Raw genomic sequence first — 49357 nt, 5'->3', positions numbered from 1 at the left:
AACAGATCGAATCAAATTAGCAATGGAACAACAATCGTTAAATGTAGCTTAATTAAATCGGTTTTCTATTTTTAAAAAGCTTATAAACCATCAAGGAGCTACTTTACGCATTTTTAAAAACGTTAATTATGAAATTGATTCAATTAAGTAAACGTAACTTCTAATTTTTAACGCATTAAACTATTTCTAACTAGAAACTTACCGTTAAATCGAATAGGTATACCCACTCCATCTTTTTCCGCATGAATATGTAAATGAGGTTCGCTTGTATTCCCCGAATTCCCTACTTTACCAAGCCTTTCCCCTTCTTGCACAACATCATTTGGATTTACTGTTACGCTGCCTTTTTGCATATGAGCTAAATAGAGAATCGCATCGGTATTTTCACAAGATAGTGCCACATAGTTTCCTGTAGCATTTTCCGAGTCCGCTTCTGGTGGTGCAAAATCAGGCAACTCATTTTCTGATTCCAGCACTTTTGCATTGCATGGACTAAATAGATCGTCTTCATAGATTTGGTATTTTTCGAGCTCCTTAGGATACAGCCCATTTGCCCGAATTCCTAAGTCATTTAGTTTCAAAATGTCCAATGCATACTTTTGAGGTGCATATTCCTGATGATAGTTCATGAGAAAGCTATTGCCCCCTTGTCCTACGTAGTATGTACCATCCTTCAAAGGGAAAGTTAATTCGATTGCTGGATCATCAGTAGTATAACTTGTAAAGATAAGGTAGTTATAAGAGCCAAATACCACTATGAGTACTATCGAGATTCCCACCGAAAACTTTTGATGGCGATTAAACTTCTCTCTAAAAGGCAACCCCCTTACCTTTTTCCACGAAACAAACAATACGGCAATAAGTAAAGCCGCTAATAGAAAACGCCAATAGTAACCAATCCAACTCCAATTGCCAGACTGAAATAACCAAGCGATAACGAACGTGGTCGAAGTTGCGTCCAAAATCCATTCTAACTTACTTTTAAAAGCGGCTTTCCAAGTTGTGAATAACAAGACAACTGGTAAACCAATTAGTATACCTAGTGCCATAACGATTGGTAGTACCACAAATATTCTCCCCCTATTCGATCATTTTTTCTTCTTTATAAATTCATTACTAATCCTGTACATGATTCATTAGTTTTCTATCCATCTATTACTGTTACGTTCAAGGGGTTGAATAGTTCCAGCTTTCTTACCAATCGGTTTTCCATTTTAATAATTCACGCTTAAAGTAAATCAAACTACTTCAATACATAATGGTAAAATCATATAAAAAGGGACACGAAAGCTAGCGCCAAGAAATGGTTTTGGCACCTGCTTTTTTGGTATCAGGAAACCGTTTAGCTTGTATACACGACCTTTACCGTGTGGCTAACCGACATAATACTAGTAGAACCTTTAAGGAATTCAAGCACTTTGAAGGTTTTGTCCGACTTAATCGGTATAATATGGAGAGATAAATGAAGTTTCATATTCAACAAACGGGTAGAAAAACGACTATAGAAAACTGTCGCTTTGCGTTCCAAGCAATGGAGTGTATTAACTATAACTTGTCCATTCAACAATCGACGGGCATTTAGTTGAACATGCTAAACAACTACATAGGAGTGAAAATATGATTATTTTTGCAATAATAGGATTTTATTTAATGCCTGTCTTGTGCATTATATTTTGCTTGAATTTGGTTTCTATATTGAAAAAGATCAAACACCAAGAAAAAACTACGGTTAATACTTTTTGGCTAACGATATCCTTTACTCTTATTATGTGGAGCATCTCAATGCTACCAGCAGCTTTCACAAATTAGGTTATCAGGTGCGTTAAATGAATAAGGATCGTATTACAATCGGGCAATTTTGCTGAAGAGAAAGAGGGGCTTTTATGTTGATAACAAAAGTAATTACATCAGAAGAAGACTTGGAAATGGCATTTGCGATTCGAAAAGAAGTATTTGTCGAGGAACAGAAAGTCCCTTTGGAGGATGAGTTTGACAAATTTGACACACTAGATGGGCTTAGCCAGCACATTTTAGTTTATTACAAGAATCAACCAGTTGGAACTGGTCGAGTACGTTGGGTTGATAATTTTGGAAAGTTAGAGCGAATTTGTGTTTTAGAGCCTTTCCGTTCATTCGGTCTTGGAAAAGTAATTATAAAAAAACTTGAAGAAATTTCAATAGAAAAAGAATTCCCCAATGTCAAACTACATGGTCAAACACACGCTGAAGGCTTCTATACAAAGCTGGGCTACACGACTTCATCACCTGTTTTTATGGAAGATGGTATCCCACATGTATTAATGACAAAAAAGTTGTCTGTATAAATTCAATGTTATAATTCAGTTATTATTGTTCTGTATTAAACAGTATAGAGAGGGCATGGATGAATTTCCCTCATAAGCCAAAGTGATTTTTATAATCCAAAAAAAGTATACATAATGCTTTGCTAATCGACGGCGAAGTGACATACTGGCAAATAGGTATTTTACATACACCCGAATAAAAAGATAGAAAGGTGATAAACGGAATGAAATACGCATTAGAAATAAAAGACTTGAAAAAAGTATATTCTGGGGGTGTCGAGGCTTTGCGTGGCATCGATTTGAAAGTGGAAGAAGGGGACTTCTACGCTCTCTTAGGTCCTAACGGCGCAGGCAAATCTACGACTATCGGGATTGTGACATCGCTCGTCAATAAGACATCGGGAAAAGTCAACGTCTTCGGCTATGATATGGACAAACAGTTAATGCAGGCCAAGATGCAGATCGGTCTCGTCCCTCAAGAATTCAACTTTAATCCTTTTGAAACGGTCCAGCAGATTGTGGTAAACCAAGCGGGTTATTACGGCGTGCCAAGAAAAGAGGCTTTGAAACGTAGTGAAAAGTACTTGAAGCAATCTGATTTATGGGAGAAAAGAAATGATCGCGCACGGATGCTCTCTGGAGGCATGAAACGTCGACTGATGATCTCACGCGCCTTAATGCATGAACCGCGTCTATTAATTCTTGATGAACCGACGGCCGGTGTGGACATCGAGTTGAGACGCGAGATGTGGGCGTTTCTGAAAGAGTTGAACGAAAACGGCACGACGATTATATTGACAACACATTATTTGGAAGAAGCGGAGATGTTATGCCGCAACATTGGTATCATTCAAAATGGAGAACTGATTGAAGATACGAGTATGAAATCATTGCTGGCCAAGATCCAGTATGAAACATTTATTTTAGATATCGAATCTTCAGGTAGTACGCCGGTGATCAAAGGCTATACCACCGAGCTACTGGACGAAACGACCCTTTCAGTAGAAGTCGCGCGTGATCAAGGAATCAACGAAGTGTTCCATCAACTGTCAGAACAAGGGGTTAAAGTGTTGTCCATGCGCAACAAGTCCAACCGATTAGAAGAGTTATTTTTAAAACTTACAGAAGAAACAGCGTAGTGGAGGGTGCTCATGTTTAAACTTTATTTAACTGCATTAAAAGGTCTAGCATATAAAGAAACGAACCGTTACCTTAGAATTTGGATTCAAACACTGGTCCCGCCAGTTATCACAACTTCCTTGTACTTTATCATCTTCGGGAATTTGATTGGAAAACGGATTGGTGAGATGGGCGGCTTCTCCTACATGGAGTTTATCGTCCCTGGACTGATTATGATGTCGGTCATCACGAGTTCCTACTCAAATGTCTCGTCATCCTTTTTCTCACAAAAGTTTCAAAAGAACATTGAAGAACTGTTGATTGCACCTGTACCGACGCATATCATTATTTGGGGCTTTGTGATCGGAGGACTAGGAAGAAGTATTCTTGTCGGGACACTCGTCACAATTATTTCCCTATTTTTTGTTCCGTTGCACGTCTATTCTTGGAGCATTGTCATCTTGACGCTTTTGTTGACGTCCATCTTGTTCTCTTTGGCAGGCCTGTTGAACGGCATTTTTGCGCAATCATTTGACGATGTGTCTATTGTTCCTACGTTCGTTCTTCAGCCATTGACTTACTTAGGCGGTGTGTTTTTCGCTATCTCGATGCTGCCCCCGTTTTGGCAGGTCGTATCGAAACTCAACCCGATTGTTTATATGGTATCTGGATTCCGATTCGGGTTCCTAGGTGTAATTGATGTTCCAGTTTTATTCTCTATTCTTATTTCGGCCTTCTTTGTCATTGCACTTTATGCAATCAATTGGAATTTGATTGAAAAAGGCCGTGGACTAAGAAGTTGATATCTATTGTGCTTTATCAATAAATCCTTATAAGCCGTGACAAATTCAAACCACCTTCCACATGGAAAGGTGGTTTTTTTACGGCGATTGCTAATTCGCTGAAGAATTGAGGTAGTCGACGGATGCTGATGTTATGGTATAGGTATCACTATGCGAAGTGAGGGAAGAGAATCGGATGAATTCAATTCGTTAGTAATTTGTTGATACATGAATGCTTGCATAGCCTTTGATTAAAAGTGAGTCTGATCACTCGACATTCTTAAATAGACAGATATTTCTCATAGGTAAAAGTACTAATTTCAACAGACTTTTCATCGCTTATACTTAAACTCTTCATATGCCTTTGGAAACTCCACATTACGAAAGCATGCATATTGGCTTGGGTCACATAGTAAATGAACCAGGGTAAGGATGGTAAATAATCATGTATCGCAATAATCACTTCGTTTGTCCCTGGAATTTTCCGAAATTCCATTCTACCTCGTTCATTGACAGATGGATTCATTAATACTCCACCAGAAATATAGTATAATGCCCTATCCTTTGAACTTCGCTCTTCTGAATACCGTAACTCCAATAAGGTGCGATCCCCTAGAAACCCAATTTTACAATTTAAATCTTCATCTACAGTCGTATGGATCCAAGGGTTTAAAAAGGTGGCTAACCATTTAACATAATAACGCGCTGTTTCATCAGCGCTCCACCGGGTTGGCAATTGAATGCGTTGTATTGAACGAACATCTTGTTTTAAGGGTCCTAGCCTTTTTTTAATAGAAAGTTTTTTTGCATCCTTCACTTCTGCACTCAATGCCTCTTTAGCTGCCACCAAAAAGGGTGTTTTTCCGTCACTAATTCCACTTACTCTATTTTCCGGGCGAACGACCATAGGATGCTTTAAACTTTCGATTAAAGGATAAACAATTTCTTTAGGTGTTTGCGTCACAAGTCGTAACCACAACCGAGAAAGTGTTAATGAAAAATAAGGAGCATCTATAAACTTTCGCTCTTTTCCAAGTGCTTCAGCGGTTTTTTGCATCATCGATTTATAAGTCATAATTTCTGGACCACCGATATCTATTGTGCGATTTTCAGTCTCTAAGTCCATAATAAGTGATGTTAATGATTTCAACACATCGGCTAATGCAACCGGTTGCGTGTGTGAGCGAGTCCATTTTGGTAAAACCATAACAGGTAAGCGATTGACCAGTTTTGTCAGTATTGGAAATGAGGATCCTTTGGGGCCGATAATTAGACCGGCACGTAGCGCGGTTACCGAGACATTGCGAGAGCGCAATACTCTCTCTACTTCAAGCCTGCTTTTCAAATGTCTAGATAAGTCCTTTTCATCCTCGTCCAGTATAATTCCGCCTAAGTAAACGATTTGTTTTATTCCTTGCCGACTTGCTGCTTGAGCAAAGTTATCGGCCAATATTACATCCATATCTTCAAAGCTACCTTGTGAAAGTCTAGCGGACTTCATCATCGAGTGAACGAGATAGACAGCTATATCAGCTCCTGCTAGCCCTTTTTCTGCATCTTTCATAGAAAACAAATCACACGACCGCCACTCGACATGCTCTGTATCTTGACGGCTATCTCCATTTCGTGACAAACCGATTACCTTAACTCGTCCCTTTAACTTTTTCAATAAATTTTGGCCAATATATCCGCTGGCTCCTGCGACAGCTACGACCATTTTCCTCTCACCCATTCTTAATCACTCCCTTTTTCTTCTAGTTATTTATTAAATACCCTTTAGAAAAATTAATAACCCTGTTAATAGATTATTGAACAACTTATCTACTTAAGTGCTGGTTGGAGTGTAAACAGGCGGTTCAAGGAGAATTATTGAAACATCAACCAATTCGTAAACCGTACGTAGTATTTGATGTTGAAAGCAATGGTTTGATATACATACTTAGATACGATATTCAATTCTATAATCTAACTAATACTGTCCTTTTATAAGCAATTCTTTCCCCAATAAAACAGATTTTTTTTCAACTTCAGGTTTTTCATCCTCACTCAAGCTTTCAAATTCGGCTGTTTTTGCTGAACCAATTGCCCTTCGAATGATTTCTAAACCTGCGTATTTATAAGAATCACTTATAATCCCTTTGAAGTAACTTTCAAGATAGCTTTTTGTTACCAGTTTACCTTTTCCATTTTCTCTACAAGAGGCAATTCCTTTATCGTTAAATAAGTTCAACAAGTTCTCTATATGTCGATCTATAGAGTTTGAATAGGCACTCGTTTTCCCTACTTTACTAATGAGTAAATGAGCTAACACATTTCCAATATCGTAGGCAATCGGTCCAAACACTGCAAACTCAGAATCCAGGATTTTAATCTGATCATCTTTTATAAAGATTGAGCCGGAATGTAAATCACCATGAATGAGAGCTTCTTTATGGTTGATAAATTGATGTTTAAGTCTAAGTACTTCATCAATCACTTTTCTATCCGTGCGAAGTTCAGCTAGAATTGATTCCATTCCGACAGTATATTTATTGCCTGAGTGATTTGCATACGGATTGGTAAACACGAGTCTTTCGCTAATATCACACATTTCCGGATTGCTAAATTCACATTCGAGCTTTCTTTTTTCTTGGTAATCCATAAGTAAGGATGTCGAACGAAGAAGTGAATCTACAAAGAAATCATTGATTTGTTCAATATGATTTTCCTGAAGCACATTTGTATCATTTTCTGCCAATGCTTTTCTTAAGGGCAAGTAGTCTTTTAAGTCTTCCATCACCATAATAGAGTTTTCAGCATCATACTCAAACAGTTCAGGTATCAAATGTGGCGTCGATTGTCCGAAAAACTTCAAAGAATTGTATTCTATTTTCAAACGATTTACATCTAATGGATCATTTGAGGACCGATCAAACTTTCTTGCTTCTTTTATGATAATCGAAGTGTCTTGTGCTTGAACTCGGTACACATAGTTAATATTCCCATCACCAATTTCCTCGATTGCACTGCTTCCTGCCCCGATGCCTTTGTACTTTTCTAATAGTCGATTGAAGTGGCTATTATCTATCAATGATTGGCCTCCTAATAGAATTCATCGAACCCTTGCTTGTAGTAATCCTCTAAATTATACGGTGAATAAATCCCATTATCCGTTACGACTGCACTTACTAAATGAGCTGGCGTCGTATCAAATGACGGATAAATTCCTTTAACATCAGGCTTGGTGTTTTTCACACCATTAACAATTAACAGCTCGTTAACATCTCGGTACTCAATTTCAATATCTTTTGAAGTACGAACGTTTTTATCGGGTATTCCCGTCACAAAATAAGGGATTCCATAATGCTTTGCGATGATTGCAACTTGCGATGTCCCAATTTTATTAATAACAGATCCATCCATACAAATTGTATCTGCTGCAGTAATAAATGCCTCAATCTCTTGGTTTTCAATCATTGAAGCAACCATATTGTCAGAGAATACATACGCATTGTGGCCTTGGTCGACAGCCACACTAGAAGTTAGTCTTGCGCCTTGGAAAAAAGGTCTCGTTTCAGAACAATATAAGTTAATCACCTGATTGTCTTTACTTGCATGTCTTAGAAGCATCGCAATATTGGTTTCTCCAAAACAATGGGTCAATATTTTCGTTTTTCCATTTAGCAATTCGTATAAGTTTTTGCCTACAGCGTCCATTTTTTTATATCTAGCGTTCAAAGTCCCAATTACATACCTAAAGATTTCATCAACAGGAGACGCATTTCTTTCGATAGCTCGTTGACCAACTTCAAAACACTTGCTCGTTACTTTTAGCATACGATTGCTTGTTGTCGGCCTTGCGTTACCAATTTCAGTAGCTGCTTTTCGTAAGAAGCTAACTTTGTCTTCCTCATCTTTTGCCTGGTAGGCGGCTAATGCCATCCCCATGCCAGCAGCAGTATACGGTCCTGCACTTTGAGTTACCATATCTCGGATTGCCTTTACGACCTCTTGATACGTTTTACAAATGACAAACTCCTTTTTAGATGGATAGACTCTTCGGTCCATAATCTTTACTTGTCCATCTTCATACCATGCAACATTTTCGTATTGGAGCAATTCTCCTAAACCTATATCTTGACGATTATCCATTCGGTATCACGTTCCCTTCAAGCTAAATAAAGAACTACTTACAAATCATAGCCATATTTTTCGCCCATCTTTTGAATCCCATCTCTAGGAACTAAGTTGGCTTTTCCAATGCTTCTTGCTTTGTGATAAATTTCAGCTGCGTCTTCAACATAAATTGCACGCGTTAAAACTTGCTCTAAGTCCTTGCCAGCTACTACTACGCCGTGATTTTCCAATAAGCACGCATTTCTATTTTCCAATGGTTGAAGCACACTATTCGGCAAATCATCCGTTCCAGGTAAACCAAATGGGGCTAGTGGTACATCTCCGCCTAAGTATGGAATCATTTCTACTAAAATGATTGGAATCCCTTCTCCAATGACCGAGAAACTTGTCGCATACGGTGAATGTGTGTGGTAAACCGCATTAAATCGGGGGTGATTTTTGTAAATACCCGCATGCAATCTCCATTCTGATGATGGAATTTTATCGCCATTCCTCACGTTGCCATCCAAATCCATTTCTACGATATCTTCCGCTGTCATAGCGTCGTATTCCAAATTACTCGGTGTAATATACAAAAGCTCTTTTTCTCTGTCATAGTAACTAACGTTCCCACTTGTTCCCGCCACTAGCTTTAACGCTGCACCCTTTTTAGCAATTCTACAAATCTCTTTTTTGCTATTCATTTTAAATCTCCTCGATTCGCTTTTCATTTCAAACCTGTACTACGATCATAACCTAATCCTTTGTGAATGATAAAGAAGATTTGTTTATTTATTCAGATAATCCGCTGTTCTGTTCGACCATTTGTTGAACGACTGATAACAATCATCTATAGTAAACATAGGAAGTGAAAATCGAGCTGGGAGGAATTTAAATGAAAAGAGCATTACTGAACATTGACTATACGTATGATTTTGTGGCGGAAGATGGAAAATTGACGTGCGGTGCACCGGGTCAAGAGTTATCGGGATATATCGCAAAATTAACTGAAGATTTTATCAATAATGACGAGTTCGTTGTATTTTCAATAGATATGCATACAGAAAATGATCCATATCACCCTGAAACGAAGAATTTTCCTCCTCATAATATCGTGAACACTTCAGGAAGAAATTTATTCGGAAAAACGAAAGACGTTTATGAAGCAAACAAACATAAAGCTAATGTCATTTGGCAAGATAAAACACGTTTCTCTGCGTTCACAGGAACCGATTTAGAAATCAAATTGCGTGAACGGGGGATTCAAGAAATTCACCTTGTTGGGGTTTGTACAGATATTTGTATTCTTCACACAGCTGTAGACGCCTATAATAATGGATTTAAAATCGTTGTTCACGAACAAGGCGTTGCCAGTTTCAACCAAGCTGGTCATGACTGGGCGTTAGGTCATTTCAAAAATACGCTTGGAGCAGAAGTTGTATAAGTAAGGCAAAATTCACGAATGAGGGAGACTAACGGGATGGCTAAAATTGGAATTTACGGATCTTCGTTCGATCCAATTACAAACGTACACCTATGGACTGCGAGTACGATAGCAAGCCGTTGCAAATTAGACAAAGTCATTTTCCTGCCCTGTTCAAATAAAAGAAGAGATAAAACGATGAACACAAAAGATGAACATCGTTGGAATATGGTTGAACTTGCCATTCAAAATAACGATAAATTCATTGCAGATCAATTCGAGATGCACCAAAATGCTTGGGACATCTCTACGTATGAAACGTTGAAACATTTTAAAAAGAAGTATAAAGATGACGAGATTTTCTTCATAATGGGCGCTGATCTATTAGTAGACATCGGCGCTGGAACTTGGGGATATACTGAGGAATTACTAAGGGAAAATAAGTTCATCGTAATGGCTCGCGAAGGTGTTAATATGCTTCAAGCGATTAGCAAATCCCCAGTTCTAAGAAACAATGATAACGGCGACACTTTTCAACTTCTCGATAAGGGATTATCTATGGAGATTAGTTCAACGTACATTCGAGAGGAGTTTTCGATGAACGGAGAACCAAGATATCTTTTACCCGACTCTTGCTATTCGTACATTAAGGAGAATAACTTGTATGCGGAGGAAAACTAGGTAGTTTGGTACGTAACTATCAATAATTACTAGCTGAGCTTCATTAACAAATTCAAAAGGGACTGAGTAAATGATGTCAGGAGATAACAAAATAACAAGAAAGAAAATATACTTGATCATTAGTTTGTTTCTCCTTATACTAACTGTTTTCCGAGTCAGTTGGATCTTCATTCATCAGATACCTGAACACCCACACCCTGAAAAAGGAGTCGTAGATCTTCGTGAATGGTCATTTACGGATGACCAAACGATTACTTTAGATGGGCAGTGGGAGTTTTACCCTTTCAAATTTGTGCAACCTTTACAAACCCGCTCCTCAAAAAGTGAATTCATCTCTATTCCGAGTGATTGGAAAAACAAGTTGCAAAGCGCTGATCCGATTGCGTCCTATGGGTATGGTACATATCGTTTAAAAGTTTTACTTCCGCCTGGGAATAAACAAATATACGGTCTTCGCATGAAGACTGTGACAACTGCATCTGCACTTTTTATCAACGGAACAGAAATTGCTAGACATAACGATCCTGTGAAATCTGCTACGAAAAAGGTTACTGAAGAAGGACCCTATTCGGCACTATTCAGTTCCGAAAGCAATGAAGTAGAAGTACTTTTGCATGTGTCCAACTATGAAATCCCCTTTTTTGGTGGGGTAACCGATAGCATAATGATTGGAACTGCAGCAGCCATCAACAAGGAGGATTCGTTTTCTAGTACCTTACAACTTATCGTAGCTATCCTTTCAATTGTGTATGCTCTGCATGCCTTCTTCATTTATTTCTTTAGTATAGATAAATATAGAAAAGAAGTCTTTTCACTTGGCCTTTTGCTTATTTTAAGTGCTTTTGCAAACTTAATTGATGATGACGTTGTTTTACAATTACCACTCTCTATGGAGTGGTCCAATAAATTATTATTGTTCATCTTTCTTAGTACGTTGTTAGCCCTGTTACAATTCATTAAAAACCTCTTTCACTTAAAATCTCGTACATATAAGTATTTGGTCGGTTTATATGGAACTTTGCTTTTAGGAATGATCCTTACACCCTTTGAAAAATATGAGTTTTTAGTGCTATTTCTGTTTGTATTTTATGCGTTTTCCATCGTTTTTTTGTTTTATCAAACAATAAAAGTGGTTCGAAACAACTCACTTGACGCAATTCTTATTTTATTGTTCATTTCTGCGTATACTTCCAATGTTTTTTGGGGAGCCGGAATAAAATTTGGTTTCTCTAACATTCCCTATTATCCGTTTGACTTTTTAATTGCAATTTTCGTAATTACAATACTTCTAATTAAAAGACATATTCGCATTGTAGATGAAAACAAAGTTCAAAAAAGAGAATTACAAAAAGCGGATAAATTGAAAGATGACTTTTTAGCGAATACATCTCATGAACTTAGAAATCCACTCCACGGTATACTAAATATTGCACAGGTGATCTTAGCAGATGACAACGACACTCTTTCCACAAACAATAAAAAGAGTCTAGAACTTCTTTCACAAGTCGCTCGACAAATGTCTTTCACTTTAAATGATTTGTTGGATAGTACTCGATTAGAAGGAAACCACATTCGCCTTCGTAAAGAAAATATAAGTATTCAAACTACGGCTTCTGGTGTTATCGATATGCTTCAATTTATGCTTGAAAGCAAACCAATCAATTTACGAATGGATATATCACCCGAATTTCCTGCAGTAGAAGCTGATGAAAATAGACTTACTCAGATTCTATTTAACTTATTGCACAATGCTGTTAAATTCACGCAAAAAGGCACAATATCCATTTATGCATCACACGATGATAAGGAAGCTACTATTTACGTGAAAGATTCAGGTATTGGAATCGACGACGCTATGCAACAACTGATTTTCAATCGCTATATTCAAAAGAGTTCAAGTTTGAACTCCACCGGTGGAGTTGGTATTGGTTTAGTAGTCACTAAGCAATTAGTAGAATTACATGAGGGTACAATTTCAGTAGAATCACAACCTGGAGAAGGTGCACTATTTTCCTTTACTCTGAGGTTAGCTTCTCAAGAACCTTCCTCTATACCAATGACTAAGTCATCTGAGAGCTCTCGAAGAATTGACAACGAACTCCTTTCTTCAAATGACAGTGTCTCTATCGAGGGTAAACCGCGTATTCTTATAATAGACGATGATTTTGTCAACTTACGTATTTTACGTCATTTGTTGCAGCGAACATATAACGTTACAGAAGCATCGAATGGAAAAGATGCACTGGTTATGATGGATAAGACGGTATATGATTTAGTAGTTTGTGACGTAATGATGCCAAATATGTCCGGTTATGAGTTCACACAACTTGTCCGAAAGAGATTTAGTATATCCGAATTACCTATTCTTTTATTAACTGCCCGTAGCCAACCCGAAGATATTGTTGCAGGATTTCTATCCGGTGCTAATGATTACGTATCTAAACCAATCGATGCACTGTCTCTACAATCGCGCGTTCAAGCACTGACTGATTTGAGACGATCTATTAAGGAACAAAACCGCATGGAAGCGGCATGGTTACAAGCTCAAATTCAGCCGCACTTTCTATTCAATACATTGAACTCCATTGCTTCTTTAGCTGAATTTGATACAACAAGAATGACTATGTTACTTCAAGAATTCGGGAATTATCTACGTCATAGTTTCGCAACACAAAATACACAGGATCTTATCCCTCTTTCCGATGAATTAATGCTGATTCGATCCTACTTATATATCGAACAAGAACGTTTTGGTGAACGAATTCTTGTTGAATGGGATACAGATTCTCTAGAAGGCAGATTAATTCCTCCTTTAGCAATCCAGACTGTTGTTGAAAATGCTGTCCGACACGGGTTGCTACAACAGTGTGAAGGCGGAACTGTTATCATTCAAACAAGAAACTATGCGACATATTATGAAATAATAATTCAAGATAACGGAGTAGGAATGGATGCTAGTAAAGTACAGATAGTCTTGCAAGATTCACCTCAAAATGGAATCGGTTTAGCAAACACCAATCGTCGACTAACTAAACTATTCAACAAAGGATTGCAAATTACTAGCCATCCAGGTAAAGGCACGACCGTTAAATTTGTAATTCCTTATCAATAAGTAACGCTCTAACTTTGTTGAAACAACTACCAAACTGTAAAAACAATTAAAAACAGCGAAGTATCCGATTAGACCGGTACTTCGCTGTTTTTATAAAGCTTTTAATCCTTAAATGGGTCAAACTCATTTGCACCGGCCATTGCGACGCCTACTGGTTTTAATACGTGAAGAACGTCAATCGTTTCTTCATGGGCATCTAACACGTCTTGTAACTTTCGGTAAACGAATGGACTTTCATCTGTTCCACCGCCGCGTAATTCCACTCCATACTTTTGAACGGCTTGGTCCATTTGCTCTTGAGTAATCTCTCCACCGCGTCTTTTTCGTGTTTTCCAGTTCATTTTCCCCGCTGCTTGAGTCCTACTCATAATCCGCCCCGCACCGTGTACGGTGCTATAAAATGCATCTGCATTCGCTTGATTGTCTTTCCCTTCTACAATAACGGAAATATCACCCATACTTCCTCCAATGAACCCCATTTGTCCTGGAGCTGAAGGCGTAGCACCTTTTCTAACGACGACGTACTCTTTGCCAAAATGACTCTCTTTCCATGCATAGTTATGGTGATTATGCACTTCAAACTCAGAGGTAGCACCCATTATCGAAAGGACTCGGTCTATTACATAATTTCTTCCTGCGTAGGCAAACTTCCCACTCATCTCCATTGCACGAAAATAGAGATCGCCAAGCTCGCTATCTAAATCGATAAGCGTAGGCGCTTGCTCCATACTTTCTCCTGGTGCACGATCCGAAAACTTTCGCCCATTGGCTAAGTTTAAAAATCCACTAGCTGTTTTATGACCCAAACCTCTGCTACCAAAGTGATTCGCAACCCAAACAGCATCTGTATCTTGCTCAACTAACAAATCGACATAATGATTCCCCGCTCCAACGGTCCCCAACTGATCTTTCGCTAATTTTTTTAGTTGGTCGTGTTCCTGCTTGCCAATTTCTTGATAAACAAGCCAGTCAGGATCGTCAAACAATTCATGATCCACTTTTTCTTTGTTTTTACGTCCTATTCCAAATGAAATAGTTGTAGAGATTTCATCCATTAAAAGCGGAAGATCTCTTTTAATGTCCTTCCACTTCAAATTCGTACGTACCGCCTTATTTCCACAAGCGATATCATAACCAACGCCTGACGGTGAAATTTGCCCATCGTATACAATAACGCCCCCGACAGGTTGACTGTATCCAAAATGACCATCCGCACAGAGTACTCCTCCGGCTACACGCCCTGATTTCAAACAATTCTCAAACTGACGCAGCGTATTCTCGTCATGAACGCCAAATACTTTCTTTTTCATGTTGGAATCACCCTTTCTAAATCCTTCAACGTTTTTACTCCTATTTCTATTATAGGCACAATCAATGTATGGTTGCTTTAAATTGAAATCAAAAACCTTCTTCTTTGTGCTGAGTTTTCACATTGTACATGGTTCGAATGAACTCGATGCACTTATTTTAATAAGTTTTGAAATATATACATATTTATCTATAGAATCGCATTAAAGCCTGTAACCGTTTACTTCCTTTTAGATTATGTATTTAAGTTGTGAATATGTAGTCAAATGCAAGTTTCCGACAAGTCTTTGTCCTCATCTAGGAAAAGAAGGGACTGCCAACTTCAATAATTAGTGTTAAAATATATATGCATGTACTTATAAAAAACAAACAATACTTAGCGTATTTGCTATGTCATTGATAACTATATAATTTTACATAATAAAGGAGGAAGATTTATGTTTAAGATATTGGTTTCAGATCCTATTAGCGATTTTGGATTACAACAATTGACAAATGCAAGTGATGTAGAAGTTATTAAGCAAACGGGACTTAGTGAAGATGAACTCATCTCGATAATTGGTGATTACGATGCACTCCTAGTACGCTCACAAACGAAAGTTACGGCAAACATTATGAAAGCCGGCGTAAAATTAAAAGTGATTGGCCGCGCAGGTGTTGGCGTTGATAACATCGATTTGGATGCAGCTACGAACCACGGAATCATCGTTATTAATGCACCTGATGGAAACACGATTACCACATGTGAGCATACATTTGCGATGATGATGGCTCTCGCTCGTCATATTCCGCAAGCTTATGTGAAAACCATTGATGGACAATGGGACCGTAAATCTTTTCTCGGTGTAGAATTGCGAAACAAAACACTTGGTGTATTTGGACTTGGTCGTATTGGAATCGAAGTTGCTAAGCGAGCAGCTGCATTTGGTATGAGTATTATAGGTTATGATCCATTCATGACAGAGGAACGCGCAAAAAAGTTGGGCATTAAACTTGCGAGTGTAGATGAAATCATCCGAGAAGCTGATTTTATGACCGTTCATACTCCACTCACATCTGAAACACGTCATATGATTAGTAAACCACAATTCGAAGTTATGAAAAAAGGGATGCGAATCATTAACTGTGCACGGGGTGGAATCATCGATGAACTTGCCCTAGTTGAAGCAATTGACGAAGGCATTGTTGCAGGAGCTGCTTTCGATGTATTTGAAAGTGAGCCACCAGCACCAGATCATCCATTTTTAAAACACCCGAAAGTTATTGTTACACCTCACTTAGGTGCTTCAACTTTAGAAGCCCAAGAAAATGTAGCGATTGACGTTTCAGAACAAGTTGTCCATATTTTACGTGACGAACCATTTAAGAACGCGGTGAATATGCCTTCGATTTCACCTGAATTGTTACATAAACTTCAACCTTACTTTAAGTTGTGTGAGCACCTCGGGAACTCCCTAGCTCAGATGACAGACGGTGCTGTACGCGAAGTAACCGTGGAGTGCGGAGGCGAATTAGCTGATTTAGATACGTCTCCATTAAGTGCATATGTACTTAAGGGAATCCTTTCTCACCACCTCGGTGCGGATGTGAATACGATCAATGCACTTCACATGGCAAAACAACGTGATATACAAATTATCTTTAAGAAATCTCTATTCTCTCAAAGTTCTTCCGATGAGATTACAATTCGTCTCAAGACAACAGAAGAAGAACGCTGGGTAACTGGATCTGCAGCTTACGGAGTCGGAGAACGTCTCATTCGAGTTGGCCCGTATCCAGTTGACATTTCACCACAAGGGAATTTGTTATTGATTTCTCATATGGATAAACCAGGATTAATCGGAAAAGTTGGTACTGCCCTTGGTGCGAACGGCGTGAACATTGCAAGCATGCAAGTAGGACGCCAAGAAATAGGCGGATCCGCAGTAATGATTTTAGTCGTAGACCGAAAAACACCTATAGACGTAATGAAGCAACTTCAAGAAATAGAGGATATTAAACGAATTCGTGAAATTAGCTTTAACTAAAACGTAGTCAAAAGTCTTTTCCGGTGTCGCCCAACTACAGGGCGGCCTCTTTTTCTTAACCTACCAATTGAGGAGTGAACATTTTGCAAAGAAACCGTCAATCTGTCTACAACTTTAACGCTGGACCCTCAGCACTTCCACTACCCGTTCTAGAAAAAGCACAACAAGAACTTGTCAATTTCCGTGGGACTGGAATGTCGATTATGGAGCTTAGCCACCGAAGTAAAGAATATGAAGAAGTGCATAATGAAGCGATTTCTCGTTTAAAAAGACTATTTTCTATTCCAGAAAACTATGAAGTTCTTTTCTTACAAGGTGGAGCCAGTCTCCAATTTTCTATGATCCCTATGAACTTTTTAACTCCTGAGCAAAAAGCGGGTTACATCATGACAGGTTCATGGTCTGAAAAAGCGTTTGATGAAGCGAAATTATTTGGTTCACCATATTCTGTTGCTAGTTCGAAAGAGAGTAAACACAACAAAGTACCTAAATTAGATGAGCTTACGTACAACGAAGACGACGCTTATGTACATCTGACTTCGAACAATACGATTTACGGTACTCAGTGGAAAGAGTTCCCGAACACTGGCGACGTTCCACTAATTGCAGACATGTCCAGCGACATCATGTCTAAGCCGGTCGATATAAGTAAATTTGCTCTTATTTATGCAGGCGCACAAAAAAATCTCGGACCGTCTGGAGTAACAGTTGTAATTATTCGTAAGGATCTTCTTGAAAAAGCGAATCAGGACATTCCAACGATGTTAAAATACACGACACATTCAAAAACCAACTCACTTTACCATACGCCACCAACGTTCGGCATCTACATGCTCGGTGAAGTACTTGGGTGGATTGAAGAGTTGGGTGGATTACCAGCGGTCGAGAAACAAAACGAAGAAAAAGCAAAGCTTATCTACGATGCGATTGATGAAAGCAAAGGCTTCTATTCAGGACATGCAGAACATGAAAGCCGCTCACTAATGAACATTACATTCAACCTCGCGAATGAAACGTTAGAAAAGAAATTTTTAGATGAAGCGAAAGAACAAGGATTTGTTGGTTTAAACGGCCATCGTTCAGTTGGTGGATGCCGTGCCTCTGCTTACAACTCGGTTCCTTTAGAAGCATGCCGTGCACTCAGCGAATTCATGGTTCAATTTCAAATAGACAACGAATAAATACAAACGGATTAGATTGTAGGAAGTAATTTCCTCGTCTAATCCATTTTTTATACCTATATTATTTCTTCTTTCCGCTAATCGTCCCATCGGTCGACATCTGCGCATTCAAATCGACAAAAAACAAGACAATTGTTGTATCTTCATTCGCGACTAGAGGCGGAAGTGGCTTATCTAAATCTGTTATCGCTTCTTGTTTACCTACCGTTAGATTTTGAATTGTTAGTTCTCCGTTCAGTACATAAAGAAACGGTGTGTAACCATCATACGTTGGGATTTCGAGCTCTTCTCCTTCTTCGGGATGTGCATCCAGTATATAAACGTTTTGCCTTACATAAAGCGGTGCACCACTTCCTTCTGGTCCCGCCATGACATGCCACTCTCGGTTATCTGTCGGCTTATCGTAAAATTGAATTGCTGGAGGAAGGTCTGTTTCGGCTGGTCGAACGAATATTTGAAGCATTTCAACTTCGTCTTCTTTCACTTTTTCTTCATGCCAGAAACCTTTCCCCGCATTCATCATCATTAGTTTTCCGCGGGCAATTGGTGCTTCAAACCCCGCAGAATCCTTATGGTGTGTAACGCCTGAGTAAATATAGCTTAAGATTTCATCGTTTATATGTTCGTGCATTTTAACCGTTAAGCCTTTTTTCATCACTGCATGATCGATGATAGCGAGCGGTCCAAATGCCGTATCTTTGGTTTTATCCCCTAATATGTCACCAGGTTGGACACGTGTAATGCTGAATGGCCCTCGAAATGGCTGTGCATGACTTCCTGCATTTAGCTTTTGCAACATCACAAACCCCTCCTTTTCATTAGCTAGAACAAAATCGACTTCCTTTCGGAGAGTCGACTTTGTTTGTTTCTTATTATTTTACTTGGATGTACTGTTCACCAAGAATGCTTTTCATTTCATACGTATCTTCTTGCAATTCTTTTTGTACGAATGCGTCTAACTCTGATTGTTCAATTGAAAAATACTCTTCAATTTCACGCGAGAATAACGTTTTTTCCTGTTGAAGCAATTGGCTTAGGTCCATAAGCTGTTTCGGCTTTAATGTTTCTGCTGGCAACAATTGTTGGAGTGCATTTGTATAGTCCTCTAGCGTTCTTGCACCAACAATTCGAGCACCTTTCTGCTCTTCGTTTACCATGACAATTGTTGGGAATCCACGAGCACCTAATTCACGAACGAGTTTAAAGTCTTCTTGTAAGGAAGCGTTGGCTTCAGGAAGCTTTGATAAACGAACAACTTCCTCTCCGTCCAGGCCAACCTGATTCACAAGATCAATTAATAGGTCGTCTTTTGCAATGTTTTTATTGAATGCAAAAAGTTCTTCTCTTGCACGACGTAAAAATACGTTGGCAAGTTCTGGACTCTTCTCCGAGATGACTTTATACACACGGGAAGGTATAAATGAAGACTCGATTGGGTCGTCATGCCACACTGTTCCATCGATTGGCATCCGTGAATGTTCACCCACTTCTCTCCAGTGACTCGCAACATCTGAAGGACTAGAAATGCCATTGCCCGCGTCTGCAAAGCCATCCCACTTTTCAAGTAAACCGCCCATAAGTGTATGCATTTTAAAATAATTTCCATACTGGTCGACAAACTTGCGAAGGACTGGTTCTAATGCCCAACAATGCGAACAAATTGGGTCGGTTATATAGTAAAGATCTACTTTCTTATTTGGGACTGAGAAATCAACGAATTCCATTGCATTCGCTTCTTCTTCACCTGCAGGTCCACAGACACCCGTTTCTAAATCACAAATCATGCTATTCTTCGTTTCCATTTACATTCCTCTTTTCATTAGTTTGTTATTTATTTGATGAAACTAGTTCAATATTATTTTGTGCCCATTCATGAACTGGTTGCAAAGCGATTGCGAGTTGTTGTCCTTTTTCAGTTAGATGATACGTAATTGAAATAGGCGTTCCTTCCGTTACTTTTTTTACAATCAAACCATAATCCGCTAGTTCAGTTAGTTTTAATGAAAGCGCACGAGGTGTAATATCAGTTAAATCACGTTTCATATGGGAAAAATGTGCCGTATACTCCGGACAATTCGATAAGTAATGAATAATCAATCCGTTCCAACGTCTCCCTAATATCTCGAAACACGATTCCAAATATGGACATATATTAATGGGTCTCACCTCCAACGATTAACTTAAGTGTAACTCGGTATACTTTATATATCAAGTATAAAGATTATACCAATAAAAAAAGTATTCAACATGGATCGGATACATCCACATTGAATACGTAACTGAGTGAACCGCTATTTAAAGTTGTACGATTATTTCGGTCTCATTTCCTTTAACCCGTATCTCATCGCGACGACAGCCGTCGTCAAGTTCAATAGGATTGCAAGCGCTAAAAATACCCACTTCAGTTTATCAGAAACATCAAGGACATTCGCTAACACTAAAAACGTACATCCGATTCCTAACATGATTATGTAGACATACAATTTCTTGAACAACACATGTCACCCCACTTAGATTCTACTCTCATTCTAGCATGAACAACCCATTAGGTTCAGACATTGCGCTCCTGTAATTCAAATTATTTGTGTCGTTGAGCAGTTAACACATTATGTTTCATTTCGATCACTTCTATTAATTTCTCATCAAGTACCTATTATTTAAATCTATGTCGAGTAAAAGGACCATACACTAAATAAAATACGGTATGGTCCTTTTATTGTAGATTAATGCATGAGAGGAGAATTGGTTTACTACAGTTATAAAACAGGTGAAAGAAGACGCGAAATTCCTTCTTTAAATCTAATTACCAACGACCTTTCAGCATAACGTTCCGGTGTAAGTTCTGAACTCAGCTCACTGTCATGCAAGAACAACGAGTGAAGCTGATTGGCTACTTTTTCATCATAGATAATTGCATTCACTTCGAAATTCAAATGGAAACTTCGCGAATCGATATTCATCGTCCCTACAGAGGCAACTTCTTCGTCAACTACGATTGTTTTTGCATGCAAGAACCCATTTTCATAGAGCAATATTTTGGCTCCATAGTTCAGTAAATCTCCTGCATGTGCCCATGTTGCCCAGTAGACAAAAGGATGATCAGGCATATTTGGTATCATAATGCGAACATCTACCCCGGATAATAATGCAATTTTGCAGGCATCCATAAAGCTTGTATCGGGAATAAAATAGGGCGTTTGGATAAAAACACTTTTTTTCGCTGACAAAATAAGTTTAATATACATATTCTTTAAATGTTCCGTCTGGGAATGGGGACCACTTGATACAATTTGGACAGGACTCGTTCCAAGTTGCTTTTTAGTTTGAAATGCATATTCTCCCCATTCACCAGGTTCGTTGTTCGCCGCCTGATGCCAATCGAGAATAAACTTTACTTGAATATGATTGACGGCCCCTCCAGTTATTCTAAGATGAGTGTCTCTCCAATAGCCAAACTTCTTATTCAAGCCCAGGTATTCATCTCCTACATTAAAGCCACCAATATATCCTATGTGACCGTCAATAATAACTAACTTTCGATGATTTCTATTGTTCACCCTAAAATTTATTAGTCGGAAAAGCGAGGGGAAGAATACTTCTACTTCACCGCCTGCTGCACGCAATTCATCATAAAACTTTGGAGATGTTTTCTTTGAACCAACTTCATCATACAAAAGGCGAACTTTCACCCCGGCTTTTGCTCTTTCAGTGAGTGCGTCTCGAATTCTTCTTCCCAAAGCATCTGGTTGGATAATGTAATATTGAATATTGATTTCCTTTTGTGCGGATTGGATATCCTCTACTAACGCATCAAATTTCTCATACCCATCATTAAAGATGGCGATGTCATTGTCATAGGATAATAAAGAATCTGCAGATCTAAGGTTCATCCGAATTAACTCCGTATTTTTCTTTAACAATGGTTCATTTTGAAAATTCTCCTCTGTTATGGACAAAAGTTGTTTATCCACCTCAGTATCAATCGTTTCTTTTTCTTCTGTTGTAAGCTTATAGAAGTTTTTCTGCTTTAAACTGCGGCCGAGAAATAGATAGATAAAAAAACCTAAAATAGGAATAAAAACTAATAACATTACCCAAGCCCACGTGTTTCCGACTTCCCGTCGTTCATAAAACAAGACACTTGCCAAAAAAAGAACGTTTAAAATAGTTATGATCGATACACTAATGGCCAATACATTCGTAATCTCCACTTCTCTCACCTTCCTTCGCGTTAATAAGCTATACCCTTTAATATAACATGCACTCCAAAAATAATGATAAGATTCTTATACGCCCATTTAAAACCGTTAAATTCATGAATCGTGTGAATGCATGGAACTATCTGTATTATAGTAATAACAAGCTTTTCTTAACACCAATATAAATGAATAGTAAAAGGAGAACCAACATTATGAGCAAAGTTGTTTTACAAGTTCTTGGTACCGCACAAGATGCTGGATTACCTCAGCCGAATTGTTATTGTGAAAATTGTAAAAGAGCAATTGAAAATCCGAATTTCAAGCGACTTGCGGCTTCTCTTGCTATTGTAATACCCACAAAAAAGCAATGGTATTTAATCGATGCTTCCCCTGATTTCAAAGAGCAGTTTCTTAATTTGCAGCTTGCACAGGGGTTGGAAGGTTGCGTTATGCAGGGTATTTTCCTTACACATGCACATATCGGTCATTATCCCGGACTCATATATTTAGGGAAAGAAGCCATGAATACAAATAAAGTACCTGTATTTACAGGTCCACTAATGAAGCACCTTCTAGAAACACATGCACCTTGGAAACAACTGACGACACTTGAAAATATTCAAATACATACACTGAAAAACGAGACACCTGTTGTTTTAGAAAATAATGTAGAGGTTACTCCAATAGAAGTACCTCATCGAAATGAATTTTCAGAAACATTCGGATTCTGGATTACTGGTCCATCGAAAAAAGTACTCTATATTCCTGATATTGATAGTTGGGATGAGTGGGATTTAGATGTATTAGAGGCGTGTAAGCAAGCTGATATTTGTTTGTTGGATGCTACATTTTATTCAGAAGATGACCTGGCTGACAGCGGGCGCAGTAAACGAGACTTAAGTGAAATCCCACATCCGTTTATTACCGATACAATTGAAAGACTTAAAAGCATTTCGGATACATGCTCAATTTATTTCACTCATTTTAATCATAGCAATCCCGCACTTAAACCAGATAGTGCTGAACGCAAATTCATAGAAAGTAATGGATTCCATATAGCTGAGGATGGGATGACATTTGTTCTGTGATATTCATCGTTGGACATACGTATTCCTTTAGAAGGGTGTTTACACTAATTTCTCAATGAATATCATCTCTAATTCAGATTACTTAGACTTTCAGGTAGCCGGCATGCTATATTTAATCAAACAGAATGGAGTGATTATTTGGTTAACTACGAAGTTTTCAGATCGCCTCAAGCGACTATATATGGACAAGATGCGTTTAATCGCGTGGGGACAGAAACGGCCCTTAGAGGAAAAAAAGCTCTACTAATTAGTGATAAAATAATTGAAAGTCTAGGCTACATAGATACGTGCGTTGAGCAGCTTAAAGAAGTGAATGTTCAATATGAAATCTACACAGGAGTGAATTTAGAACCAACCGATCAATATGTAGCAGAAGCGCTAGCCTTATTTATAGACACGAAGTGTGACGTCATCATTTCGCTTGGAGGTGGTAGCTGCATAGATACAGCGAAAGCGATTGCTGTCCTAGCTACAAATGGCGGCTATATAGGAGACTATATGGGTGGAGCGAAAAGCATCTTAAATTCTCCGGTACCCCATATCGCCATACCTACAACTGCAGGAACAGGCTCCGAAGTTACAGATGCAACCGTCATTACAAATACTAGTAACGATGAAAAAATGATGATTAAACAGCCGGAATTCATGCCCGCAGTTGCAATTGTTGACCCTATGCTTTCATTATCTTCTCCCCAATCGGTAACCGCCGCAACAGGTATCGATGCATTGAGTCATGCTGTCGAAGCCTATTTGTCTAAAAAGGCGCACCCGATGACCGATATCTTTGCACTGTCGGCAATTCGGTTAATTGCTGCAAACATCAGGATAGCTTATGAAAATCCAAATAATATCGCAGCAAGAGAAGCCATGTCTACAGGATCCATGTACGGCGGGATGGCATTTTCCAACGCTTCCGTCTGTCTAGTTCACGGAATGTCGCGCCCAATCGGAGCTCTTTTTCACGTACCCCACGGAGTCTCTAATGCAATGCTTTTACCGGCTGTACTTGAGTTCAGTAAAGGTCATTGCCAAGAAAGACTCGCCATGATTGGGCGAATATTTGCAGGTGAAAATACGGAAATGACCTTGGACGCGGCAGCAGACTTTGCCGTTGAGGAAATTAAAAGCCTCTGTCTAGACTTAAAGATTCCAAACTTAAAAAATTGGGGCATTGATCCGGAGAAGTTTGATAATGCAATTACTAAAATGGCTTCCGACGCTTTAAGAAGCGGTAGTCCCGACAATAACCCACGTGTCCCGAGTGCTGAAGAAATTAAAGAATTATACCGTATTTGCTATGACTATGATTTTTCTACTGTTAAAGCTTCTTCACAATATTGAAAACGAATTCGTTCACTGCATTTTCTATGTGAGCAGGTTAGTATGTTAAAAGATTATCGTGAACGTGTTATTACCACAGCCCAATCCTACTTAAAGGTGGAATGGCTGTGGTTTTTTTCAACTTCACTAACCTATTGATAATTAATCAAAACTTTTTAAGTACCTGGCCCGTCAAATAATTATAACGTGTTCGCGACATGTTGAAAATTAGAAAAGGTGAATTGTTTGTCATGACAAAAACGGATAAATTTAAGCTCTTAGAAGACTTTATTATAGAACATCGTGAGGCTCATTATCGCCTAGCATATAGTTATGTTAGAAATAAGGAAAATGCACTCGATATTGTACAAGATTCCATTTTAAAAGCGCTTAAATCAATTGATCGTCTTGAAGAAATCACCTATTTGAAAACGTGGTTTTATCGAATCATCGTCAATACATCCATTGACTTTATCAGAAAACATCAACGAGTTACGGTAATGAATGATGATGTCCTTAGTGCGCATTTTCCACAGTTAGCAGATGAAATGACCGATATGGATTTGCAAGAAGCTATTGATAAGCTCCCTTCGAAATATAAGACGCTTATCATTCTCCGATTTTTTGAGGATTTAAAAATTGACGAGATTGCAGCGATAACAAACCAAAATATCAATACGGTTAAAACTAGGCTATATAGCGCATTAAAAAAACTACGCATTGAAGTTGGAGAGGATTTTAGATTATGAAACGATTGAATAAGTTGAAAAAGGAATATGACAAGATAGACATACCTCCTGAGTTGGAAGATGTCGTAAGGAATTCAATTCGGCAGGCAAATGCGGAACAAAAGAAACGACCCGTTTTAAAACAATGGTCGATTGGGATTGCTGCTGCCACAGCTTTGTTTATTGGCAGTATCAACGTGAGCCCTGCAATGGCACAATCAATGGTGAATGTCCCATTATTGGGAACTATTGTCGAGGTTTTCACTGTGCAAAAATTAACTTTAGATCAAGAAACCTATCAAGCTGATATTGATACTCCTGCAATTAGTGGTTTAGAAAGTGATGAACTACAAGCTTCTTTGAATGAAAAATATATCGATGAAGATAAAACAGACTTCTCGCACTTCGAAGAAGAAATTGAGGAGATGAAAAAAGCAGGAGAGGGTCATCTCGGAGTTGACACCGGCTATGAAGTAATGACAGATACCGACCGTATTTTAGCGATTGCTCGCTATAAGGTAAATACCATCGGCTCCGCTTCAACAACTATGAAGTACGACACAATTGATAAACAGGAAAGTATATTAATTACACTGCCAAGTCTTTTTAAAGATGATCAATATATCGATGTAATTAGTTCCTATATAAGAGGTGAAATGAAGCGACGCATGGCGACAGATAAAGATGCTTCTTATTTCTTAGAAGATCAATTCACAGTAAACTTCGAAAAGATTAAGCCTTATCAAAACTTCTATATTACCTCGGATCATAAGCTTGTCATTTCATTCGACAAATATGAAGTAGCCCCAGGATACATGGGGGTTATTACATTCGAAATCCCGTCGGATATCCTAAGTGATTCATTGGTAAGTGACACCTATATTAAATGATCTCATCGTATTCCAAGTAGCAAACGCATTCACATGTTTGCTACTTTACATATTTCACGGAATTTAAATGTACCTAATACTTTAATTAACAACAGGAGGATTTACTACTCATGAGAGCGCCACTGAATGTATATAGCAAAAAAAGAAAGAAAATAAGAGTACGAGTTGCAATGATTGTCCTAATAACGTTAATCCCTACATTTCTTACTGGTTTTATTGTAGGAAAGTCGTATGCTGCCAATGAAAAGAGCTTACAACAAAAAGCACCTGAAATCGTAGAACCTTCAATCAGTCCAAGCAAAGAACAAAAAAAATTAGAGGAAGAGTCTTTAGGGCATTCAGGTTCTGAAGCTAACAAAAATACAAAAACAGATTCGACAGATGAAGTAGAGATCCCACTCAACCAAGAGAAGGAAAAAAACGAAGAACTAGCTAAAACAGAAGAAGAACCTGTAGGCAAAGTTGTCTATTTAACATTTGACGATGGGCCTAGTAATCTAACAGACCAATTTCTAGATATCTTACACGAGCAAGGTGTCAAAGCGACCTTTTTCATGCAGGGAAGTAACTTGAAAAAAGAGCATCTTCAAGAAAGTGTCAAGCGTGCAACACAAGATGGGCATTACATCGGTGGCCATAGCATGACACATGAATTCAACAGATTATATAAAGACAATCAGTTTGTACCCGAGATGAATGAAACCTTAGCATTAATTCATGAGATTACAGGTATGAACCCAACTTTAGTTCGTCCTCCTTATGGTTCCGCACCAGGTTTAAAGAGCGAACAGATTCGAAACCAAATTGTAGATGCAGGCCTGAAAGTTTGGGATTGGACAATTGACTCCAATGACTGGAAGTTAAAAGATAATCCTAATGTAATTATAGAAAATATTAAAAACGCTACAAACTCTGACAGAGAAGTTGTGCTGATGCACGAAAAACCACAAACGTTGGCGGCACTCCCCGCGATCATTGAATTTTACAAAAACCTAGGATATAAGTTTGTCGTATATGATGAAGCGAATCATTTCTACCTAAATTTTCAAAATGATGTTCGTCTGTAATCTTATCTAAGGGTGTTAGAGAGTTGATTTAATCGAGTAGGAGGGAGTGATTAACTCCCGACCTCTCACACCACCGTACGTACCGTTCGGTATACGGCGGTTCAATTAAGATTGATGACGCAAAACTTCATAACGTGATGATAAACTTTTGAGCCCTTGATTATTCCAGTAGGAATTATCAAGAGCTCTATGTAATATCGGACTGCTAGAGACCCTCCAGTAACTTTTCCGTGTGTTCCCCCACTCATAAGCCTTTCCTTTCGGAATGCCTAATCCAGTAAGTTTTCTCACTTTGGTTTTAGGTAATTTCCAAGCTTTCCACATGCACATTCGGAGTCTTCTTCGAATCCATGAATCAAAGTTCCTGAAGACGCTTGGCGTATCTGCCAATGCGAAGTAACCGCACCAACCCATTAGGTATTGATTTAGTTTCTGAATTCGATACGCCAATGGGTAAGGTTTCTTCCTTGATGTAATTTCACGGATTTTATTCTTCATTCGCTGCATACTTTCTTTAGCGATTCGAACCTTTGGTTCTTTGTTAGAAGTGAAACTAAATCCGAGGAATTTCCTCTTCCAAGGTCGGTCAACGGCCGACTTATCTAGATTAACTTTCAACTTAAGCTTCTTCTCTATAAATGAAGTTACTGAATTCATGACACGGTTTCCTGCCTTCTTTGTTTTCACATAGATATTACAGTCATCAGCGTAACGAACAAACTTGTGGCCTCTTTTCTCCAATTCAGTATCCAGTTCATCAAGGACAATATTAGATAAGAGAGGACTAAGCGGACCACCTTGCGGTGTTCCTTCTTCGCTAGCTGATACAATACCGTTAATCATAATCCCAGACTTTAAATATTTACGGATTAACTTAAGTAGATGTTTGTCTTGAATTCGTTTCGCAAGCGCCCCCATAAGCCTGTCATGGTTCACTTTATCGAAGAATTTCTCCAAGTCTATATCAACTACCCATCGATTGCCTTCCGTTAGATAACCTTTTGCTTTTCTAACCGCATCATGGGCACTCCGTTTCGGACGGAAGCCATAACTATGGTCTGAGAACGTCGGATCATAGACAGAAGTTAATATTTGGGCAATCGCTTGTTGAATGAAACGATCCATCACAGTCGGGATTCCTAATAAACGCACACCGCCGTCAGGTTTCGGGATTTCGACTCTGCGGACAGGTTGTGGTTCATAGTCACCCTTAAGAAGCTCCATCTTAATGGATTCCCAGTGATTTACGATATGCGTTCGTAGGTTTTGCACGCGCATTTCATCGACACCGTGACTTCCTTTATTCCGTTCCACCCTTTTCAGGGCAAAAAGCAGATTTTCCTTTGACAGGATTCGTTCCATCAACATTCGTTATGCCTCTTTCCGTGAACAAAGTTTCTTCTTATGCCAGTTCTACTCCACCATCTTGAAGTCCCCCATGGAATTCACCACTTCCTCCATCAAGTATGCCTTATCGGTTATCTGTGTTCTTCGCAGTTTACTGAATGCCAAGATTTTGTTCTCTCTTAATTGTTCAGCCCTTCCCATTCTTCTCGAGTTTGAATGGTACTACGGCCTCTGCTGACTTCTGATTGTTCAGCTATCCATCACTAGATAGGTTACCAAGGGTACTTGGCGTATCAATCAGACCTCCCCAGGTAAGAACGTAATCTTTCCCTCCACCTATCTGCTTCATTTACTCCGTACAACCTTCGGTAGAAAGGGCTTTGTTTTGTTTTGCAAACTCACCCAATTGTACTTAGCCTTATATGAAGTTCGTGTTCCTCAGACCGGAGGTTTGCCGCTCGCTTCCTTCAGATTCCACGTCACCATGGACACCCTTGCGTTAAGCTAACTGTTACTTCTACCTTCACAGTTCGGGACTTGCACCCTATAGATTACGCCCATGCTGGGCGCACAAAAATACCACTAATTTGTGAGAATTAGTGGTAATTCAATTTGTCTTTTTCTCGAATACTTTTACAATCATTTGGATGAGTACATCTCGGTTGGGTTCGCTTAGCTTCTCCCCCGTTCAAAAAGCCGTCAATCATTTCATACCCTCTAAAATACTCTTCCATTTAGATTTATCATAGAAAATCCATGTCGATCTTATATCAAATAAAATCCAATTGCCATTATGATATAGGCAGCAAATAAAATGAGTCCTTCAAACCAATTGGATTCTCCATCATTTGTTAAATTTATGACAAGAAGTGTTGCAGTAATCATGGCAACTAGCTCTGGAATTGTAAATACTAAAGCCATCGATGTCGGCATGAATAAAGAGACGAGCACTAAAACGGGTGCAACGAACATTGCCACTTGTAATGTTGATCCTACAGCAATTTCTACAGACACATCTATTTTATTTTTCATTGCTAATGTAATGGCAGAAACATGTTCCGCTGCGTTACCAACAATTGCTACGATGATTACACCGATGAAGAGTTCGGACCATCCGAATTTCTCACCGATGACTTCAAATGTCTGAACGAGTTGTTCCGAAACAAAGGTAACCGCTACAGTAGCCAGTAAAAGAACGAGGATTGATTTTTTCTTTGTCCACTCTGGGATTTCTTCTTCCTCCCCTTCACTATCAGAAGCTGAAAAAATCCCTCGATGTGTCACAAGCTTGAAAAATAAACCCGCAAGATAAATTACTATTAAAATAATCGAAACTCCAACACTTAAATACACTGTATTCCTTTCGTCCATCGACATTGAAAAAACTTCAGGAATGACAAACGCAAGAATTACAGCAAATATAAGAAGCCCTGAATTGTATCGTGAATCATGCAAACTGAAATTCTGGCGTTTAAATTTAATGCCACCCGCGAAAAAAGACAAACCTAACACAAGCAATAGATTTCCTAATACGGATCCCGTTAGTGACGCCAACACGATTCCAACTAAGCCCGCTTGCAATGCGAAAATAGAGATGATTAATTCAACTGCATTTCCAAAAGTCGCATTTAGCAGCCCACCGATTCTGGGTCCGCTAACGATTGCCAAACTTTCCGTCGCCCTTCCGATATATCCAGAAAGCGCAATAATACTTATACAAGCAAGTACAAACATTAGTAGAGCTGACCAATTTAAATAGGCACCAATCAACACTAGGGGAACCCCAGTAAAAACAAGAACAGCAAATAGATGATTCATCAAAACACCTCTTTGGGCAATTAAGCTTTTCTTACTAGCTTTCCCGTTTCCAAGAGATGCAAACGTAAAAATACGAAGAACGCTGTTCAGTAATTGATATGTAAAAGAAGCAAATTGGTAGTTAACGTATCCGTATTAGTTTTCCTTTTTCCAATTCATAAATTGACGAACAAATTGCCTTTACAATATCTAAATCATGCGAAATGAATAAGATTGTCATCTTAGAACGCTTTTGGTAATTCACCAACAGTTGGATCAATTCTTTTTGATTAATGCGATCTAGATTGGAGACGATTTCATCACAAATTAAAACTGTCGGGTTCATTAATAATGCACGGAGCAAATTGACACGTTGTTTTTCCCCACCACTCAGTTGCGAGGGATATTTAGCAAGAATACTAGGAGATAAGTTCATGCTCTTTAACATCTCCAACTGTTCCAAACCCCATTTTTCTTTCTTCGAAGTGAGCACTTCTTCCAAAACTGTCTGTACTCGCCAACTTGGGTTTAATGCTGCAGTTGCATTTTGAAAAACGATATGGATTTTTTTATAATACGCATTGTTAGGGATTTCTTGAATCGGCTTTTCATCCAAATAGATTGTCCCACTTGTTGGTTCTTCTAATTTCAGTAGAAGGCGAGATAACGTACTTTTCCCACTACCACTCCTTCCAATCAACCCCGTGATTTCACCTTCTTCTAGCTTCATATCAATTCCTTCTAATACAATGTTTTTTCCACTTTTTTCATCGAAAGTTTTCACTACATTTCTTACTTCAATTGGTGTCATTCCATCACTCCATCTAGTCGAAAGCTGCTTTCTAACAAACGCTTCGTATATGTATGAGTTGGATTTTCCAACACCGACTCTAAGCTTCCACTTTCAACAACTGTTCCTTCTAACATCACACTTACTTGGTGCGCAACTGCTTTCACTACATCAATATCATGTGTAACGAGAAGAATTGTCGTTCCTAAACTGCGGTTCATTTCTTTAAAGAGTGCGATTAGCTCCTGTTGGTTTTTATAATCCAAACCAGATGTTGGTTCATCCGCGATTATAAGAGACGGTTTTCTATAGAGCGCACACGCAATCATACTACGCTGCAGCATCCCACCAGATAGTTCAAAGGGAAATTTTGTAAGGATATCTGGATGTAATTGAAGATCCATTAAAATCGGTGTTATCTTTTTAATAAATGCCCCATATCTAATCAAACTGTTAGCCTCCGAAAGTGTAAATAACTGTTTGCCTAGGCGAACCGAAGGATTGAAACTATTAAACGCATCTTGAAAAATGAAAAAGACATCGGTTCTCCGAAACTGCATTAATTGTTCCGAAGACATTTTCAACAGATTCTTGTCTTGAAACAATATCTCCCCTGTCACCTCCATATTTTCTGGCAACATTCCAGTTACAGCAAGTAAAGTAAGACTCTTTCCACTGCCACTTTCTCCAATTAACGTTGTTATTTTTCCAGCTTCCACAGAAAACGTACTTCTTTCTACAAGCTTCTGTTCAGCTGAATGAATGGATACATCTTTGATATGTAGCATTAGATGAGTCTCCTTTCCTTAGTACTGATTGATCCGCCAATAAAGTGGATCGCCATCACTGTAAATACAATGAAGAGTCCTGGAAAAATCCCAATCCACCATGCACCTGCTCCAAAATCACTTTGAGCGTGATACAACATATTTCCCCACGACGGAATTGCGGGTGGAACACCGATTCCAAGAAAACTTAATGAGACTTCTATAAAAATTGCTCCAGCAAAATTAAATAAAGTGATAACAAATACAGCGTGGATACTATTTCGTAACAGATGATCGAAAAGAATCTTCCAAACAGGTGTCCCAATCATTTTGGCAACTTGTACAAATTCTAGATCTTTTAACTTTAAAAATTCGGTTCGAATGATGCGCGCAGTTGTATACCAACTTGTTAGTCCGATAATGAGTAAGATGCTCCATATATTCCCTTGCATAAAAGCCTGAAAAACTAAAATCACTAAAAGCGATGGAATAGTTAATAAAACTTCCAATAATCGCATCAAAAATGTATCCAATTTCCCACCATAATACCCACTAATTCCTCCATAAACCAACCCGATAACTAAAGAGAGAACTGTCGAAAAAACGGCAACAGTGAGCGTTACTTTTCCACCTTCTAAAAGACGTGTTAAAACATCTCTTCCTAAATGATCCGTTCCAAGTAAATGGCTGTTACTCGGAGCCTCATAAACCGGGTCCATATTCATCCCATTCGGTTCGTAAGGGGTTAGAAATGAGGCGAATATCGTCATGAGGAAAATACAAACTAAAAAGCTCGACCAAACGAGTAGCTTTCTTTGTTTTTTCACCGATACCCCTCTTTTCTAAGCTTAGGATTAATAAAGTAGAGAATACAATCTGCTATGAATAATGTAACGACTACAAAAAGTCCCATTGCCATTACACCGCCCATAAGCAGCGGGAAATCCTTACTCATGACCGATTTAACAAGCATTTGGCCCAGTCCTGACCATGAAAACAGGGATTCAATAATGATAGAGCCTCCAATAAACGAAGGTATCGTCATAGCAAGATAACTAATATACGGACTGAGTGCATTCTTTAATACACCTCGTTCGATAAGTTTATCTTCCACCCCATTTGCTCTCGCTACAAGGACGTAGTATTTATCATTTTCTGCCAGCACACTATCTTGCAAAAAACGAGCATACAAGCCAACATGCGAGAGTACGATTACTGAAACAGGCAATACTAAATAAGGTAACCGATCTATAAATCCATTGTTTCCACCAATGCTACTCATTCCTGAAGACGGCAGGATTCCAAGTGTTAATGTAAAAAGCCAAATCAATAACAGCCCTAACCAAAAGGCTGGGATTGAGGAACTAACAACACTTGAAACAGCAATGAATTTGGATAGAAAGGTGTTTGGTTTCATTCCAGCCTTTAGACCAAGTGGCAAGGATATACTAACGATCAAAACCAATGAAATCGCAACGAGAAGTACTGTATTTGGCACTCTCTCAGTCAGTATTTCCGTAACGGGACGATTTTCTTTTGATGAAAAACCAAAGTTCATCTTCGCTACTTCCTGCAACCAACCACTATATCGTTCGATCATCGGTCGATCTAAGGAAAATGTATCATTTATGCGCTCGATTTCGGCTGCTGTCAACGTTTGACTATTGCCACCATAATAAGAAGCTGCAAGATGTCCTGGTGCTTTATCCAATAGAAAAAAAGAAAAAAAGCTCACAACGATGAGCACTAAAGTACCCATCGCCATTCGCTTTATGATCCACTTACCGGCCATTCCACTTCCACTCCTCGACATTCCATAAGAATCCAGACCCATGATGACCTAACGTACGCTCTTTTACGCCATCGATATCTTTGTGGATGCCGTACACTGCATCTAAGTATGCGATGAAGATGAATGGAGGATCTTCTGCAAGTTCAACTTGAAATTGTTCATAGATTGCTTGCCGTTCGTCCTCATTTACTGTCTTTCTTCCACTTACTAAATATTCGTCTACATCTGAATTGGAATAACTTCCAAAATTATAACCCGAACTCTTTAAACTTGCCTGATCGGTATGAAACAAACTATACGTATGATGATCGGCATCGTATGGACTTCCCCACCCGATCATGAAAGCATCTGTCTCCTCAATTTCGATTGCACTCCAATCGAGTGCAGCAACCTTCACATCTGCACCAATCACTTTAAAGCTTTCTGCTAGATAATTCGCCATATTCACACGAACTTCATCTGTAATTGGAGAGGTGATTGTAAAAGCAAGCTTGTCCGTTCCTTTGTATCTAAATCCATCTTCTCCTACAATCCATCCTGCATTGTCCAAGAGTTCAATCGCTTTGTCTACATCATATTCATATGTTTCAACTTCCGATCTGCTATAGACATGTTTTTGCAATGGAGAATAGGCTACTTCCCCGAATCCAAACAAAATTCCTTTTACAATACTCTCTCGGTCTGTCGCAAAACTGAAAGCTTTTCGTACATGAACATCTTGAAACAATTCGTTTTGCATATTAAACATGACCCCGCGATAATCTGCAGAATCGACATCATAAAGTGCAACTGTTTCTGAATCCGTTAGTGAAGCAACTTGAGACGGTTCAAGTAAAGCGATATCCACTTCACCTGTTTTCAGCTGAATCGCACGCATTGTGCTATCTTCCACAAATTTAAAGACGACTTGTTCAATGGAAGGTGTCGTTCCATAAAAATCTGGAAAAGCTTTTAGAGATATGTAATTCCCACTACTCCAATCATCGAATTGATACGGTCCTGCACCAATTGGGTGACGGTTAAAAGTAGATTCGCGCATACGATCTCCTTCAAACACATGTTTAGGTAAAATCGGAACTGTCATTTTATCAAGTAGCGGTGTAAACGGATAATTTAATGAGACGATGACTTTCGAATCTGACGTTGCCTCAATTGTTTGAATCGCTAAAAAGTCCGACTTCAAATAAGACGCATTTTCATCATCTAAAATACTTTCAATCGTAAATACGACGTCATCCGCACGCAGTGGTTCTCCGTCATGGAACAGAATGTCTTCTTTTAACGTGAACGTATACGTCAATAAATCGTCCGATATCGTTACTTCTTGTGCAATGTCTGTTTGTGCACGATTTTGTTCATCAAAACGCATTAATCCCCTAAATAAAAGAGCATCTACATTGGTTTCTTCGAGTAAAGGATTTAAACCCGCAAACTCTTCTTCCGACGCATAGACCAAGCGGTTAAGCTTCTCTTTAAGTGCATCTTGAAGAGAACCGTCCGTTTTGGCGTTCGTACACGCACTTAATAAGAGGAGCAAAACGAGGGGAATCCAGCTGTATGTTTTAAATTTCATCAGTTCAAATCCTTTTCTAAAGCGTTCAATGCATCATGTTAATTGTTCTGAAAACAATGCAAATACCCGTTTCAACTCTTCTTGCATTTCCCATTGGTCAACACTTAAAAATCGACAGTGAATTGCATTATCATCAAGGCGAGTAGCACCAAATTTAATGTTCGTATTGTTTATAACCGATTGTTGAATTTCTCGTAAATCGAGTTTGTGAACATTCGGAGAAACGATCCAAATCGAGCCGATGTACTGTGCGTTCTCTAACATTCCAAGCGCTTGTAAGTTCATTTCCTTTGGCTTAAATGCCAAGGAATCGAGTGCGAGTAAAGCATCATCTACCCGTAGTGAAAATCGAGATCGAAAGCTTTCAAAGTCGAAAATCTCGCCCCTTTTCTCACGTCCCGGTGCGATTATTTCTGCCCATATTATCGTCGAGGAAGAACGCATATTTATCGATGTCGTCATCTCAAAATTTGCATCGCCAAAAGGGATAATAACTTCAGGCATCCACTCCAACCGAGCTTCTTCTTCTATATTCACATCAATCGTCTGTATACACATTTTTCCGTTAGTTGAAGGGTAAATTTTCAGTGCGGATTGTTGAATCATTTTTACATTCGAGTCCTGCCCGAGTTCTAGCTCGATCTTATTGCGATCGCCCGCAACCATACCGCCTGAAGATTCCATTATATACACAATTGCCTGCTCTTTGGATCCATCCGTTAAGACACGACTCGCCTTTAATGGAGGCTGTTGAAAAACGAAAGGCATTTTTGTCATGCCTCTCCTCTTTTCAAATTTCAGCTGGAGCACGCCGTGGTGTACGTAACGTCCTGCTTCATTAACTACCACTTTGTGTCATACCTTCGAGCAATAGATTGTGTTGAATCCACTCTACGATTTTATCTACGTTTTTCTGCGTACGCACATCCGCAAAAATATACGGTCGTCCACCACGCATTTTTTCAACGTCCTTATGCATAATGTCAAGATCTACACCTACATGTGGAGCTAAGTCCGTTTTATTAATTAACAATAAATCAGAACGTGTTAATGCAGGGCCGCCTTTACGAGGAATATCCTGCCCTTCAGCTACATCAATTACATAAATATATGCATCTACTAATTCCGGACTAAAAGTAGCCGATAAGTTATCTCCGCCACTTTCAATAAAGATAATATCTAGATCATCAAAACGTTCATTTAACTCATCTATTGCTGTAAAATTCATCGATGCGTCTTCACGAATCGCGGTATGTGGGCAACCACCCGTTTCAACACCAATAATCTGATTCTCTTCCAAAACACCATTTTGAATTAAATACTGTGCATCTTCACGCGTATAAATATCGTTTGTGATAACCGCTACTTTATAATCCTTATACATTACTTTCGTCAGTTGATCGACTAAGGATGTCTTACCAGATCCTACTGGACCACCTATTCCTAAACGTACTGGTTTCATACTATTCCTCCTAAAATCTACGAAATAAATAATCTTGAGTATAAATATTCATGCTTCATGGAAGCCAACTCAACACTTAACGCGTTGTTGGCAATATCTTTTTCTGTTAGACTGTAAACAATTTTCGCAGTGTCAACAATGCTTCCCAATAACTCATGCAAGACTTGCACACCTGTATTTTGTCCGAAAGGTACGGCACGAACCGCATTTTGAATCAACCCGTTAATCGTAGAATACAAATACATCGTCACAGCTTGATTGCAATCCACCTCATTAAGTGCACAGTAAATGCCGAATACGACGGCATAATGTCCTTTGGCTTCACCATTCTTAATCATCAGTTGCCAATCCGTTATAAGAGGGAACTCATTTAACGGAGAAACCGTTCGCAAAAACTGTTTTCCAACATTAATGCTTGCATCTCGTGACTCTTTTGCTAACTTAATCGCACCACAAAGCTCGTCTAATGAAAGTAGCTTTTCAAGGTTCCCTTCTTTAGCAGCTTTGTAGGCCTCTTGAATGAGTATTGCATCCCCATAAGCAAGGTTATGAACAAGAAACGATTGACAATATTCAATCAAACTTTCTTTCGAGTGAATCAAATCTTCTTGAATAAACGTCTCCATTCCATAAGATTGCGTATACGTACCGATTGGAAACGCTGAATCATGGATTTGCATCAAGTGTAAAAATCCGGTATTAATGTGCATGTCCACGGTATTTAAATGGTTGTTTGAATCGCTTTTCTGTCGTTTCAAATGCAACACCCACTTCTGTTAGCAACGGTTCTAACGTATGGTCAGCGCGAACAATAATTTCGTTCCCTTCAATAAGGGAAGGCGTGTGACGATTTCCTAGCTCGAATGCTGCTTTTCCCATCTCCGCCATATCTTTTGGCTTAATGACAATAACAGGCTCCATTTTTGTTCTGATCGCAATGATCTTTTCTTCATCTTCAAATAGCACATCGCCGTATTGCAATGGCTCTTCTTGGTCGATACGAAGTGCAATATCAGTCTTCTCAGTCGTTTGCGTGCGGAAAATTCGTTTACTTAACTGTTCCCAATCAAGTTCCACCCATTCAATCCGTTTTGTAGCCTTTTCTTCTTGTCCGTTAATATTGCCTAGTATTTTTTCAACGATCATTCAAGAAAAACTCCTCTCTCATTTTGTTTCCACTATTCCACTTATTAAAAGAGGAAGTAGCGCTGTGCCATTGGCAACACACTAAATGGTTCACAAGTGGCAAGTTCCCCGTCCAATTTCACTTCATACGTTTCAGGGTTCACATCGATTTCAGGCATTTCTTTATTTAATTTCATATCGCTTTTCGAAATGTTTCTACAGTTTTTAACCGTACCAATCATTTTTTTCAGGTTTAATTTCTCAGGTAACCCTTCTTCGATAGCGATTTTCGGTAAAAAGGTCATACCCACATTTTGTGGTCCTTGACCATGAAAACCATACGTTCTTCTGCCCATCATAGGTTGTGGTGTTGGAATCGAAGCGTTCGGATCTCCAGTTTGTGCGTAAACCGCAATCCCCGCTTTAATAACGACTTCTGACTTTACACCAAAAAATGCAGGTTCCCATAAAATAATATCCGCTAGTTTTCCTTCTTCTAACGAACCAACTTCATGTGAAATTCCTTGGGCTATTGCTGGATTAATTGTATATTTTGCAATATACCTTTTCACGCGGAAATTATCATGTTCTTTTCCTTCATCTTGAGGTAAAGAACCACGCTGTAATTTCATTTTATGAGCAGTCTGCCACGTCCTCATTGCAACTTCTCCAACACGACCCATCGCTTGAGAATCTGATGACATAATACTTAAGACACCTAAGTCTTGCATAATATCTTCTGCTGCAATTGTTTCAGGTCGAATCCTTGAGTCTGCAAATGCAACATCCTCTGCGACATCATGTTTTAAGTGGTGACAAACCATCAGCATGTCCAAATGCTCATCAATCGTATTGACCGTAAACGGTTTCGTAGGATTCGTTGATGCAGGCAAGACGTTCGGATAACTAGCCATTTTCAACTGATCCGGAGCATGTCCACCGCCCGCACCTTCTGTATGAAATACGTGGATAACTCGGCCGTCTATTGCTTCAATTGTTTCTTCGACAAAACCAGCTTCATTTAACGTATCGGAGTGAAGTGCTATTTGAACATCATATTCATCCGCTACGTTTAAACTTTGGTGCAGTGCAGCCGGTGTCGCACCCCAGTCTTCATGAATTTTCAAACCAATCGCACCGGCTTTAATCTGTTCAACAAGTGGCTCAGGAATGGATGCACTCCCTTTTCCAAATAAACCAATATTCATAGGAATGTCCTCGATTGCTTGCAACATACGATGCAAATGCCATTTTCCTGGCGTTACCGTCGTTGCTTTTGAGCCTGCCGCTGGTCCCGTTCCTCCGCCTACAAAGGTCGTAGTTCCTGCGCTAAGTGCAACATCGACTTGGTCTGGACTTATAAAGTGAATGTGCGTATCAATTGCACCCGCTGTTGCAATCAAACCTTCCCCCGCATACACTTCTGTTCCTACACCGATAATCATTCCTTGACCGACACCGTCCATTGTATTTGGATTTCCTGCTTTTCCAATACCAGCGATACGACCGTCTTTGATTCCGATATCAGCTTTTACAATCCCCGTATAATCAATGATCATGACGTTTGTAATTACTGTATCCAACACACCTTCATCCGATGTATTCTGTCCATTTTGACCCATCGATACACGAAGTGATTTTCCGCCACCAAAAACGCCCTCATCACCGTATGTGGCATAGTCCTTTTCAATTTCAATCCAAAGTTCTGTATCGGCTAATCGTATTTGATCGCCAACTGTTGGACCGAACATTTTCCCGTATTGTTCATTCGTTACTTTCATTCGAATCCGCCCCTTTAAATTTCCGGTCTTTCGCTTTTTCAATAATTTCTTCTTTTTTATGAGTCGATCCTTCAGTAAGTTGATTTAAACCAAAAACATGTTGCTTACCGCCAAATACTACTAACTCAACCTTTTTTTCTTCTCCAGGTTCAAACCGTACTGCTGTACCTGATGGGATATTCAAATGCATCCCGACAGCTTTTTCTCGGTTAAACTGTAAATGTTTGTTTACTTCAATGAAATGAAAGTGGGAACCCACTTGAATTGGTCGGTCACCTGTATTCGATACTTTGATTGATAAAACAGGGCGCCCAACATTAATTTCTATCGTTTTATTTGCAGGTCGTATCTCTCCTGGTATCAAATTTATTACCTCCTTCTTATTGTATTGGTTCATGAACGGTTACAAGTTTTGTGCCATCTGGGAATGTACACTCAATCTGTACGTCTGAAATCATTTCTGCGACGCCTTCTATTACATCTTCAACTTTAAGTAATTGCTTGCCTTCGCTCATTAGCTGTGCGACTGTTTTTCCGTCCCGTGCACCTTCCATTATGTAATGGCAAATATAAGCAACAGATTCGGGGTAATTCAATAGAACACCACGTGCTTTTCTTTTAATTGCTAATTCACCAGCAACATGTAACAATAACTTTTCTTGCTCGACTGGAGACAACTTCATTAGGTCTCACCTCCTTTAAAAATTGATAATGCTTTTTAATTTTGACCAAATCGTCTTACTTTAAAGTATTCAAAAAAACTGTATTCATAATAGTATACCCTTTTAAAGTATTCAATTAACTTAATTATTAATTGGCTCAACAAAAAAGCACCTAAATTGGCTTCTTTTCAATCTATTCAGTTGTATTTAAATCATAGTTATTTTTTTGCATGAGCATGCAGTTTTTGGTGAGTGTAAAGTAAAAATTTTGTGCCCTGGAGTAAGTTAGGGTTTTAGGAGATTCGTAGTTATTCTATTATAGAATAACGATGGACTTATATCAAGTTATACAAATACAAATAATTCGTCAACTTATATTTGTTCATTTAGATTTGAAATGTTGGACGGCTTGGTGTCCCTGAAATTCGAACTTTGAATATGCTATTGTAAGGATTGTGTTTTGTTATTAATTAGTATGGTATTCCTTGCAACAACATTGATCTTTTAATTCCTTCGTAAATCTACTTTTTTGATCCATTGCTAAGCAGCCTTTCGCCCAATTCAAACGTCAGTTTACCCTGTCCTATGTATATTCTGTAAAGAGTGAAAATTTAAGTATTATTGAAAAGGTGAATGAATGAGTTCCTATTTGATTATGAATTACTGCGATTCCAATTTAAAAAGGTATAAAAAAGATGCCTGTATGACATTGATTTCAATGTTTTACAGGCACTTTTATTGGTAGTAAGAAGTTATTTCGAATCTTTACTTAGTTCTAGTGCTTCCATTAATAACCATACAGCAATCTAATGCTTATGCTTTCTGAACAACGATTTCATCTTCAACTACATCAACGTTTACTGCGCCAACAAACTCTTCTTCTAATAGAAGGTCTGTTAATGGATCTTCGATTTTATCTTGGATGACGCGACGAAGTGGTCGAGCACCAAAACGTTTGTCGTATCCCAATTTAACCAATGCTTCTTTTGCTTGTTGAGTAATCGTTATGTCAATTTCATTTTCTTTGATAGTTTCTTGTAAATCATTCAACATCAAGTCTACGATTTCAAGTAAGTTCTCTTCAGATAATTCATTGAATGACACAATCGCATCGAAACGGTTTAAGAACTCTGGTTTAAAGTAGTCGCCTAATGTTTCGAGCATCGTAACGGAATCATGTTCTGTTCGATTAAAGCCTACATTTATTTTCTTCTCACCCGTACCAGCGTTACTCGTCATTATGATAACGGAATCTTTAAAGCTAACTGTTCGGCCGTGGGAATCCGTTAAGCGACCGTCTTCCATAATTTGCAGGAACATGTTTTGTACATCTGGATGCGCTTTTTCTATTTCATCGAGCAACAGAATCGAATACGGATTGCGACGAATTTGTTCCGTTAATTGTCCAGCTTCCTCGTGTCCAACATAACCTGGAGGTGAACCGATAATTTTAGATACGGCATGCTTCTCCATGTATTCACTCATGTCTAGACGAATTAGGGCATCACGTGAACCGAATAATTCTTCGGACAACACTTTTGTAAGTTCTGTTTTCCCTACGCCCGTTGGTCCAACAAACAAGAACGATCCGATTGGGCGGTCTTTCGATTTCAGACCCGCTCGGCTTCGGCGGATTGCTTTTGCAATCTTGTCGACTGCTTCACCTTGACCTATGACTTTATCGCCAAGGTTTTCAGCAAGTCCTTTCATCTTCGCTTGTTCTGCAGCTTGTAATTTCGTTACAGGAATCCCCGTTTTCTCTTCTACAATTTGCTCAATTTCAGAAATCGATACGTTTGTATAATCGACTTCTCCGTTTTCTTTTGCTGCGTCTAATTGTTCTTGAAGCTTAATTTCTTCGTATCGTAAATTAGCTGCTGTCTCATAATCTTCTGTTTCAGCCGCTTGCTCTTTTTGTTGAATTATTTCTTCCAAACGAGTTGTTAACGCAACAGAATCGTTAGAGGATTGCGCAAGGTTTAAGCGAGACCCTACTTCATCCATCAAATCGATTGCTTTATCCGGTAAGTAACGATCTTGAATGTAACGCTGTGACAATGTTACGAATGCTTGCACCGCTTCATCCGAATAGCGCACTTCATGGAAGTTTTCATAGCGGTCTTTAATACCGTTTAGTATTTGAACCGCATCTTCTGCAGATGGTTCTTTAACGATAATTGGCTGGAAGCGTCGCTCAAGTGCTGCATCCTTTTCAATTTGTCGGTATTCTTTCAATGTTGTTGCACCGATTAGTTGTAGACTTCCCCTTGCCAATGCAGGTTTTAGAATATTCCCGGCATCCATTTGAGAACCTTCAGTTTTACCTGCCCCAACGAGCAAGTGAATCTCATCTACGAATAACAAAACATCTTTTCGTGTTTCCAATTCAGCGATCAGCTGTTTCATACGCTCTTCAAACTGCCCACGTATTCCTGTATCTGAAACGAGTGAGGCGACATCGAGCACATACACTTGTTTATTCAACATTTTAGCAGGTACATCACCTTCATGAATCTTCACAGCTAGTCCTTCAGCAAGCGCAGTTTTACCCACACCTGGTTCTCCGATTAGCACCGGATTGTTTTTAGTTCTTCTATTTAACGTTTCGATTACACGTTTAAGTTCTGAATCGCGTCCGATGACAGGGTCAATTAATCCTTCTTTTGCATCATTTGATATGTTTCTTCCGAGCTCATCTAGTATACTTGGTTCATTTGTTTCCTGAACTTGTTTTGTATGTGTTTGTGCGGAATTCCCGCCACTTGCTTGGTTTGCTTGTCCAGTTCCTTGATTGAACATCGACATATTCCCTGTACTTAACTGGGACCTCACTTCCTGAAAACACTTCGTACAAAGTTGCATTTGTACTCCTTGGTTATTCATTTGAAAACGTAAACTCATTTTTGCTTCATTTACTCCACAACTTTGACATCTCATAGTTCGTTCCCCCTTTTGAATTTTGATGAAGGGCAATTCCCTTCTGACTTTGACTATCTTTAACCTTAACTTAATTGTACACTGACCATCTTTGACATTCAAGAATTCTGCTTAAGTTCTCTCAGCTTTATTAATAGAATACAAAAAAACTACCTGCGCATGAATCACGATGCACTGGTAGTTTTATTCAATTGGCTATTGAGCTAGCTTAAAACGACGATAACGGTTAACAATCATCAATACAATTCCGCTTGCTACAACTATAGAACCAAATACGAATAGGTAAAATAGTGTTGTCGGCATGGCGGCCGTCCCTGATCCGACCGCTGTTAAACTACTGCTTGCAACCAAACCATTTGTCATAACTTGAACCGTCGTGTTATTTTCACCTTCTGCTGTAAATGTGAACGTAAATTCCGATGCCTGTCCTTGAAAATCATTTCCGAGATCTTCTGGAAAGCGCACCGTGATGTCTAGATTTTCATTGCTACCACTAGTTAGTTCTCTTTCTAAGAATGAGTTAAACTCAGTTAACTTACCTGAATACAATTCCAATTCATCAACTTTTATTTCCAACAATAACTCATTGTACAACTTTTTCTCTCCATTGTTTTGCAACTTAATTCCGTAAACAAAATCTTGGCTTCCCAAATTGTTGACGGTAATTGTCCGAGGAGCCCAATCACCGGGTTTCATATTGCTTATATCAAATAAAGTATCTTTTGGTGAAATACTAATATCAAGTTCCTTCTTATCCGCATCGCTTTCACCATCTGCAAAAACGGTCGTTGTGGGAATAAAAAATAATAGATATAAAATGAATAGAAACGACAGCACTTGAAATGATTTGTTCATTAACTAATGCCTCCCTGTAAATCTGTAGAAATTGATTCAGGTAGAACTTTTCCCGCCATCATCATCCATTACTTCTACTTGTTTCTTTAGAGGCAACTCGATTACAGATAGTACTCTCCATATCGTTACTGCAGAGTAGAGTAGAAGTAGAAAACCCGGTATCAGAAGCAAAAATGCGCCGTTTTTTGATTGAGAAAAGTTAACAAAGTAGCCTACATTAGGCAAAGTAAAACCTGAATACTCCGCAACCACGTTTTGAGCCATCACCGGATTCATATCTGCCGCGTTGTTATTATCCCCTTTTGTACGGTAAAGAACCGAATCCCCACTACCCGAAACCTCAGTAACCCTATGAGTAATCAGTATTTCCTCTTCCATAAATGTGATGACATCGCCTTCTTTAAAGCTATTTTTATCTATATCTGTTTTTACCGCGATAATCGAGCCCGTTTGGATTCCCGGTTCCATCGATCCCGACAAAACCGTTTTTATTTGGTATCCGAAAAGCTGTGGCTCTCCTCCAGAAGCTTTTGTGATGACTACTAAGGAAGCTACAGTAATTAACAGAACCATCAGTATGCCTGTAAGAATATTATTTAACCATTTCATAACTTTTTTCGTTTTAGACGTCTTTCTTTTTCTTTCTCTCATATCTATCACCTTCCACCCTTATTTTTGATCCGATATAACTATAAATTTCTAAACTTTTTATTGATCAGTAGTATTTTCTATACTTGTTTCTAATTCGAGAATCTCACTTGGTACCTTCTTTTCTTGAGGTTCAATGTTAGTTCCTCCGTTCTTATCTGGTTGTTCTTGAATTTCTTTCTTTAGTTGCTTATCTTTAGATTTACTATTTTCACTTTCTGGTTTATCTTCAGTGACTTGCTCAGGCTGATTGTCGTTTAGATACAGATCTTTACTTTCTTCTTTTTCTGCCTGTTTGTCTTTGTTTTCTAATGTACCTAGTTCTTTGTCAACGCTAACTGCTTCCTCTTCAGTATCCATCTCTGTACCTAATTCGTTGTCATCCTTAGATTGGTTATTCTTACATTCTTCATCACAGCCGTCCACATCTATATTTTCACTTTCATTGTCGTCATTAATTTCACCTTTGATTTCACAGTCAAGTTCGGTATTTTCAGTTGAAACCTCTTCCCCCTTCTCTTCCTCGCATAGTTCATCAATCACTTTTGGCAATTCCCAAGTGCCCGCAGTGATTGTTTGAGAGACTTTAGTCTGACTGGTGAAATATGCGGATGTGTCAGAGGTCAAATAACTGACTCCAAAGACAGCCAAATAACAAATGAGCGCGATTTTTAAGTTAAAAATAAGGGCCCGATTGTTTTGCTTGTATCTGCGTCCACTCTTTTTCCTCAATACAATCACGTCCTTCATTTTCATTAAAGATAATTAAATATATTTCTCACAACACAAGTAGATTTATGTGTTGAAAAATATATTTAATGAAAAATATTTCGTTCTGATAATTAAAATGAAGGAGGAGAAGGTTTCTCCTCCCGGGAAACAGGATATTATTGTCGTCTATCTTCCCCTGCTGTTTGTTTTGCATCAAATGTCCAATTAAGCTTTAAAGAATCACCTTGAAAGATATTTTGATCTTGCCCATTATCAACGAATTCAAATTTAACTATCATAGTGTCTGACGTACCCGCTAATAGTCCACTAGGCTCCCCACCCCAGCGTTCTCCTATTAAGTCTCTCTCAGTAACATCTTTTGTACTCAAGTCCTTTAAAGTTGTTTCATGGACAACTTTTGTTCCTTTATCAATATTCCTAAGGAACTTAATTTTAATGTGTTCACCAAAATCATCACCTGCATTATTCTCACCGTTATCAATTACTTCATAAGTTGATGTCAACAATATTTTAGAAACATCTAGGCTACCAGTATTATTAAGATAGAATGTGCGCGCCATTGTATCGCCTGGTTTTAGATTTCCAACATCGATAATTGCATTGTTTGTATCGTTACCTTGAATATTTATATCCAATGTTCCAGCTGCAAAACTGCTATTATTCACTTCTACATCATTAAAATAAGCATAAGTCCCTCCACCAATCATACTTACTGCTAATGCTCCTGTTGCGATACTCATTGCTAGTTTCTTTTTTAGACTCATTTTTAATTTCCTCCTATGATTTGTATTCGTTTGACCTCAATGTTACTTGTCTTGCTGATTCCAACTTTATTCAATTATCGTTTCTGAGTTTACAATTTTGGATAAAGTAAACTTGGTGCATTCCCATTTTCATAGGTCGCCAGTTGTATTTATAGCTTTCAAGGTTTCACTTTAAGCCTGGCATGGATTCTTATTCTTCTAAGGGAAGTTACTAACGTATTTCGTATTTCGTCTACGTCATGCTTTCACTTCCTATTAGCTGAAAAAATGTTGAATGATTTCATGCGTCCTTAATCTCCATTTCCAAATGTAAGCGTCATCTTTAGGCCTTATGTCTCCTCCCTTACCTTTCTTTTTATCCACTATGAAACTGGAACTACAAACAGTATACCCAGTGCACTAAGTTTCCTCTCACCTCTTAAGGATACTTTTTCATAGATTAGTACTACACTTAAGAGTGATTTTGTTGGTATACTTTAGTGCCATACAATAAGTTTCCTCCATATATAGTTCGTCACAGTGATAAATTATCACTACCGTTTTACTTAACAAACCTTCACTTACTTTTCCATTTAAGAAATAAATTGAGTAGCATGCACCGGTTTATTTCGCCTTTCCGAAAGACTAAAGTGTACCGATTTTCAGGAATTGCTTCAGTTTATTTGGTTATTTAACGCATTAAAAAGGGCTGTCACAGAATTTCAGTTTTCACTGACTTTCTGGACATCCCCTTTAGTAGCTTCTTGTTCATTCCTGATAAGAACACTACAAGAACCCATTCATAACTTATGCGCAAAACTTATGCTTCACTTTTTTCTTCCTGAGTTTTAATTAAATCATCTAAGCTTCCCTTTATTTCATCGTAAGTACTCGCTGAACATAAACGTTGTAAAGGCCGTAATGAAATTGACTTTTGCATCATGTCCTGTTGATCTAGCACTTCTGTTGATAGAATATAAAACTCCCATTGATTAATAAGTAAAGGATTTACTTTCTCTCTACTTTTTTCTTTGAGTAAACAAAAGATATAAAAATATCAGCAAAACGACGTTTTTCTTTTTCATATTCATTACCTACTCCGGTCCAAGCATATTTGGGTGCTATGCCAAAAACAGGTTTACTTGGAGTGAATTGTTTCCATGACTGAATAAACGCTGACGATTTTACTTCAATAGTGTAGCCCTTATATTGTATATCTGCATTATCCCATTCAACTCTTGGTTGCTCCAGTGCATCTAATGCACTCCCAACTAAAAACTCGGCATAGATACCGCGCGAAGTATTATCTAAAATCGAGGAATGTCCCCATCTCCAATAATCTAAAATGGTCTTTTCCGTCCCTTGAATTTTTTCGTCTTCCGATAAGAACTTTTCTACCATGATATCCTTCCTTTTCATATACCTAAATCCGTGATAAGGTTAATCAATATTCAGATAACTCTTCAACGTAAATAAAAAGACCACGCAATGCGATTAACATTACGTGATCTCTTACAAAAAAATGATTCTTATTGCTTCAAAGCGCCACTTGGCTCAGGTATAGCGGTGATATCTAAGGCATTCAATTTACAGAAGTGCTCCAGGAACGTTTGCATTTCTTGGATATCAGCTTCGTCAGTTTTCATAGCCATGATGTCTTTTAAGATTTGTGCCGTCCAAACGTTGTCAAAGTAACGATATTTACCTGAATTCCATGATGTACGGTCAGGATAGTTCTGATTGATATAGTAATTCCAGAAGAGCATTTGATCTGCTTCTTCCTCTGTTAACTGAATTCTATACGTTTCATCAGATGGGACCATTCCATCTTCACCGATCTCGCCAGAGAAGAATTCATTGACCAGGTAGAGTCCAAGAATACGTCTTTCTGTTTCTTCTTGATCGGCTGCGCGCGCAGTCAAAACACCTACACTGTTCATTCGCAAACGAGCTACCCGATTTGGTTGCCCTTCGTTTTTACCACTTTGAACGGTTCCAGTAGAAACCTGCCAATCGGTAAATACATTTTGTTGCTCTTCTTCATCCAGCCAGAATACGATTTGAGAGCTTTCATGAATCTTGTGGTTCTTCATGCGATCCACACGCAACTGTTCAAGTATTCTATTTTGTCTTTCTTCTTCACGTTGCTTTTCAAGAATTTCTTCTTTTTCTTTCCTTTTCAAAAAGTATTTCTTCAATGATTTTGCAGCAGTTTGGTTATTAAGTGTGATGAATTTTTCGAAAGCATCAGGATATACAAACTTTTTAATACCTTCATCAAAATGGATGGTAATAATTGAATCCTCATGTTCCACAATATTACCTTCACCAAACACTTTATGGGTTATTTCTTCATTAACTAAATTCACTAGCCCACTCTCCCTATCTACAAATTTGGATGTTCACTTTTCAAATAAGCGTATTTTCAAGAAGTTCATTTGACCAAAAAAAAATGCTGACTCTTTTCGACTATAAAAAACGTAATCAATTCCTTTCCCAAAGAAATTGTGCACGACAATCGAATGTTGACTCCATCAGTGTTATAAATATATAATACCATATAATACGAAAAAATGCAACTTTGCTCTTGACAATGGATATTTGACTATCGTATAATACCATGTTCTTTAATGAGTTTCTATTTCCGCGAGGGAAAAAGTGAGGTAAATTAGGCTTTGTAGTACTCCCGAAATCTTGATGTTCATGTATTATTAATTAAAAGCAGCTATGTGGTGTTCTCAGCTAAACCATCAAACTCTAGTTAGTATTGCCCCATAATGATGATTTCAATCTTCCACGAAATGGATCACACTATTAATTCCTTAGAGTAGCCCTTCATTCAAAACTTTTTTCTATACAATTTATGTATGTTTCGTAACTGAATCAATTTCATAATTGACGATTTTAAAAATAAACAGAATAGCCCCTTGAAGATTTGTTGGTTTTTTAAAAATAAATAAACAATTTTATTAAGCAGTTTGTAACGATTCTTGCTCGATAGCGACCTTAATTCGATCCGTGGC

45 protein-coding genes are annotated in these 49357 nt (G+C 38.5%); 13 read left to right on the top strand and 32 right to left on the bottom strand.

Translation table 11 applies throughout. The features are described 5' to 3' along the window. Nucleotides 1–167: 167 nt before the first annotated feature. Nucleotides 168–1067 (bottom strand): M23 family metallopeptidase, encoded by a 900-nt coding sequence (locus tag ACXYMX_RS14215; RefSeq protein ID WP_459044912.1) that lies wholly within the window; start codon nucleotides 1065–1067, stop codon nucleotides 168–170. Nucleotides 1068–1883: 816 nt separating this feature from the next. Here ACXYMX_RS14215 and ACXYMX_RS14210 point away from each other — a divergent pair. The 3 genes from ACXYMX_RS14210 to ACXYMX_RS14200 all read left to right on the top strand — a co-directional run bounded on the left by ACXYMX_RS14210 (nucleotide 1884) and on the right by ACXYMX_RS14200 (nucleotide 4225). Next, the gene (locus ACXYMX_RS14210; RefSeq protein WP_459044911.1) at nucleotides 1884–2324 is read left to right on the top strand and encodes a GNAT family N-acetyltransferase; all 441 of its coding nucleotides are present in this window, start codon (nucleotides 1884–1886) and stop codon (nucleotides 2322–2324) included. 203 nt (nucleotides 2325–2527) lie between these two features. Further along, nucleotides 2528–3442: an ABC transporter ATP-binding protein gene (locus tag ACXYMX_RS14205; protein WP_459044910.1), complete on the top strand. Its 915-nt coding sequence runs from the start codon at nucleotides 2528–2530 to the stop codon at nucleotides 3440–3442. A gap of 12 nt (nucleotides 3443–3454) precedes the next feature. Then, complete coding sequence (locus tag ACXYMX_RS14200; protein ID WP_459044909.1) at nucleotides 3455–4225, top strand: ABC transporter permease; 771 nt, start codon at nucleotides 3455–3457, stop codon at nucleotides 4223–4225. A gap of 259 nt (nucleotides 4226–4484) precedes the next feature. Here the strand turns inward: ACXYMX_RS14200 and ACXYMX_RS14195 are convergent, their stop codons facing one another. From ACXYMX_RS14195 to ACXYMX_RS14180, 4 genes are all read right to left on the bottom strand, one after another. Then, complete coding sequence (locus ACXYMX_RS14195) at nucleotides 4485–5936, bottom strand: NAD(P)H-binding protein (protein WP_459044908.1); 1452 nt, start codon at nucleotides 5934–5936, stop codon at nucleotides 4485–4487. A gap of 237 nt (nucleotides 5937–6173) precedes the next feature. Continuing rightward, the gene (gene mtnK, locus ACXYMX_RS14190) at nucleotides 6174–7274 is read right to left on the bottom strand and encodes an S-methyl-5-thioribose kinase (RefSeq protein ID WP_459044907.1); all 1101 of its coding nucleotides are present in this window, start codon (nucleotides 7272–7274) and stop codon (nucleotides 6174–6176) included. Between the two features lie 11 nt (nucleotides 7275–7285). Then, nucleotides 7286–8335: a s-methyl-5-thioribose-1-phosphate isomerase gene (locus ACXYMX_RS14185; protein WP_459044906.1), complete on the bottom strand. Its 1050-nt coding sequence runs from the start codon at nucleotides 8333–8335 to the stop codon at nucleotides 7286–7288. A 38-nt stretch (nucleotides 8336–8373) separates the two neighbouring features. After that, the gene (locus ACXYMX_RS14180; protein ID WP_459044905.1) at nucleotides 8374–9003 is read right to left on the bottom strand and encodes a class II aldolase/adducin family protein; all 630 of its coding nucleotides are present in this window, start codon (nucleotides 9001–9003) and stop codon (nucleotides 8374–8376) included. A 191-nt stretch (nucleotides 9004–9194) separates the two neighbouring features. Between ACXYMX_RS14180 and ACXYMX_RS14175 the strand changes: the two genes are divergently transcribed. From ACXYMX_RS14175 to ACXYMX_RS14165, 3 genes are all read left to right on the top strand, one after another. After that, nucleotides 9195–9743 carry a cysteine hydrolase family protein gene (locus ACXYMX_RS14175; protein ID WP_459044904.1) on the top strand — a complete coding sequence of 183 codons (549 nt, stop codon included), beginning with the start codon at nucleotides 9195–9197 and terminating at the stop codon, nucleotides 9741–9743. A gap of 36 nt (nucleotides 9744–9779) precedes the next feature. Further along, entirely contained in the window at nucleotides 9780–10403 is a 624-nt protein-coding gene (nadD, locus tag ACXYMX_RS14170; protein WP_459044903.1) for a nicotinate (nicotinamide) nucleotide adenylyltransferase, read from the top strand. Between the two features lie 70 nt (nucleotides 10404–10473). Then, a complete protein-coding gene (locus tag ACXYMX_RS14165) occupies nucleotides 10474–13515 on the top strand; it encodes a hybrid sensor histidine kinase/response regulator (RefSeq protein WP_459044902.1) in 3042 nt (1013 codons plus the stop codon). Nucleotides 13516–13616: 101 nt separating this feature from the next. On the opposite strand, the gene ACXYMX_RS14160 is transcribed toward ACXYMX_RS14165, so the two are convergent. Next, nucleotides 13617–14825 carry an RtcB family protein gene (locus ACXYMX_RS14160; protein WP_459044901.1) on the bottom strand — a complete coding sequence of 403 codons (1209 nt, stop codon included), beginning with the start codon at nucleotides 14823–14825 and terminating at the stop codon, nucleotides 13617–13619. 435 nt (nucleotides 14826–15260) lie between these two features. On the opposite strand from ACXYMX_RS14160, the gene serA reads away from it, so the two are divergent. After that, entirely contained in the window at nucleotides 15261–16850 is a 1590-nt protein-coding gene (gene serA, locus ACXYMX_RS14155) for a phosphoglycerate dehydrogenase (RefSeq protein WP_459044900.1), read from the top strand. 83 nt (nucleotides 16851–16933) lie between these two features. Beyond that, on the top strand, nucleotides 16934–18031 hold the full coding sequence (gene serC / locus ACXYMX_RS14150; RefSeq protein ID WP_459044899.1) for a 3-phosphoserine/phosphohydroxythreonine transaminase: 1098 nt from the start codon (nucleotides 16934–16936) through the stop codon (nucleotides 18029–18031). A 61-nt stretch (nucleotides 18032–18092) separates the two neighbouring features. On the opposite strand, the gene ACXYMX_RS14145 is transcribed toward serC, so the two are convergent. The 5 genes from ACXYMX_RS14145 to cls all read right to left on the bottom strand — a co-directional run bounded on the left by ACXYMX_RS14145 (nucleotide 18093) and on the right by cls (nucleotide 22242). Beyond that, complete coding sequence (locus ACXYMX_RS14145) at nucleotides 18093–18830, bottom strand: pirin family protein (protein ID WP_459044898.1); 738 nt, start codon at nucleotides 18828–18830, stop codon at nucleotides 18093–18095. Nucleotides 18831–18903: 73 nt separating this feature from the next. Continuing rightward, nucleotides 18904–19833, bottom strand: coding sequence for a DsbA family protein (locus ACXYMX_RS14140; protein ID WP_459044897.1), 930 nt, complete (start codon nucleotides 19831–19833; stop codon nucleotides 18904–18906). Nucleotides 19834–19858: 25 nt separating this feature from the next. Further along, nucleotides 19859–20188 carry a winged helix-turn-helix transcriptional regulator gene (locus tag ACXYMX_RS14135; RefSeq protein WP_459044913.1) on the bottom strand — a complete coding sequence of 110 codons (330 nt, stop codon included), beginning with the start codon at nucleotides 20186–20188 and terminating at the stop codon, nucleotides 19859–19861. 152 nt (nucleotides 20189–20340) lie between these two features. Further along, on the bottom strand, nucleotides 20341–20529 hold the full coding sequence (locus tag ACXYMX_RS14130) for a hypothetical protein (RefSeq protein WP_459044896.1): 189 nt from the start codon (nucleotides 20527–20529) through the stop codon (nucleotides 20341–20343). A gap of 258 nt (nucleotides 20530–20787) precedes the next feature. Then, complete coding sequence (cls, locus tag ACXYMX_RS14125) at nucleotides 20788–22242, bottom strand: cardiolipin synthase (RefSeq protein WP_459044895.1); 1455 nt, start codon at nucleotides 22240–22242, stop codon at nucleotides 20788–20790. A gap of 200 nt (nucleotides 22243–22442) precedes the next feature. Here cls and ACXYMX_RS14120 point away from each other — a divergent pair, with 200 nt between their 5' ends. The 5 genes from ACXYMX_RS14120 to ACXYMX_RS14100 all read left to right on the top strand — a co-directional run bounded on the left by ACXYMX_RS14120 (nucleotide 22443) and on the right by ACXYMX_RS14100 (nucleotide 27323). Next, a complete protein-coding gene (locus ACXYMX_RS14120) occupies nucleotides 22443–23318 on the top strand; it encodes an MBL fold metallo-hydrolase (RefSeq protein WP_459044894.1) in 876 nt (291 codons plus the stop codon). A 138-nt stretch (nucleotides 23319–23456) separates the two neighbouring features. After that, on the top strand, nucleotides 23457–24659 hold the full coding sequence (locus ACXYMX_RS14115) for an iron-containing alcohol dehydrogenase (RefSeq protein ID WP_459044893.1): 1203 nt from the start codon (nucleotides 23457–23459) through the stop codon (nucleotides 24657–24659). Nucleotides 24660–24856: 197 nt separating this feature from the next. After that, entirely contained in the window at nucleotides 24857–25387 is a 531-nt protein-coding gene (locus tag ACXYMX_RS14110; protein ID WP_459044892.1) for an RNA polymerase sigma factor, read from the top strand. Then, complete coding sequence (locus ACXYMX_RS14105) at nucleotides 25384–26256, top strand: DUF3298 domain-containing protein (RefSeq protein ID WP_459044891.1); 873 nt, start codon at nucleotides 25384–25386, stop codon at nucleotides 26254–26256. Before ACXYMX_RS14110 ends, ACXYMX_RS14105 begins: the two co-directional genes overlap by 4 nt. 110 nt (nucleotides 26257–26366) lie before the next feature. After that, nucleotides 26367–27323, top strand: coding sequence for a polysaccharide deacetylase family protein (locus ACXYMX_RS14100; protein WP_459044890.1), 957 nt, complete (start codon nucleotides 26367–26369; stop codon nucleotides 27321–27323). A gap of 105 nt (nucleotides 27324–27428) precedes the next feature. Here the strand turns inward: ACXYMX_RS14100 and ltrA are convergent, their stop codons facing one another. The 21 genes from ltrA to ACXYMX_RS13995 all read right to left on the bottom strand — a co-directional run bounded on the left by ltrA (nucleotide 27429) and on the right by ACXYMX_RS13995 (nucleotide 48703). Beyond that, complete coding sequence (ltrA, locus tag ACXYMX_RS14095) at nucleotides 27429–28691, bottom strand: group II intron reverse transcriptase/maturase (RefSeq protein WP_459044889.1); 1263 nt, start codon at nucleotides 28689–28691, stop codon at nucleotides 27429–27431. Nucleotides 28692–29435: 744 nt separating this feature from the next. Beyond that, nucleotides 29436–30488, bottom strand: a complete 1053-nt coding sequence (cax, locus tag ACXYMX_RS14090; protein ID WP_459044888.1) for a calcium/proton exchanger — start codon at nucleotides 30486–30488, stop codon at nucleotides 29436–29438. Between the two features lie 121 nt (nucleotides 30489–30609). After that, entirely contained in the window at nucleotides 30610–31278 is a 669-nt protein-coding gene (locus ACXYMX_RS14085; RefSeq protein ID WP_459044887.1) for an ABC transporter ATP-binding protein, read from the bottom strand. After that, nucleotides 31275–32045 carry an ATP-binding cassette domain-containing protein gene (locus tag ACXYMX_RS14080; RefSeq protein WP_459044886.1) on the bottom strand — a complete coding sequence of 257 codons (771 nt, stop codon included), beginning with the start codon at nucleotides 32043–32045 and terminating at the stop codon, nucleotides 31275–31277. Before ACXYMX_RS14080 ends, ACXYMX_RS14085 begins: the two co-directional genes overlap by 4 nt. Next, on the bottom strand, nucleotides 32045–32851 hold the full coding sequence (locus ACXYMX_RS14075) for an ABC transporter permease (protein ID WP_459044885.1): 807 nt from the start codon (nucleotides 32849–32851) through the stop codon (nucleotides 32045–32047). Before ACXYMX_RS14075 ends, ACXYMX_RS14080 begins: the two co-directional genes overlap by 1 nt. Beyond that, nucleotides 32848–33816 carry an ABC transporter permease gene (locus ACXYMX_RS14070; protein ID WP_459044884.1) on the bottom strand — a complete coding sequence of 323 codons (969 nt, stop codon included), beginning with the start codon at nucleotides 33814–33816 and terminating at the stop codon, nucleotides 32848–32850. Before ACXYMX_RS14070 ends, ACXYMX_RS14075 begins: the two co-directional genes overlap by 4 nt. Next, complete coding sequence (locus ACXYMX_RS14065; protein WP_459044883.1) at nucleotides 33806–35389, bottom strand: ABC transporter substrate-binding protein; 1584 nt, start codon at nucleotides 35387–35389, stop codon at nucleotides 33806–33808. Before ACXYMX_RS14065 ends, ACXYMX_RS14070 begins: the two co-directional genes overlap by 11 nt. Before the next feature lie 33 nt (nucleotides 35390–35422). Next, nucleotides 35423–36166, bottom strand: a complete 744-nt coding sequence (locus ACXYMX_RS14060) for an urease accessory protein UreD (RefSeq protein WP_459044882.1) — start codon at nucleotides 36164–36166, stop codon at nucleotides 35423–35425. Between the two features lie 61 nt (nucleotides 36167–36227). Further along, nucleotides 36228–36851: an urease accessory protein UreG gene (gene ureG / locus ACXYMX_RS14055; protein ID WP_459044881.1), complete on the bottom strand. Its 624-nt coding sequence runs from the start codon at nucleotides 36849–36851 to the stop codon at nucleotides 36228–36230. A gap of 17 nt (nucleotides 36852–36868) precedes the next feature. Beyond that, on the bottom strand, nucleotides 36869–37609 hold the full coding sequence (locus ACXYMX_RS14050; protein ID WP_459044880.1) for an urease accessory protein UreF: 741 nt from the start codon (nucleotides 37607–37609) through the stop codon (nucleotides 36869–36871). Then, a complete protein-coding gene (locus ACXYMX_RS14045) occupies nucleotides 37551–37997 on the bottom strand; it encodes an urease accessory protein UreE (RefSeq protein WP_459044879.1) in 447 nt (148 codons plus the stop codon). The genes ACXYMX_RS14050 and ACXYMX_RS14045 overlap by 59 nt, the downstream gene beginning before the upstream one ends. 44 nt (nucleotides 37998–38041) lie before the next feature. Then, the gene (gene ureC, locus ACXYMX_RS14040) at nucleotides 38042–39757 is read right to left on the bottom strand and encodes an urease subunit alpha (RefSeq protein ID WP_459044878.1); all 1716 of its coding nucleotides are present in this window, start codon (nucleotides 39755–39757) and stop codon (nucleotides 38042–38044) included. Then, entirely contained in the window at nucleotides 39741–40121 is a 381-nt protein-coding gene (gene ureB / locus ACXYMX_RS14035) for an urease subunit beta (protein ID WP_459044877.1), read from the bottom strand. The genes ureC and ureB overlap by 17 nt, the downstream gene beginning before the upstream one ends. A gap of 16 nt (nucleotides 40122–40137) precedes the next feature. Further along, entirely contained in the window at nucleotides 40138–40440 is a 303-nt protein-coding gene (gene ureA, locus ACXYMX_RS14030; protein ID WP_459044876.1) for an urease subunit gamma, read from the bottom strand. 792 nt (nucleotides 40441–41232) lie between these two features. Beyond that, on the bottom strand, nucleotides 41233–43356 hold the full coding sequence (locus ACXYMX_RS14025; RefSeq protein WP_459044875.1) for an ATP-dependent Clp protease ATP-binding subunit: 2124 nt from the start codon (nucleotides 43354–43356) through the stop codon (nucleotides 41233–41235). 195 nt (nucleotides 43357–43551) lie between these two features. Then, on the bottom strand, nucleotides 43552–44211 hold the full coding sequence (locus ACXYMX_RS14020) for a hypothetical protein (RefSeq protein WP_459044874.1): 660 nt from the start codon (nucleotides 44209–44211) through the stop codon (nucleotides 43552–43554). Nucleotides 44212–44247: 36 nt separating this feature from the next. Beyond that, complete coding sequence (gene sipW, locus ACXYMX_RS14015; protein WP_459044873.1) at nucleotides 44248–44862, bottom strand: signal peptidase I SipW; 615 nt, start codon at nucleotides 44860–44862, stop codon at nucleotides 44248–44250. Between the two features lie 57 nt (nucleotides 44863–44919). Then, nucleotides 44920–45591: a SipW-dependent-type signal peptide-containing protein gene (locus tag ACXYMX_RS14010; RefSeq protein WP_459044872.1), complete on the bottom strand. Its 672-nt coding sequence runs from the start codon at nucleotides 45589–45591 to the stop codon at nucleotides 44920–44922. Nucleotides 45592–45746: 155 nt separating this feature from the next. Then, on the bottom strand, nucleotides 45747–46355 hold the full coding sequence (locus ACXYMX_RS14005; RefSeq protein ID WP_459044871.1) for a TasA family protein: 609 nt from the start codon (nucleotides 46353–46355) through the stop codon (nucleotides 45747–45749). Between the two features lie 987 nt (nucleotides 46356–47342). Further along, entirely contained in the window at nucleotides 47343–47735 is a 393-nt protein-coding gene (locus tag ACXYMX_RS14000) for a hypothetical protein (protein ID WP_459044870.1), read from the bottom strand. 128 nt (nucleotides 47736–47863) lie between these two features. Beyond that, the gene (locus ACXYMX_RS13995) at nucleotides 47864–48703 is read right to left on the bottom strand and encodes a malate synthase (protein ID WP_459044869.1); all 840 of its coding nucleotides are present in this window, start codon (nucleotides 48701–48703) and stop codon (nucleotides 47864–47866) included. Nucleotides 48704–49357: the final 654 nt, after the last annotated feature.

The organism is Sporosarcina sp. CAU 1771, assembly GCF_054482775.1.
The sequence above is the reverse complement of the archived record's forward strand: the minus strand, read 5'-3'. Positions and strand labels throughout refer to the sequence as shown.

Excerpts from the sequence above, each read along its gene's own strand:
- ACXYMX_RS14210 (WP_459044911.1), top strand. The coding sequence starts at position 1,884 with ATGTTGATAACAAAAGTAATTACATCAGAAGAAGACTTGGAAATGGCA.
- ACXYMX_RS14205 (WP_459044910.1), top strand. The coding sequence starts at position 2,528 with ATGAAATACGCATTAGAAATAAAAGACTTGAAAAAAGTATATTCTGGG.
- ACXYMX_RS14200 (WP_459044909.1), top strand. The coding sequence starts at position 3,455 with ATGTTTAAACTTTATTTAACTGCATTAAAAGGTCTAGCATATAAAGAA.
- ACXYMX_RS14195 (WP_459044908.1), bottom strand. The coding sequence starts at position 5,936 with ATGGGTGAGAGGAAAATGGTCGTAGCTGTCGCAGGAGCCAGCGGATAT.
- ACXYMX_RS14185 (WP_459044906.1), bottom strand. The coding sequence starts at position 8,335 with ATGGATAATCGTCAAGATATAGGTTTAGGAGAATTGCTCCAATACGAA.
- ACXYMX_RS14180 (WP_459044905.1), bottom strand. The coding sequence starts at position 9,003 with ATGAATAGCAAAAAAGAGATTTGTAGAATTGCTAAAAAGGGTGCAGCG.
- ACXYMX_RS14175 (WP_459044904.1), top strand. The coding sequence starts at position 9,195 with ATGAAAAGAGCATTACTGAACATTGACTATACGTATGATTTTGTGGCG.
- nadD (WP_459044903.1), top strand. The coding sequence starts at position 9,780 with ATGGCTAAAATTGGAATTTACGGATCTTCGTTCGATCCAATTACAAAC.
- ACXYMX_RS14165 (WP_459044902.1), top strand. The coding sequence starts at position 10,474 with ATGATGTCAGGAGATAACAAAATAACAAGAAAGAAAATATACTTGATC.
- ACXYMX_RS14160 (WP_459044901.1), bottom strand. The coding sequence starts at position 14,825 with ATGAAAAAGAAAGTATTTGGCGTTCATGACGAGAATACGCTGCGTCAG.
- serA (WP_459044900.1), top strand. The coding sequence starts at position 15,261 with ATGTTTAAGATATTGGTTTCAGATCCTATTAGCGATTTTGGATTACAA.
- ACXYMX_RS14145 (WP_459044898.1), bottom strand. The coding sequence starts at position 18,830 with ATGTTGCAAAAGCTAAATGCAGGAAGTCATGCACAGCCATTTCGAGGG.
- ACXYMX_RS14140 (WP_459044897.1), bottom strand. The coding sequence starts at position 19,833 with ATGGAAACGAAGAATAGCATGATTTGTGATTTAGAAACGGGTGTCTGT.
- ACXYMX_RS14120 (WP_459044894.1), top strand. The coding sequence starts at position 22,443 with ATGAGCAAAGTTGTTTTACAAGTTCTTGGTACCGCACAAGATGCTGGA.
- ACXYMX_RS14110 (WP_459044892.1), top strand. The coding sequence starts at position 24,857 with ATGTTGAAAATTAGAAAAGGTGAATTGTTTGTCATGACAAAAACGGAT.
- ACXYMX_RS14105 (WP_459044891.1), top strand. The coding sequence starts at position 25,384 with ATGAAACGATTGAATAAGTTGAAAAAGGAATATGACAAGATAGACATA.
- ACXYMX_RS14100 (WP_459044890.1), top strand. The coding sequence starts at position 26,367 with ATGAGAGCGCCACTGAATGTATATAGCAAAAAAAGAAAGAAAATAAGA.
- ltrA (WP_459044889.1), bottom strand. The coding sequence starts at position 28,691 with ATGTTGATGGAACGAATCCTGTCAAAGGAAAATCTGCTTTTTGCCCTG.
- cax (WP_459044888.1), bottom strand. The coding sequence starts at position 30,488 with ATGAATCATCTATTTGCTGTTCTTGTTTTTACTGGGGTTCCCCTAGTG.
- ACXYMX_RS14085 (WP_459044887.1), bottom strand. The coding sequence starts at position 31,278 with ATGACACCAATTGAAGTAAGAAATGTAGTGAAAACTTTCGATGAAAAA.
- ACXYMX_RS14080 (WP_459044886.1), bottom strand. The coding sequence starts at position 32,045 with ATGCTACATATCAAAGATGTATCCATTCATTCAGCTGAACAGAAGCTT.
- ACXYMX_RS14070 (WP_459044884.1), bottom strand. The coding sequence starts at position 33,816 with ATGGCCGGTAAGTGGATCATAAAGCGAATGGCGATGGGTACTTTAGTG.
- ACXYMX_RS14065 (WP_459044883.1), bottom strand. The coding sequence starts at position 35,389 with ATGAAATTTAAAACATACAGCTGGATTCCCCTCGTTTTGCTCCTCTTA.
- ACXYMX_RS14060 (WP_459044882.1), bottom strand. The coding sequence starts at position 36,166 with ATGACAAAAATGCCTTTCGTTTTTCAACAGCCTCCATTAAAGGCGAGT.
- ureG (WP_459044881.1), bottom strand. The coding sequence starts at position 36,851 with ATGAAACCAGTACGTTTAGGAATAGGTGGTCCAGTAGGATCTGGTAAG.
- ACXYMX_RS14045 (WP_459044879.1), bottom strand. The coding sequence starts at position 37,997 with ATGATCGTTGAAAAAATACTAGGCAATATTAACGGACAAGAAGAAAAG.
- ureC (WP_459044878.1), bottom strand. The coding sequence starts at position 39,757 with ATGAAAGTAACGAATGAACAATACGGGAAAATGTTCGGTCCAACAGTT.
- ureA (WP_459044876.1), bottom strand. The coding sequence starts at position 40,440 with ATGAAGTTGTCTCCAGTCGAGCAAGAAAAGTTATTGTTACATGTTGCT.
- ACXYMX_RS14025 (WP_459044875.1), bottom strand. The coding sequence starts at position 43,356 with ATGAGATGTCAAAGTTGTGGAGTAAATGAAGCAAAAATGAGTTTACGT.
- ACXYMX_RS14020 (WP_459044874.1), bottom strand. The coding sequence starts at position 44,211 with ATGAACAAATCATTTCAAGTGCTGTCGTTTCTATTCATTTTATATCTA.
- sipW (WP_459044873.1), bottom strand. The coding sequence starts at position 44,862 with ATGAGAGAAAGAAAAAGAAAGACGTCTAAAACGAAAAAAGTTATGAAA.
- ACXYMX_RS14005 (WP_459044871.1), bottom strand. The coding sequence starts at position 46,355 with ATGAGTCTAAAAAAGAAACTAGCAATGAGTATCGCAACAGGAGCATTA.
- ACXYMX_RS14000 (WP_459044870.1), bottom strand. The coding sequence starts at position 47,735 with ATGGTAGAAAAGTTCTTATCGGAAGACGAAAAAATTCAAGGGACGGAA.